We start from the raw sequence: 57,671 nt of genomic DNA, 5'->3' as shown, positions 1-57,671 counted from the left end.
GCCCAGGAAGCCGGGCTGGCCGGTTATCCGGTCTTTACCCGCAAGGCCAATACCGATGTCTCCTACATGGCCTGCGCACGCCGGATCCTGGCCCACGACGATGTGTTCTATGGCCAGTTCGCCACTCACAATGCCCATACGCTGGCCTGGATCCGGCATCTCGTCGGCGAGCGCACCGATTTCGAATTCCAGCGCCTGCACGGCATGGGCGAGGATCTCTACGAAGAGATCGTGGAAAAAGGCGTGCGTCGACCGCGCTGTCGAATCTATGCCCCGGTCGGCGCGCACGAGGACCTGCTGGCCTATCTGGTGCGTCGCTTGCTGGAAAACGGTGCCAACAGCTCGTTCGTGAACCGGCTGGTCGACGAGGACGAACCGATCGCCGATATCGTGGCCGATCCGGTCCGCGTGGTCCGTGCCCAGGATCAGGTCCGCCATCATCGGATTCCGCTGCCGCACGATCTCTACGGCGCACGGCGCCCCAATGCCAAGGGGCTGGATCTATCCGATCTGCGCACGTTGACGACGCTTTCCGAATCGATGGACGAAGCCGCCGCCCAGACCTGGCAGGCCGGCCCGCTCATCGGCGGCGACATGGCCAAACGCGCTCGCGATCTGCTGGAACGCGACCAGGCGACACCGGTCCATAATCCCGCGCATATCGATCGCGTGATCGGCCATGTGGCGCTCGCGAACGCCGACGACGTCGAAGCGGCCCTGGCGACCACCGCGGGAGCTGCCGATCGCTGGGCGGCCACGCCGGCGGTCGAACGCGCGGCCTGTCTGCGGCGCTATGCCGATCTGCTGGAAGCCCACATCGCCGAGCTGATCGCGATCTGTACGCTGGAAGCCGGCAAGAACATCGCCGACGGTGTAGCCGAAGTTCGCGAGGCCGTCGATTTCTGTCGCTATTACGCCGTCCAGGTCGAGGACGAGTTCTCGGTCAATCACGTCCTGCCCGGCCCGACCGGCGAACGCAATACCTGGGGGCTCTACGGCCGCGGCGTGTTCGTGGCGATCTGTCCGTGGAATTTCCCGCTGGCGATCTTCTCCGGCCAGGTCGCCGCCGCACTGGCGGCCGGCAACGCGGTCATTGCCAAGCCGGCCGAGCAGACCTGTCTGATCGGTGCCCGGGCCGTCGAACTGATGCACGAAGCCGGCTTCCCCGGCGACGTGCTGGCCTTTCTTCCCGGGGCCGGCGACATCGGCGCAAAACTCGTCGCCGACGCACGCATCGCCGGCGTGGCTTTCACCGGGTCGCTGGCGACCGCGAAGAAGATCAACCGGACGCTCGCCGAACGCGACGGTCCGATCATCCCGCTGATCGCCGAAACCGGCGGCCAGAACGCGATGATCGTGGATTCCTCGGCACTGATCGAACAGGTCGTGGCCGATATCATCCGCTCCGGATTTCAGAGTGCGGGCCAGCGTTGTTCGGCACTGCGCGTCCTTTACGTGCAGTCCGATATCGCCGATTCACTCATCGAAATGCTCTCCGGTGCAATGGCCGAGCTGTCGATCGGCGACCCCTGGCATCTCGGTACCGATGTCACGCCCGTCATTGATGCCGAGGCCCGCGACAATCTGCTCGCCTATACGACATACGCCGATCACCAGTTCGAACGGCATTATGTCTGCGCGCTTTCCGAGGCACACGAAGCCGGCACTTACGTCGCGCCTCGTATCTACGAGCTGGACTCGATCGACCAGCTCGGCGAGGAACAGTTCGGCCCGATCGTGCACATCATCCGTTTTGATTCACACGAGATCGATCGCGTGGTCGATGACATCAACAGGTTGGGCTACGGGCTGACCTTCGGCATCCACAGCCGCATTGATACCACCGTCGAACGCGTGCTGAAGCGCCTGAAAGTCGGCAACGCCTACGTCAATCGCAATATCATCGGCGCGGTCGTCGGCGTGCATCCCTTCGGCGGCGAAGGTCTGTCCGGTACCGGCCCGAAAGCCGGCGGGCCGCACTATCTGCACCGATTCGCCACCGAACGGGCCGTCTCACGTGACACCACAGCGGCCGGCGGCAACGCGTCGCTCATGTCGCTGGAAGAAGACGAGCCGGACGACCACGCGTTCGTGACACCCGAGCCGCAACGCCTCAACCGAGAGGCGGCCACCGAGCCGGCACGCAAATCGCATCGCGATTGAGCGCCGACTCGCTCCAGGCCGGGTTGCCCTTGAGCAATGCGGCCATCACCAGACCAACCCGGGGGAACATCATATGAACGACTCGCTCACGACGGCGACATGGTTCTGGCTCGCGATCCCGATGCCACTGTGCGTCCTGCTCAGCCTGATCAGCTACATCCGACACCTGATGGGTCACCACTAGGGCCTGTTGATGTTTCATGCGAGTCCGCGCCAAGTGCTCAAGGGGTGGGCCACAAATCCCGCCCTGCGGCGTTGCGAGTCTGGATCGTGGCACGCCACGACCGGCGACTCGCGCCTTGCCGGACACACGGCGCTCTCTCGACGAAAAGGCGCTCGCACGACACATCAACAGGCCCTGGAAACCGGCAACAACGCTCGTGTGTACCGCCTGCGTGGCGGGATACGAGATATCTGCCCCGTTTTACCCCATCACTTCCGAAAGAGGGCATGCGCATGCATATCGCGCTTCCGACCTTAATCACTTTTCTCGTCTATCTCGCCGCCATGATCGCCGTCGGTCTGGTGACCTACCGGATGACCTCGAACCTGTCGGACTATGTGCTCGGCGGGCGCAGTCTGGGCCCGGGGGTAGCCGCGTTGTCGGCCGGGGCTTCCGACATGAGCGGCTGGCTCCTGCTGGGTCTGCCGGGCACCATCTACGGCGCGCGCATGTCCAAAGCCTGGATCGCCATCGGCCTGACAATCGGCGCGTATCTGAACTGGCAGTTCGTCGCCCGGCGCCTGCGCATCTACACAGAAGTCGCCAACGACTCGATCACGGTACCGGACTTTTTGCACAATCGCTTCGAGGATCGGACCCGGCTACTGCGGGTTTTCTCGGCGCTCGTCATCCTCGTATTCTTCGCTTTCTATACCTCGGCCGGCATGGTCGCCGGCGCAAAGCTGTTCGAGGCCAGCTTCGGGCTGAACTACTACGCCGCACTTTGGGGCGGCGGCGCAGTGATCGTGTCCTATACCTTCCTCGGCGGTTTCCTGGCCGTGGCCTGGACCGACTTCGTCCAGGGCATCATCATGTTCTTTGCCCTGCTCATTGCCCCGGCGCTTGCCGTAACCACCCAGGGCGGCTGGAGCGAGACCGTGGCCCAGGTCGGGGCGGTCGATCTGTCGTACAACAACATCATGAGCGGGATGTCGCTGTTTTCGATCATCTCGCTGGCCGCCTGGGGACTGGGCTACTTCGGCCAGCCCCATATCATCGTGCGTTTCATGGCCATGCGCGATCATCGTGATGTGCCAACGGCGCGCCTGATCGGCATCGCCTGGATGGTGATCTCGCTGTTTGGCGCCATCGCGGTCGGCTATACCGGCATTGCCTATTTCGCCGACAACCCGCTGCCCGACCACGAGAAGGTCTTCATCCTGATGGCCACAGCGCTGGCCAATCCCTGGATTGCCGGTTTCCTGCTGGCCGCCATCCTCGCCGCGATCATGTCGACGATCAGTTCCCAGCTGCTGGTCTCGTCGAGCGCGCTGGCCGAGGATATCTACAAGGCCTTCGTGCGCCCACGGGCCTCCGAGACCGAACTGGTCTGGGTTGGGCGTATCGGCGTACTCGTGATCGCCGTCATCGCGCTGCTGATCGCCGGCAACCCGGATTCCAAGGTACTCGATCTGGTGGCCTATGCCTGGAGCGGCTTCGGCGCCGCGTTCGGCCCGGTCGTGCTGTTCTCGCTGTTCTGGCGACGCACCACCCAATGGGGCGCCCTGGCCGGCATGCTGGTTGGTGCGATCACGGTCATCGTCTGGAAGCAGCTGTCGGGCGGTATCTTCCAAATGTACGAGATCGTGCCCGGTTTCATTCTCTGCTCCCTGGTGCTGGTACTCGTGAGTCTCGTCACGCGGCCGAGTGAATCGGTGCTGGCGAGCTTCGACGCCGCGGCCGCACGCTGGCGCCGTGTGACGAACTGACCGCCGTATCGGTTCCCGTCTCGAGAAACGCCCGGCCCGGTGCCGGGCGTTTCTCGTTGCGACCGAGCAGGGTCCGGTGATTGAAAAGCACATAACAAGATCATGATTTTCATCATTGATTATTCATGCGTCCATTCAAGGACAGGATCACGATCGTCACCGGGGGTAGCGGTGATGGCATCGACAATGCGCTGGTACACGCCCTGACAACAGCCGGGGAAGACGAGCGCACTAACGATGCCAGATGTCGATGAATTCGACGGGCGTCGGCTCGGTCAGGACGCCACTCGCCGTACCGGTCGTCATCGGGCATGTATCGATCGCCGGACCGACGGCGCTCAGTGACGATTTTCCGAGTCGGATTCATCCCGTGCCGGCAGCCGCTCGCGGACCTCAGCGTGGTAGGCCCGCAGTTCGGCGCGTGTGGCTTCGAGCTCGGTCTGCAGCGTGTCCAGACGCTCGGCCATGTGTCGAATCATCTTGCGGGTAGCCTTATCGCGACGGGCGTCGGAATCATCCTGATCAGCGATGAACAGCGAGCCGACATAGGCCGCCACACTGCCGAACAGGCCGACACCGCAGACCATCAACAAGACGGCGACAATCCGCCCGAGCGTGGTAATCGGATAATAGTCGCCGTAGCCGACGGTGGTCACGGTCACGATCGCCCACCAGAGCGCATCCTGGGCGTTGTCGATCGGGCTTTTCGGGTCCGGCGCCTCGACGAGCAGCACCGTCATCGCCCCGAAAACCACAAGCAGCACGGTCGCCGTCGCAGCGGAGGCCAGTACACCCTGGGCCCGCTTGCGAAACAGCATGCGCCAGATCAGTTCCAGCGAGCGCACCGCCCGCAGGATGCGCACGATCTGCACAACCCGGGCCAGCCGGGCCGCCTGCAGCCAGCCCGCCGGCACACTCGACAGCAGGTCGAGCCAGCCCCAGCGCATGTAGCGCCATTTGCTCGGCGCCCGATAAAAACGGATGCAGAAATCGATGAAGAAGAAGGCGCAGACCACGTAATCCATCAGGCCGAGCAGCCGGCTGACCTGCGGGGGCAACGTAAAGAACGCATCGGCCACCAGGGCGCCGAGCACGTAGAACGACAGCGCGAGAATGAAGAACTGAAAAGGCGTGATGTGTTCGCGCATCAGCGGCAACGACCCGGACATGACAACGACGACGATACCGCCCGCGGCCTATGACGTGGACGGGCGGTGCGCCTCATGTTAGCTCTGTCCTGTCGATTTCGCCGGGCCATGCCATGTCCGATTTCAACTGGGCCGATCCGCTCGGCCTCGACCGCGCGCTGAGCGATGCCGAACACCGCGTTCGCGATGATGCCCACGCCTACTGCCAGTCACGGCTCGCGCCGCGCATCAGCGAAGCGTTCGAGAACGGCCATTTCGACCCGGCGATCATGCGTGAAATGGGCGATGCCGGGCTGCTGGGCGCCACGGTGGCGCCGCAGTACGGCGGCGGCGGGCGTAATCACGTCGTTTATGGACTGATCGCCCGCGGTCGAACGCGTGGACTCCGGCTATCGCTCGGCGATGAGTGTGCACTCGTCGCTGGTCATGCATCCGATCGAGACCTATGGCAGCGAGGCACAGAAACGTCATTATCTGCCGAAACTCGCTCCCGGCGAATTCATCGGCGGCTTCGGGCTGACCGAGCCGACTGCCGGCTCGGATCCCTCGGGCATGATCACGCGCGCTAAGGAACCTCTGATCTATTCATCCACGCTCGCGTTTGAGTCCCAAAAGGCCACGATACAAGGCGCATGGCGCCGCGTCATAGCCACTCTATGATCCAGCCATGCAACGCCGTAGCGCGGCCGTTTGGGCCAAACCGCTTCGCGGCCGGGCTTTTGCGCGCGCCTGAGCGGAGTTGCCGCTCGCTCATTTGCATTCAGCAAACGGCGCTCGCGGCGTCTTGTCAGACGCGCGCAAAAGACACCGGCGCGACCGTAGATGAATAGATCAGAGGTTCCCTAAAAAGTCGACGGTGGCTATCGCCTGAGCGGCGAAAAGAAATGGATCGGCAACAGCCCGATCGCCGATGTGGTGGTGGTCTGGGCCAAATCCGAAGCGCATGACGGCCGCATCAAGGGGTTTCTCGTCGATCTGCCGGCCCACGGGTTCGATGTCCACGCAATGACGGGCAAACTCTCGCTTCGGGCCTCGATCACCGGCCAGATCGCGCTGCAGGATGTGTTCGTGCCCGAAGACAGGCTGTTGCCCCATGCCGAAGGTCTGTCCGGCCCGTTCGGTTGCCTGAACAAGGCCCGATACGGCATTGCCTGGGGCGTGATGGGTGCAGCCGAGGCCTGCTGGCATCGCGCCCGCGATTATGTCCTCGCCCGGGAACAGTTCGGCCGTCCACTGGCCGCCACCCAGCTCGTCCAGAAGAAACTCGTGGATATGCAGACCGAGATCGCGCTCGGCACCGCGGCCGCGCTCCAGGTCGGTCGCCTGCTCGATACGGGGGTAGACGCACCCGAGATGATTTCGCTGATCAAGCGCAACAACTCTGGCAGGGCGCTGGACATTGCCCGCAGCGCGCGCGACATGCACGGCGGCAACGGCATCCTCATCGAATACGGCATCATCCATCACATGCTCAATCTCGAGAGTGTGAACACCTACGAGGGCACACATGACGTGCACGCGCTGATCCTCGGGCGCGCGCAGACCGGGATTCACGCTTTCAAGTGATGCCCGGCGCGCCGTGTCGGCGCCCGATCTATTCATCCGCGACGATCGCGCATGCGTCGTACGTGTATGCCTGACGCTCTCCCCGCTGACAGCGCGATTCTCTGGTTCAAGAACGATCTGCGGCTCGACGACAATCCGGCACTGACGGCCGCCGCGACGGCCACCTCCTTGCTCTGTGTCTACTGCCTGGACGCCCGTTTCGCGGCGACCACGGTCTGGGATATCCCGAAGATCGGCGCGCACCGCCACGCCTTCATCGGCACCGCGCTCCCGCGCTTCGGGCCGCGATCCAGGCCCGTGGCGGCCATCTCATCGTGCACTGCGGCGAGCCGGAAACAGTGCTGCCGGAACTCGTGGCCACCACCGGCGCCCGCACGATCTGGCCCCTGCAAGAGATCGCCCCTAGAGCCTGTTGAGGTTTCGTGCGAGTCCGCGCCAAGTGCTGTTCTGCGGCAAGGCGAGGCGTAGCACGCGCCGGGCAGTCATTCTGCGTCAGCGGGCTACAACGCTGGGTTGCCGTCGTGTTTTTGATTTTGGAGCGCTTGTCCCTTCGGGTTGGGCCACCGATGAAAAATCGACGATGGGCGCCCGGCGGCGTTGCGACCTGGCTCGGCTGACACAACGTACGCGCCGCCTGCGGCGCGCCGTCGCTTGCCGTGCAGATTCAGTCCAGCGATTCCTCGGCCCGGGCCAGCAGCGCGAACTCCTCCTCGGCCGATTTCGCGACGAGATGATGCCGACTGTAGAAGACATACCAAGCACCGCCGATCGCGAACAGAATGATCGTGTAACCGAAGGCCCTAGGGTCGAAGGCGAACACACCGGTCAGCGCCACGAGCGCCAGCACGAGTGCGATGACCGATGTCACCATCCCGCCGGGTGTACGATAGGGCCGGTTCAGGTTCGGCTGGCGCAACCGCAGTCGGATATGACTGAACGCCATCAATGCGTAGGACAGCGTCGCGCCCACCACGGCCATCGCCAGCATGCGATCGCCCGCGCCGGACAGCGAGGCAAGAAAACCCAGCACCCCGGGCACGACGAGGGCCCAGGTCGGGGCTTTGCGGGAGCTGGTCAGCGACAGGAAGCTCGGCAGATAGCCGGCCCGGGAGAGAGCGAACACCAGTCGGCTATAGCCATAGATGATGGAGAAGAACGAGGCCACGAGTCCGGCCAGGGCCAACACGTTGACCAGCGTGCCGATGCCGGCGCTGTTGGTATCCCGCAAGGCAGTGACCAACGGCACACCGGAATTGCCGATAGCCTGGGCGCCGGCGGCCCCGGCCAGCAGTACAGTCACGAGGGTGGCGGTGAAGATCAGGAACAGCATGGCCGCGATGATGCCGCGCGGCACGTCACGTGCCGGGTTCTTGGCTTCCTCGGCGGCCAGCGGCACACCTTCAACGGCCAGAAACAACCACATGCCGAACGGCAAGGCTGCCCAGACGCCATACCAGCCGAACGGCAGGAAGGTCGAGGCCCCTGCTGCATCGGTGGGGGCAATATCGAAGAGATTCGATGCATCGAAATCGCCGATCAGGGCGACCGCGGTCAGCAGGATGGCGAATACGGCCAAGGCGCTGATCGCCAGCATCACCTTGAGCGCTTCGCCCACACCGGCCAGATGGATGCCGATGAACACGGCATAAAAGACCGCATAGACGATCGGCCCGTCGATGCCGATCAGCTCGGACACCGCCGAGCCGATAAAGATCACGATGGCTGCGGGCGCCAGCGCGTATTCGATGAGCACCGCCAGGCCGGTGAAGTAACCGCCGGCCGGCCCCATGGCCTGGCGGGCGAAGCTGTAGCCGCCGCCGGCCGCCGGAATGGCCGCGCTCATTTCGGCCAGTGACAGGACGAGCGAGAAATACATCAGGCCCATCAGCACCGCGGCGATCACGAAACCACCCCAACCGGCCTGGGCGATGCCGAAGTTCCAGCCCGCGAAATCGCCCGAAATGACGCCGGCCACGCCGAGCCCGGCCAGCAGAACCCAGCCCGCCGTACCGCGTTGGAGCTGGCGTTTGGCCAGATAGTCGTCGTCTACCGTGTGTGTGCTCATCGCCCTATCCCACCCGTTATGATTTACCCGGTCAGAAAATTCTTCTGCTCGGTCTCGTTCTCGATCGCCTCACCGCCGCTGCGATCCTTGAGCGCCACGCCGGATTGCTCGCCGCGGCGGGCTTCCTTCAGCAGATAAAGCAAACGTTGTGCCGCTTCGTCCAGGGCGAGTCCGGCCGGACGGACGTTGGAGATACAGTTGCGATCGGCATCGGTGACCCCGACGTGCGGATTCCAGGTCAGATAAAGGCCCAGGCTGTCCGGCGAGGACAGCCCCGGGCGCTCGCCGACCAGCACCACGACACAGCGGGCGGCGAGCCGCTCGCCGACGTCGTCCCCGATGGCCACGCGCCCTTGCTCGATCACCGTCAACGGCGCCAGCGACCAATCGAAATCGGCGTCATCGGCCAGCTCGCTGGCCAGTTTTTCGATGAAGGGCGCGGCATGGCTGGCCACGCCGAACGACGACAGCCCGTCGACGATGACCAGCGCCAGGTCATAGCCATCGTCCGCCGCGGCCTCGGCGAGCGTAGCGGCCGAATCGTCGTTCAGACGACGCCCGAGATCCGGCCGCTGCAGATAGGTGATGCGATCATCGGCCCGGCTGTGCAGCCGGATCGGCGCCTGGTTCGGCAACGGTGACGGCGGCTCATCCAGCGATTCACACAGGGCATCGACATCCAGTGGCAGATGCACGGCATCGCGGGCCTGGGCATGGGCGAGCTGGAATTCCAGCATGCGATGGGTCGGCAGGCTGATGCCGGCCCGCCCGAGGCCGATGCGGGCATCGGTGAAGGCTCGCAGCTTGCGCCACGGGTTGTCGACGACGCCCGACTCGACCTGTTCGGCCGGTAGGTGATCACGTTCCGGGCCGGCTTCATCATCACTCATGATCGGCGCCCTCCGGCAGGCGCGAGAGCGAGTGGGCAAAAGACTCGGGCAACGTCTCGGCGAGCCGATACTGATCGCCTTCGGCAAAGATGCCCATCCTGGTCAGCCACGCATCGAACTCGGGAGCGGGGCGCAGGTCCAGTGCCCGGCGCGCATAAAGGGCGTCGTGGAAGGATGTCGTCTGGTAGTTGAGCATGATGTCGTCCGAGCCGGGAATGCCCATGACGAAGTTCACGCCCGCCACGCCGAGCAGCGTCAACAGCGTGTCCATGTCGTTCTGGTCGGCCTCGGCATGGTTGGTGTAGCAGACGTCCACGCCCATCGGCACCCCGAGCAGCTTGCCGCAGAAATGGTCCTCCAGCCCGGCGCGGATGATCTCCTTCCCGTCGTAGAGATATTCCGGACCGATGAAGCCGACCACCGTGTTGGTCAGAAGCGGCTTGAAATGACGCGCGACCCCATAGGCCCGTGCCTCGCAGGTCTGCTGGTCCAACCCGTGATGGGCATCGGCGGACAGACTGCTGCCCTGCCCGGTCTCGAAATACATGACGTTGTCGCCGACCGTGCCCCGTTTCAGGGCAAGGGCCGCCTCGCGGGCTTCGGCCAGATCGGCCAGCCCGAAACCGAAGCTGCTGTTTGTCGCCTCGGTGCCGCCGATCGACTGGAACACCAGATCCACGGGCGCCCCGGCCTCGATGGCCTCCAGCGTATTCGTCACATGGGTTAGCACGCAGGACTGGGTCGGAATCTCGTAGCGGGCGATGATCTCGTCGAGCATCTTCATCAACCGCACCGACTGGGCCACGTTGTCGGTGGCCGGGTTGATGCCGATCACCGCATCCCCGTTGCCATAAAGCAGACCGTCGAGAATGCTGGCGGCGATGCCGGTCGCATCGTCGGTCGGATGATTGGGCTGCAGCCGGGTCGACAGATGCCCGGCCTGACCGATCGTGTTGCGAAACGCGGTGACCACCCGACATTTCTTCGCGACGAGGATCAGATCCTGATTGCGCATGATCTTGGCCACGGCCGCCGCCATCTCCGGCGTGATGCCGGGTCGCACGGCCGCGATCACCTCGGCCGATGTGTCATCGGCCAGCAGCCAGTTGCGGAAATCGCCGACCGTGAAATGACGAATCGGCGCGAACGCCTCGGCATCGTGGGTATCGACGATCAGACGCGTGATCTCGTCGTCCTCGTAGGGAATCAACAGATCCTCTAGAAAGACCGTGAGCGGCAGATCGGCCAGTACCATCTGGGCCACCACCCGCTCTTCCGCCGTCTCGGCGATGACACCGGCTAGCCGATCGCCCGAGCGGGCATGGTTGGCCTTGGCCATGACCTCGGCCAGATCATCGAAACGATAAGTCCGCGCGCCGATGGTATATCGATAGGGTGCGGCCATGGCGGCTCTCCTCAAGCATGTCTCGTCCAGTCTGCGCCGGCCGGGGCGCAATGCCATTGGACGTTCGATGCAAGCAACATGCCTGCCGTATCGCGACGATGACTCAACCCAGCCCGGCGGACTCCGTCCTGGCTGCCGGGCGGAGTCCGCCCCGCCTGACCATCCAACAACGCGAGCGCGGCGTGGCACGCGCCACGTGAACGAGCAATAACGCCGGCTGATCGCCGGCCCGCCGGGTTATTCCGGCCAGTGGCGCTACGCACGACGGCCTGCGCCCCTGCCCGGGACCACTCGCCGGACAATGCGGCCGCCTATCTCGTGACGACACGCCCTAGCGCTCGAAGGCCAGGCGCAGGCCGAGTGCCGCCAGCACCACGCCCATGGTGGCATCGATCACGCGACGCGCTCGGCGATATAGCGACTGGATACGCCCGACCGAAAACAAAAATGCCACGGCGAGGAACCAACCAAAGGCCGTGACGGCAGCAAGCGCGATCGTGGCGGCGAACACCCAGACCGGCGCATCAGCCGGCAATAGTGTCGCGAACAGGCTGGAGAAGAATACCGCGGATTTCGGGTTGAACAGCCCCAGTACGAACCCGCGACGAAACGAGCCCTGCGTGGTCGCGGCTGCAAGACGCGGCGGCCCATCGGTCGCACCGTGCCGGGCGGACCACAACAGTTTGATACCCAGATAGACCAGAAAGGCGGCCCCGGCCAGACGAACCGCTTCATAGACGAAAGCCACGCGCGAGAGCACGAAGGCCAGCCCCGCTACCGACAGCGCCGCCCAGATCGTGATCGCTGTGGCGATCCCACAGGCGATCTTCACGCCCGAGCGCCGATCGGCCAGCGCGTGCGACGTCACGGCCACGAAATCGGGCCCCGGGCTGATACAGCCCAGAAGCAGGACGGTGCCCAGCATGGCCAGTTCGGGAATGAATGCCACGAGCGATCGCTCGTATTCGTGAACCGCGACCTGACGCTAAACCAGCGACAGGCCGAGCGCCACGTTCATCCCCTTGAAGATCAAGCGCATGCCGCCAGTCCGTCCGGATCGTAGGCCACGACGCCGCGGGCGACGGTGAGGCGCAGCCGGCCTTCGCTATCCAGCACCACCAGGTCGGCATCGTATCCCGGCAGCAGGCGCCCCTTGCGATCGGCCACGCCGAGATCACGGGCCGCGTTGGTGCTGGTCATGGCGATCGCCTCGGCCATATCGCAACCGGTGAATGCGCGCAGGTTGCGAAAGGCCGTATCGAAAGTCAGCACGCTGCCAGCGAGCGTGCCGTCGGCCAGCCGGGCCTCGCCGTGGGCCACGGTCACGGCCTGACCGCCGAGTTCGGTCTCGCCGTCACCGAGGCCTTTGGCCCGCATCGCATCGGTGATCGTCATCAGCCGCTCGGCACCGGCGGTCCGCCAGGCCAGCTTCACCATCGCCGGCGCCACATGCAGACCGTCCACGATGAGCTCCGCAGACGCCGCCGGATCGGTAAGCAGTGCACAGGCCGCCCCGGGTTCGCGGTGATGCAGGCCGTTCATGGCGTTGAACAGATGCGTACCGCGGCTGGCACCGGCGGCGATCGCAGCCTGGGCCCGCGCCGCGGAACAGCTCGAATGGCCGATGGACGGTCGAACGCCCCGGGCCACGAGATGCGCGACCAGGGCTTCGCCGCCGGGCTGTTCGGGCGCGAGTGTCACAACCTGGATACGCCCGCCGGCGGCAGCCTGCCAGCGGTCGAACAGCGCCACGTCCGGGGCAGTGATGCAGGCGACCGGCTGTGCTCCGGCCTTGTCACGATCGACGAATGGCCCTTCGAGATGCACGCCGAGCATTTCAGCCGCCCCACCCGGCGCCTCGAAAGCCGCGGCGTTGCCCAGAGCAGCCTCGATCGCGTCATGCGGCCCAGTCATGGTCGTGGCCAGAAACGACGTCGTGCCCTCGGCCGGCAGATAGCGCGCGATCGCTGCCAGCCCGGCTGCATCGGCATCCATCACATCGTGGCCGATGGCGCCGTGGATATGGGCATCGATAAAACCGGGAATGACATGCCAGTCCTCCGGCAGTGCGATATCACGCCCGTGATCGATCTCGGCCGCCAGCCGAATACCATCGATGGCGATCGTACGTGTCGTCGATACGCCGTCGTGCACCGTGGCACCGTGCAATCGAAAACGGTCGGGTTGCGTATTCATGGCGATGCTCTCATCGGTCTTGTCCTATCGGCGGCCGGCCAGGCGATTCGACCCGGCCGTGGCGCGCGCACCGTGGCCGACCGACCGCCGGGTCTCGATCACATCTGCGTGTCTCTGATCGACCGGCATGCTGGCCGGAAACTACCAACCGAACAACAGGAAATAGCCGCTGTTATAGCTGCAATGCAACGCGACCGGACTGGCCAGCGAGCGATGACGCTCGTAGCAAAGGCCGAACAACAGCGATGGCACGAACACCCCGGCCGCCACACTTGGCCCGCGGGTCATCGCATGCGCTGTACAGAACACCAGGCTGGTGATCAGATTCGCGGCCGACACACCGACGCCGATCTGACGCCGTGTCATGCACCGCAGGCCCTGCTGGAGCAGACCGCGAAAGAATACCTCCTCGACGATCGGCACGATCAGCCCGAGCGTAAGCCAGGTCAGCGGCGCCGCGCGCGTCATCGACACAGCCAGCCCTGTGCCGGTCAGCCACAGGCCGACCCAATACAGCGGCCCCAGGGCGACGAATCCCCAGAACCACGGATCGCGCCACGCCGATATGACCGGCCGATCGCGCGCCGCGGCACCGGCTGAGGCGTGCCTGTTCATCAGTAGGTGCTGGTGACCTTGCGCACGTTGGGCGGCTGGTCCGGATCATAGCCGAGCGCCACCGCGCGGGCTTCCAGCGCGCCGTAGCAATCGAAGGCGAGCGCGATGGCATCGGTGAACACGTTGCCCGTGGCAGGTCGGCTGACGACGGCCAGGTTATCGGCGCCGGCCACGTCGTCGAGCGCCGGGCCAATCAGCGTGACCTGTGCTCCGAGTTCGGCCAGTCGATGGGCCGTATCGATCAGACCGGGCCGGGTCGCATCATCCAGACAGATCATGAGTATGGGCGTCCCCGGGCCGACCAGCGTGAGCGGACCATGGATGAACTCGGCCGCCGAGAATGCCTCGGCCGGCGTCACGCAGACTTCCTTGAACTTCAGCGCCACCTCGCGGGCGATGCCCAGACTCACGCCCCGGCCCAGTACGAAGCCGGCCCGGTCGAAATCGGCCAGCGTCTCGGCCGACAGCGCGGCATATGCATCGCGGCGAGCCGCCAGCGTGGCCGGCAGCCGCTCGAGCGCGGCTTCCAGCTGGCGATCATCGGACGCTGCGGCCACCAGACGAGCCGATGCCGCCAGAGTACCGAGATAGGTCTTGGTCGCGGCGACGGCCCGCTCCGGGCCCATCGCGAGATTGATGGTGTGCGTAGCCGCCCGGCCGAGCGCCGAGCTCGGATCGTTGGTCAGCGCCACCGAGAGCGCGCCGCCGGCGTTGGCGGCCTCGACCACGGCATTGATATCCGAGCCGGCCCCGGACTGCGAGATGGCCATGACCATCGCCCCGTCCAGCCGCGGCTGGCGCTCGTAGACCGTGAACAGACTCGGCGTGATCTCGCCCACCACACGCCCGGCGCCAAGCCCAGCCGCAGCCGCGAAGAACGCGCCCGCGTGGGATGAGCTGCCGCGGGCCGTCACCCACCAGGGCGCTGCCGGGCGCATCGCCAGCTCGGCAGCAATCGCGGCGATGACATTCCGGTTGGCCTGCCATTGTTCCGTCAGGCGCTCGGGGGTCTCGCGCATTTCCTGACGCATGAGAGTGGACGGGCTCATGAATTGGACTCCGTTGTCGAATACGTCTGCTCGCCGGCCATCAGTGCGGCGCCATGCGCACCGTCGTGGACGGCCGGGGTGAGCCGTGATGCCAGATCGGCGTCCAGCCACGGCGCCACGGTCTCGGCCAGCCCGCCGGTGAGCGCGAGCGCCAGACCGGCCCGTTCGCCGATCAACGCTCGCGCCACGGCCGAGACATGGACAGCGGCCTCGCCAATGAGCGCCGTGGCATGCGCCTCACCGGCCGCGGCCCGCTCGGCCACGAGCCGGGCGTGTCGCGCGAAGGCGCCGGCATCGGCCGTACAGGCCCAGGCAGCGAGCGTGCCCGGATCATCGTCATAGGCCGCCAGAACCTGCTCGGCCAGCGTATCGCGCGGGCGGCGTCCGTCCGCGGCGGCCAGCGCATGGCCGACGGCCTCCATGCCGAGCCAGGCCCCCGAGCCCCGATCATCGTGCGGGAACCCCCAGCCACCGACGCGTGTGCTGTCCCCGGCATGGCGACAGAAGCCGACCACGCCGGTCCCGACCGCCACAATCGCCCCGTCCCGACCGTCATGCGCCCCGGCACAGGCCACGTGCGCATCCGAGACCACGCTCAGCGATCCCCACGCCGGCGCGCTGTCGCAGAACGCGCGATAGGCCGTCGCGATTTCCGTACCCGCGATGCCGACGACCACACGCATGGCCGCCGGATCGACCGCTTCCAGCGGCGCGATCGCACGGATCGTTTCCTGAACGGTCCGCCAGGCCGTATCGGCCCGACCATTGAGCGTGGCAGCAGGCCCGTTGGCCGCGCCGATCAGCGAACCCGTCGCCTCGAGGGCGACCACGCGTGTCTTGCTGGCGCCGGCATCGACGCCGATGCGCACACGGGGCTGGCGTTCAGCCATGGCTTTCTCCCAGAAAATGGGTCTCGATCTCTTCCAGCTTGCGGCCACGGGTTTCCGGCAACGGGAAGATGGCCAGCAACATATAGACGAAAACTGCGATGGCAAGCAGGGCGAAGGCCCCGGCATACCCGGCCACCGAGACGATGCTCATGAAAACCGCGGCCAGGATCGCCGACATCAGCGAATTGGCAAACAGAGCCACGGCCATGCCCTTGGCCCGGATCGCCAGCGGCAGGACTTCCGAAATTGCCAGCCACACCACGATACCGGGGCCGATGGCGAAGAAGATCACGAAACCGATCAGGCCGCACAGCGTTGCATAGCCCTGGAAGGCCGATGCCTCGGTGAACAGATGCACCAACGCCATGAAGGCCAGCGCCACGGTGGCCCCGGCGGTACCGACGATAAGCAGCGGACGCCGCCCGACACGGTCGATCAGCACGAGCCCGATGATCGTCACCACGAAATTGGTCAGCCCGACCGACACACTGCCCAGCACGGCATCGGCACCTCCGCCGAGACCCGATTGATCGAGGATGACGGTATTGAACTGCAGCAGCGTGTTGATGCCGGTGAGCTGATTGAGGATGCCGATCCCCAGGGCCAGGAAGAACGCCTTGCGATAGCCCGGGGCCAGCAGCAACGACCAGCGAGCCGAAATCCCTTCTGAATCGGTCTGGGCGACCAGTTCTTCGAACGTGGTCTCGGCCTCGGCCGGGCTGTGCGTGCGCGCCAGCGCCGCGCGGGCTTCATCGCGTCGCCCGCGCTTGATCAGCCAGCGCGGCGATTTCGGCAGCGCCAGACCCAGCACCACGAACGCCGCGGCCGGTACCAGGGCGGTGGCGAACATCGCCCGCCAGTCGCCGCTGGCGTTGAAGAAATAACCCACCAGATAACCGGCCAGAATCCCGAAGGTCAGACACAGTTGAAACAACGTCACGCTGCGACCCCGGACCGCGGGCGGCATGACCTCCACCATGTACAGGGGCACGACGATCGTCACGAGCCCCACCCCGATCCCCTGGATGAGCCGTCCGCCGAGCGCACCGATGTAACCGGCGGCCATGGCGGTAACCAACACGCCCAGGGCGAACACGACGCCGGCAATCAGCAGCGTGGCCTTGCGCCCGATCGCATCGGCGACCGGCCCGCCGATCAGCGTGGCCAGCGAACCGCCGCCGAGCACCGCCGCCACGATCCAGGACATCTCGACCGGCCCGAGCGAAAGTGCGGACTTCATGAAGACGAGCGCGCCCGCGATGATGCCGATATCGTAGCCGTAGAGCATGCCGCCGAGCGCGGCGATCGCGATCGCCAGCCAGGCCATGGCCGGCAGGCGCGTGGGCGAAGTCGTGTGCTGTGTCGTTGCCGTCATCGGCCGCCTCCTCCGTGTTGTTTCTTGCTTGTGATGTCGTGTCAGTCCGCCTCGGCCATGCGCTGTTCGAGATGACGCCAGGCGGTATCCGCGGCCAGCCGGGCCGCGCCGACGAGCGGGCCGCGCTCACCGAGTGCGGCCACGCGCAGGGTCACCGGCCGGATGGCGCAGTCGGCGAGCGCCCGGGGCAGCTCGCGGGTCCAGGTCGCATGGTCCAGGTCCGCGGCGTGCAGTACGACGCCGTCGAGATCAAGCAGGTGGTCCATCAGCGCAACCAGCTGGGCCAGCCGGCGATAGAACGCGGCGGTCCGCGGCGATTTCGCCAGACCGTCGAGTGCGTAATCATCATCACCGAGCACGAGCGCCCCGATCTCGCCGGCCCCGTGCCGCGTACCGCGATAGAGCATGTTGTCGAGCACCAGCCCCGCCCCGAGCCCGGATTGACCGATGCCGACATAGGCGAAGTTCACCCAGGCTGCGGCGGCGCCCTCGGCGTGTTCGGCCAGGGCCGCGGCGTTGCTATTGTTGATCAGGGCCACGGCGACGTCTGGTAGCCACGCCTCGAGCGCTGTGACCCAATCGATGCCGGCCAGGCACGCTGGCTCACCCACCGCATTGAGCCGGCCGTCGACGTCGATCGCCGCCGGCAGACTGAAAACGACGGCACGCAGCGCGCTGACCTCGTGGCCGCAGGCCTGACAGGCGGCGGCGAGTTCGTCCTGCACCCGATGGACGAGCGCCGCCTCGGCGGTCGGCGTATCGCGGGTGGCCTCGGCCAGTACCGCGCCGCGCAGGTCGCTGATCCGTACGGACAGGCTGTCGGCATGGATATCCACCGCACCGGTCACGCCGAGCGCCGGGGCCAGTGCCAGGAGCGTCGGGCGCCGACCGACGCCGCCGCCGGCAGCGTTGCGCTCGACCAGCCACCCGTCCTGCAACGCCTGCTGAGCGATCGCGGACAACGTGACCTTGCTGAGCCCCAGCGCACGGGCAAGCTCGGCCCTCGACGCCGGGCCGTCGCGGCGCAGGGCCTCGAGCACCCGGCTCTGGTTGTCGCGTCGGCGAGTGGCAGCGGCCCGGCTCACGATTGGTTCAATTTAGTTCGTTAACTTTACGAACTAAATTGAACCAACGACATCGCAGCCCTGCCAATACGACGATCGGCGCATGCCGAATCCGGCCGACGTGACCCGACATGGACAACAGGCCACAATAGGCCGCCTATTCACTGGCCCGCACACCGGACACGAACCCATGGACTGGACGCCAACCCGCGACGATTTCACGACTTACATGCTGCCCAACTACAACCCGCAGGCGGTGGTGCCCGTACGCGGCGAGGGCAGCCGTCTGTGGGATCAGGCCGGGCGCGAGTACATCGATTTCGCCGGCGGCATCGCGGTCAACGCGCTGGGCCATGCGCATCCGGCCCTGGTCGAGGCCTTGAAGACGCAGGGCGAAACGCTCTGGCACCTTTCGAATGTCTATGCCAACGAGCCCGCGCTGCGGCTGGCCCGGACCCTGGTCGAATCGACCTTCGCGGATAAGGCGTTCTTCTGCAATTCCGGCGGCGAAGCCAACGAAGCCGCGCTCAAGCTGGCCCGGCGTTATGCCCACGATCATTACGGCGAGGCCAAGGACCGCATCGTGTCCTTTTGCAAGTCGTTCCACGGCCGCACGTGGTTCACGGTCTCGGTCGGCGGTCAGGAGAAATACACCCAGGGCTTCGGGCCGGTGCCGGGCGGCATCGTCCACGGCGAATACAACAACCTCGACTCCGCGCGCGAACTCGTCAACGACGAGACCTGCGCGATCATGGTCGAGCCCTTCCAGGGCGAAGGCGGAGTCACGCCGGGCGATCAGGCGTTTCTGGAAGGCCTGCGTCAGCTTGCCGACGAGCACAACGCATTGCTGATCTTCGACGAAGTCCAGTGCGGCGTAGGCCGCACGGGCCGTCTCTATGCCTATATGCACTACGGCGTCACGCCGGACATCCTGACCAGTGCCAAGGCGCTCGGCGGCGGATTTCCGATCGGCGCGATGCTGACCACCGACAAGATCGCCGAAGTCTTCGTGGTCGGCACGCACGGTTCCACCTACGGTGGCAATCCGCTGGGGGCTGCCGTCGCGCAGGCTGCGGTCACGACCATCAACACGCCCGAGGTACTGGACGGCGTGGCCGCAAGGCACGATCTGTTTCGTAGCGAACTCGAGAAGATCAACGCCAAATACGATTGTTTCACCGAAATTCGCGGCCTCGGCCTGCTCATCGGTGCCGAGTTCAACGCCCGCTTTGGCGAGGCCGGGCGCGACACACTCAAAGCCGGCATCGACGAGGGCGTGATGCTGCTCGTGGCCGGACCGAGCGTGCTGCGCTTCGCGCCTTCGCTCATCATTCCCGAAGCCGATATTCGCGAGGGCATGGCCCGACTCGACAAGGCGATCGGACGCGTTGCGGACGCGCTGGCCTGAGCCGGCGCGCCTCGCGATGTATCTTGTACGCCCCGGCAAGCCCACGGATCTCGATGCGCTGGTGGCGCTTGCCGCCGGCGCCCAGCCACCGCTGACCAATCTGCCGGCGCATCGCGACCGGCTTCGCGACCGGCTGACAGCCTCCGAGGAAGCCCTGTCGGCCTCGGTGGCCGCGCCCAACGGCCAGATATATGTCTTCGTACTCGAGTACGCGGGCGAAGTCGTCGGCACCGCCAGCATCCGGGCCCGAGCCGGCGCGCGCGAGGCCTATTACACATGGCGCCGCGAAACGCTCATCCATGCCTCCCAGCAACTCGATGTGCGTCGCGAGGTCGCGATCCTGTCGCTGTCGCACGAACTCTCCGAGGCCAGCCTGCTCTGTGCTTTCTCGATCGCCGCCGAACATCGCGGCACCATCGGCGAACGCCTGCTGCGACGCGCGCGGCTGATGTTCGTGGCCCAGCACCCGGAGCGCTTCATGCCGGGCCTGGCGGTGGCGATGCCCGGGCCGCTGGATGAAACCGGCACCTCGGCGTTCTGGGAAGCCGTGGGCCGGCATTTCTTCGTCAAGGATTTCGGCGAGATCAACGAAATGGCCGGCATCCACTCCAAGAGCTTCATCGCCGAGGTCATGCCGCCGTTTCCGTTGTACGAGCCGTTGTTGAGTGAGACCGGCCGAGCCGCGATCGGCGCGATCCATGCCCGGCACGTCACCGCCGCCGCGGACCTGCGAGCCGAAGGCTTCGCCGATTCCCGCCATATCGACCTGTTCGACGGCGGCCTGTTGCTCGAATGCACGTTCGAACGGCTCAACAGCGTACGCAACAACCGCTGGCACCCGGTGACGATCGATAATCGCCATGCCCCGCCGCCGGCGGCCACAGCGCTGCTGGCCAACCAGCAGTGTGCCGACTATCGCTGTATTGCGGCCCCCTACACCACCTCCGGCACCGGCCAGCTTTGCATGACCAGTGACGACGCGGACGCGCTGGCGCTGAGCACGGGCCGTGCCGTGCTGGCCGCGCCCCTCCATCCGCTGGACCGAGGCGACGCCCCATGCTGATCCGCCCGATCGAAGAGACCGATCTCGAGGCCCTGCACACGATCGCGATCGAGACCGGGGCCGGATTCACCTCGCTGCCGGACAACCGTGACTTTCTCGCCGAGCATATCGCCGAGACACGGCGCGCCTTCGACAAGACCGAGGACGATGCCAGCCTGGCCAGCGCCCCCGATCTGTATTTCTTCGTGCTCGAGGACGACGCCGTCGACGGACCGGTCGCCGATCGGATCGCCGGCTGTTGTGCGATCGAGGCCCGGGTCGGTCTGGATGCCCCGTTCTACAACTATCGCGTGGGCCGCATGGCCCAGTCCTCGGCACAGCTCGGCCTCAACCGCGTGATCGACACGCTGTTCCTGTCCTCCGACCATACCGGCGATGCAGAGGTCTGCTCGCTGTATCTGCGACCGGACTGGCGAACCCGTGGCGCGCGCAACGGTACGCTTCTGTCGCGCATGCGCTGGCTGTTCATGGCCGCCTATCGGCATCGCTTTCCCGACCGGGTACTGGCCGAGATGCGGGGCCGTTTCGACGACGCCGACGTCAACCCGTTCTGGACCGCGCTCGGCCAGCACTTCTTCCCCATCGATTTCGGCGACGCCGATCGCTTGACCGGCCTCGGCCAGAAATCGTTCATCGGCGAGCTGATGCCACGCTATCCGATCTGTACCGCCATGCTGCCGGCCGACGCCCGCGAGACCATCGGCGCGGTCCACGAACAGACCAAGCCGGCGCTGGCCATGCTGCGCGCCCAGGGCCTGCGCTTCGAAGGCTATATCGATATCTTCGATGCCGGGCCCACGGTCGAGGCCTATCTCGACGACGTGAAGGCCGTACGCGAATCGACCGAGGTCGAGGCGATCATCGACGACAGCGCCGCCAAGCCCGGCACGCCGTTGACGCTCGCGGCGACCACCGATCGCTGTGCCGATTTTCGAGCGGCCTGGGTCGGGCGGGCGCCCGACGGCGATCGGCTTGTCGTGCATCCCGAAGAAGCGGCACGGCTCGGGATTGAGGACGGGGCGCGGTTGCGAGTGCTGAGTGATTGAGTCGTCTATATCGGCCGGATGTTCCATGGCAGCCAAATTGCGCGCGGGAACCGTTAGCACTCATGTGCAGCGTTGGCCGAGCGATTTCGCACTGTTGTGCGAGTCACTTTCGTTTGCCCGTCCAAACGAAACCAAGCAAAGAGAAAAACACCCTCATAGCCGTCTGCTTCGCGGGTGCAATGCGGTACTCGGTCCGATGGGAAACGGCCAGAACTCACGCGGCTTTAGCCGCGCTCAGACAAGCTGGCCGCACCGGCGCCGTGCGCTGGACACCCATCGGTCCTGCGCGCCTCCGTGGGCGTCTGAAGGGAAGCGAATACAGCGCGGACCGACTTTGGGATTCGCGTCGTACCGATACGATCGGTGCCACGCAACGCATCGGCCCGCCTGTAGGCCGGAAGTTATCTCGTTTGTATTACAAGTCCCGTCAGGCCGGCGACAGAGAAACGGAGCGGCGGCGGGTGTCCGGCGCATGCGCCGGTGCGTCCAGCATGTCTGAGCATCGCCAAAGCGATGCGAGTTCTGGGCGCATCCCGTCGACGCTTCGTTTCGGAGTGGACCGGCAAAGCCGGCGCCGGACCGGGTGTCTTTTTCTTGGTGGCTTCTTTTGGACAAGCAAAAGAAGCCACTTGCACAGCAGTGCGAAACCGCCCGTCGAAGCTGCTCGTGAATACGACGACTTCAAATAGTAAAGCCCGGAGCCCGCAATGCCCCTAGAACCCAAACAAAAACTCTTCCTCAACGGCCAATGGCACCCAGGCACCGGCGAATCCCTGACCAAAACCGACCCGGTCGCCGGCGACACGATCTGGCAAGGCGAAACCGCCAGCGCCGATCAGATCGACACCGCGATCGACGCCGCACGCGGCGCCTTCGCGGACTGGGCACGCCGCCCCTTCGAAGACCGCGCCGCGATCTGTGAAGCCTTCCGCGACCAGCTCGAAGCGAACAAGGCAGAACTGGCCGAAACCATCTCCCGCGAGACCGGCAAACCGCGCTGGGAGGCGGCGAGCGAAGTGGGTGCGATGATCGGCAAGATCGCGATCTCGCAGACTGCCTATCACGAGCGCACCGGCGAGCGATCCAAGGACATCCCCGGCGGCCAGGCCGTGCTGCGGCATCGGCCACACGGTGTGCTGGCGGTCTTCGGCCCCTATAACTTTCCGGGCCATCTACCCAACGGGCATATCGTGCCGGCACTGCTGGCCGGCAACACGGTCGTGTTCAAGCCCAGCGAGATCACGCCCGCCACGGCCGATCTGACACTCCAGTGCTGGCAAGCCGCCGGCCTGCCGGACGGCGTGATCAATCTCGTGCAAGGAGCCAAGGACGTTGGTCAGGCCCTGGCCGGCCACGACGGCATCGACGGCCTGTTATTCACCGGCTCCGCGGCCACCGGCAAATCGCTGCATGCCGCCTTCGGCGGTCGCGTCGACAAGATCCTGGCGCTGGAGCTGGGCGGCAACAACCCGCTGGTGGTCGCCGAGGCCGGTTACGACATCGCCGCGGCCGTACTGGTGATTCTCCAATCGGCCTTTGCCTCCGGCGGCCAGCGCTGTACCTGTGCCCGCCGGCTGATCGTGCCGGAAGGCCCGGCCGGCGATGCGCTGATTGCCAACCTGGTCAAGGCGATGAGTCGGCTCGTGGTCGGTGACCCGGCGGATACGGATACACCGCCCTTCTATGCCGGCTTGGCGACAGTCGAGGCCGCCGACGGTATCTTGGCGGCCCAGGCCACGATGGCCGAGGCCGGTGCCCATGTCATCAAGGCGGCCGAACGGCTGCGCGAAGGCACCAGCCTGCTCTCACCGGCGCTGATCGATGTCACTCATGCCGATGTCGACGACGTCGAACACTTCGGCCCGTTGCTGACCGTATGTCGAACCTCGAGCTGGGATGAAGCTCTGCGGGAAGCCAACAACACCGCCTATGGCCTGTCGGCTGGGCTGATCGGCGGTGAATCCGGCCTGTGGAAGGATTTCCGGCTGCGGATCCGGGCCGGCATCGTCAACTGGAACCGGCCGATCACCGGCGCGGCCTCGGATGCGCCTTTCGGCGGCATCGGCGATTCCGGCAATCACCGGCCCAGCGCTTATTACGCGGCCGATTACTGTGCCTGGCCGATGGCCTCGATGGAGTCGACCAGCGCCGCCGTGCCCGATACGCTGCCGGCCGGTATCTCGCTCGACGGGATCGAGGCATGAACGCCGGCGATTTCTCGGATACGGCGACCCGCGAAGTCAATTTCGACGGCCTGGTCGGCCCGACCCACAACTATGCCGGGCTGGCCCACGGCAATCTGGCCGCCGCCGCACACGCCGGGCTGGTCTCCAACCCGCGCGAGGCGGCGTTACAGGGGCTGGCCAAGATGAAAGCCCTGGCTGATGCGGGTTTCGCGCAGGGCGTGCTGCCACCGCATCCCCGGCCGGCGGTCGACGCCCTGGGCGCCTTGGGGTTTCCCGGCACGCCAGCCGAGCAGCTCGCGGCCGCCGCCGCGGCCGATTTCTCACTGGTCCGGACGATCTCCTCGGCAGCCGCGATGTGGACAGCGAATGCGGCCACCGTCACCCCCAGCGTGGATGCTGCTGACCGACGCGTGCATTTCACCGCCGCCAATCTGCAGTCCAGTTATCATCGGGCCCTGGAAGCGCCGGTCACCCGCGACGTGCTGGCCGCGATCTTCGCCGACGAGGCCTATTTCGCCCATCACCCCATCCTGCCGGCCACGCCGGCTTTCGGCGACGAAGGCGCGGCCAATCACACCCGGCTGTGTGATGACTACGGGACCAGCGGCGTGCATCTGTTCGTCTACGGCCAGACCGGCCTATCCGAGGGCCGCGCGCCGAAGCACTTTCGCGCCCGACAGACGCTGGAGGCCAGCCAGGCCGTGGCGCGCCAACACGGCCTGACCACGGACCAGAGCGTCTTCGCCCAGCAGAATCCGGCCGCCATCGATGCCGGCGTTTTTCATAACGACGTGATCGCGGTCGGCAACGGGCCGGTTCTGCTCTATCACGAAGACGCTTTCGCCGACGAAGCCGCCACACTCGACGCACTCGAAACCCGGCTAATGGATATCGGCGCCGTGTTGGCGCCGGTGCGCGTGGCCCGGGACCGGGTCTCGCTGGAAACGGCCGTGGCGACCTATCTGTTCAATTCACAGCTGCTCAGCAACGCCGACGGCTCGATGCGCGTGATCGTGCCGGCCGAATGCGAGCACGAACCAACAGTCGCCGCCGAACTGGACCGCATCGTCGCCGCCCCGGACAATCCGATCACGGGCTGGCAGGCGTTCGACGTCAAGCAGAGCATGGATAACGGCGGCGGCCCGGCCTGTCTACGACTGCGGGTCATACTCAGCCCGGCCGAGCGGGCGGCGATCAAGGCCCGCGTGTTTCTCGATGACGCGCTTCACGACGAACTCGCAGCCTGGGTGACACGGCACTATCGCGACCGTCTCGCGATCGCCGATCTGGCCGATCCGACCCTCATCGACGAAACCCGGACCGCGCTGGACGAGTTGACCGGCATCCTGCGGCTCGGCTCGGTCTATCCCTTCCAGCGCGAGACATCATGCACACAAACGAGATGACCGATTTTGTAATACGGCCGGCCCGCGCCACCGATATATCGGCCCTGGTCGATGTACTGGCGGCCATCATCGACGCGACCGGCCGCGACCGGCCGCACGATGCCGATTTTGTACGACAACGCTATTTCGATCATCCCGACCAACGTGCCTGCGTCGTTGCAGTCAACGAGCAGGACCGCGCGCTCGGCTTTCAGGCGCTCAAATACGCCTCGGTAGACAACGACTACGACGTCACGCCCGGCTGGGGGATCATCGGCACCCATATCCATCCCGCAGCGCATCGTCGGGGCGTGGGCCGCGCGCTCTTCGAGGCCACGCAGGAGGCTGCCCGCAGGCACGCCCTGCCGACCATCGATGCCACGATCGGCGCAGACAACCAGACTGGGCTCGCGTATTACGAGGCGATGGGCTTTCGGACCTATCAACGCGACGCCCGCGTCGTGCGCAAACGGTTCGATCTGCAAAGCGCACCGGCACGCCGCAATGGGTGAGACTTACCGCCTCTCCACATGACACGCGATAACTTTTCGATTTTATCGATCCGGTTCCACCGTCGCCTGACCAAGGCGGCGACGAAACCAGACATCGCGCCGGTCTTCGCTACATCAATTCGGGCTGCTTGAGCCGGGTCCCGTCGTAGAATCGATCGAGTCGGTAGGGTGAGGCATCGAGCAAGGGGGCGTCCTCGGCGGCCATATCGGCAATCAGGCGTCCGGCGCCCGGGCCGATGCCAAAGCCATGGCCGGAGAAGCCCGAGGCGATGATGAATCCCGGCAAGGCCTCGACCGGCGAGATGACCGGGATCAAGTCGGGCGTGGTGTCGATCGCACCGGCCCAGATGTCGGCGATCTCCATATCCGCCAGTTCCGGGTATTCTTTCTGGCAGGCGGCCAGCGTATCCCGGGCAAGACGGACATCGGGCTTCGGGTCCAGTATACGTGTCTTCTCGAACGGCGAGACCCCATCGAGAGACCAGGACCCGAGCGCTTCCGGGCCGCTGAAAAAAGGTTTTCCGAAACGATAGGTCAGTTTTTTCTTCAGCTTGCGCTGATAGGCCGCATAGAACTTGGCGGCATAACGCATGCCCAGCGGCGCCAGATCGATCCGGCCACGGCCCGGCACGGCCAGCGTGTAGCAGCCGTCGATGCGCCGTCGCATGGCCACGGTCGGCGTGGTCAGACAGCCCGGCGTCACCTCGGTGGCGGCCGCAGTCCGAAACGCGGTGCCGACGACGTTGGCCACTGGCAAGCCGATCCCGTGGCGTCGACACAGCCGCGCGCTCCAGGCCCCGCCGGCGCCGATGACGGTCTTTGCCCGGACTCGGCCACGCTCGGTATGCACGCCCGTCACGCGTCCGCCCGCGATATCCAGACCGCGCACGGCACAGTTCTGGTGCACGGTGGCGCCGCGTTTGATCAATCCGCGCGCGATGGCCGACGCAGCCATGGACGGTTCGGCGCGTCCGTCGTCCGGAGAAAACAAGCCTCCGACCCAGTCAGTGGTCGTCCCCGGGGAGCGCGCCTTGGCTTCGTCGGCATCGAGGATATGACTGATGAACCCCTGCTGGCGTGCCTCCTGCTCCCAAGCGCGCCATTTCTCGATGTCTTCTTCGCGGGTCGTGGTATAGACGATGCCTTCACGCCGAAAACCGGTGTCCTCGCCGATTTCCGCGGCCAGTTCGCCCCAACGGCGCAACGCGTGCATAGCCATGGGCAATTCGAAAATGTGGCGGTTCTGCTGCCGGCACCAGCCCCAGTTGCGCCCGGACTGCTCGCCGGCAATCACGCCTTTTTCGAACAGGGCGACCTTATGCCCCTTGCGCGCCAGTTCATAGGCGCTGCAGACGCCGATGATGCCACCACCGATGATGGCGAAATCGACCGCTTCGGGCAGCTCGGCGCTATCGGGCACCGGATCGACCTGGATAGGCATGGTTTGATTCTCCTGATCAGGGCCGCGCTTAGAACTCGGCCTGCTGGGGTTTGGTATGCATGATCCAGAGCAGACGCACCGATTCGTCGGATTCGTTGGCCACGCCGTGGGCCTTGCGGCTGTCGAACTGGAAACTGTCGCCGGTCGCAAGCACCGTGACACGCTCATCCAAGGTCAGGGTCAGTTGGCCTTCGAGTACCAGCCCGGCTTTTTCGCCCGGACCGATCATGACGTCGTGCGATCGGGTATGCGGCGGCACGCTGATGATCATGAACTGGAGATCGTGATCGCCGCTCGGCGAGAGCAACGCCTTGCTCATGCCGTTGCTTCCGACCTGGAAGAACGGCCGCTGATCGGCACGGCGTACGAGTTCCGCCACCGGCGTGGCGGGTGCCCGATCGTCGCGGTCTTCGAAAAAAGCCGTCAGGGGAATGCCGAGCACACCGCGCAGCCGTTCCAGGGTGCCAATCGACGGATTCGACAGACCACGCTCGATCTGGCTGATCATGCCGGCCGAGACCGCAGCGCGCTCGCCCAGAGTCGCCACGGTCAACCCCTTGCTCTTGCGCATGCGCCGCAGCCGTCGACCGACACTGACCTCCGTGGATGCATCGAAATCCGTCGCCGACGGTTGGGCGGTATCGTTCGTTTCCGTTTTCATAGGCGATTGTCGTTTGGGATTGGGCGTCCAGGGCCTTTGGATGTGTCGTTCGAGCGCCTTTTCGTCGAGAGACCGCAGTGTGTCCGACAAGACGCGAGTTGCCGATCGTGGCGTGCCACGATCCAGACTCGCAACGCCGCCGGGCGGGATTTGTGGCCCAACCCTTCGGGACAAGTGCCCCCAAAATCAAGAACACGACGGCAATCCAGCGTTCTAGCACGCTGGCGCAGAATGACACGCTATGCGTGCTATGCCTCGTCTTGCCGCCCATCGTCAATTTCAGGGCGCACTTGGCGCGGACTCGCACGACACATCAACAGGCCTAGGCCTCGAAATCCATGAGAACACTCTTGTATCGCTGACAGGCCTCGAATGCCTGGCGACCGAGATCCTTGCCGATCCCCGAGCCCTTGTAACCGCCCGTCGGGATCGCGAGATCGCGGCTGCGCCCATAACGATTGATCCAGATCGTACCGGCCTGAATCCCACGCATTGCACGCATCGCCTGGCCGATATCGCGGGTATGTACACCGGCGGCCAGACCGTAATGGGGATGATCTGCCCGTGCGATCCCTTCAGCCTCGTCGCGAAAGGTCTGGACCGTGAGCACCGGACCGAAGACTTCGTGCGCGACGACGGCCATATCGTCGGTCACGTTGGCAAGCACGGTCGGCCGATAGAACAGACCGCCCGGGCCGTCGGCAAAGCGTGAGCCACCGGTCAGCACCTCGGCGCCAGCCTGTTTGGCCTGCGCGACGAGCGTCTCGATCTTATCGGCCTGGGCCCGACCGATGATCGGGCAGTAATCGGTCGTTGCCGCCCAGGTCGGCCCGGGTTTCATTTTCGAAACGATTTCCACGATACGCTCGACCAGCGGTTGGGCCAGGCGTTCGTGGACGATCAGACGCGTACCCGAAATACAGGCCTGCCCGCCGTTGGCGGTGAAGCCCCGTACCACGCATTGGGCGACGTGCTCGAAATCCGGCACGTCGGCAAACACCAGTTGCGGGCTCTTGCCGCCGAGCTCAAGAGTGACCGGTTTGACGCCAGCCCCGCCGGCGTCGGCCATGATGCGCTGCCCGGTCGCGTTCGACCCGGTGAAGCTGATCTTGCCGACATCCGGATGCCGGACCAGCGCCGCGCCGGTCGTCGCTCCCGTGCCCTGCACGACATTGAAGATTCCGGCGGGGATACCGGCCTCGACCGCGAGCTCGGCCATCCGCAGGGTGGAGAACGGCGTCAGTTCGGATGGCTTGATGACCATGGCATTGCCGGCCGCCAGTGCCGGCCCACATTTCCACGACGCCATGGACAACGGGAAATTCCATGGCGTGATCGCGCCAATCACGCCAAACGGTTCGGCGGCGACGAAGCCCAGACTATCGGCGCGCGTGGCTGTCAGATCGCCCCCGTCCTTGTCGGCATATTCCGCAAAGAACCGGATCGCCTCGGCCGTGAAGGGAATGTCCTGAGCACAGGCCTGCCCGATCGGCCGCGTGGAGCCGACACACTCGATCTCGGTCAAGCGTTGATCGGTATCGATCAGATCGGCCCAACGTCGCATGACGCGGGCGCGATCCCGTGGTGCACAGCGCGCCCAGCCTGACTCGCTTGCCGCGGTAACGGCACTGGCCACAGCGGCATCGACCCCGGCCTCGCCCGCTTCCGGCACGGCCCCGTAGACCCGGCCGTCGCTCGGCCGCGTCACTTCGATCGATGCCTCGTCGGCGGCTCGGTATGTGCCGCCGATATAGTGCCCCGTAGATGGGGCAACGGCATCGGGGGCGAAATCGTGGGCGGCATAGGTCATGGATTCAGCCCGGGCTGGTGGTATGACAAGCGAATGACGTGAACAAGGGCACGGCCTCTTAATTTTCAATATATTATATACTTTGAACAAACGACTGTCATGCCGGCAATATCGCAGGATTCCTTATTACGACCTATTTTCTCTTGGTATGGGCTTTGCATCACGAACAGCACGCTAACTGCTCAGCCGCGAATTGACATGATGTTTCAAGAAGTGATTCATTAAATTGAACTGCAAAAGCGCATAGATCGCTGCCCACTGATCGGGCAACGCTCGGTGTGTCGCCTCGATACCCAACCGGAAGGCTGCAATGGACATGGCCGTCAAACTCGACCGTATCGATATCGATATCCTGGCCACGCTTCAGGCCAACGGCCGGATGTCGAACGTGGATCTGTCGCAGGCGGTGCATCTGTCGCCGAGCCCGTGCCTGCAACGGGTCAAGCGTTTGCAGGCCGCGAAATACATCACCTCGTATCAGGCCCGAATCGACCTGACCAAGATCGCCGACAGCGTGACCGTGTTCGCCGAAGTGACACTGGGCGAACACCGATGCGAACACCATCGTGCCTTCGAACAGTACCTGGAAACCGTCGACGGCCTGCTCGAATGCCACATGATCAGCGGCGGGTACGATTATCTGCTGCGGTTCGTGTCCCGTAGCATCGGCCATTTCCAGCAGACCATGGAAAGTCTGCTCGATGATGCCAAGGTCGACATCGACCGCTTCGACAGCTATATCGTCATCAAATCCCCAATCGTCAAGGATCAGGTACCGATCAAGACACTGCTGGCGTCCTGAATCGGCAATCGCGCCCGCCAACATCACGAATCCGCCGCCAGCGCGATTTCGGCCAGGATGCGTACGGCCACCGGCAGGCGAGATTCGTCGATATCGAAATCCGGCTGATGATGACCTGCCGCCAGATCGGAACCGACGATCATATAAGTTGCCCATCCGCCTCGGGCCTGGACGCGCGCCATGAGTGTGGTGGCGTCCTCGGAACCGCGCGGCTGCCGGTCGCGGTCAATCACCTGTTCGATACCGGGCAGGCCCGCGACGACTTCCACGATTCGGGCGACCCAATCCGGGCTGGCCAAGCATTCCACGGCCCGGCCGACACAGGTGATTTCCGCAGTCACCTGCTGGGCGTCCGCCGCGCCCTGGATGACCTGCACGGCACGCGCGCGCACGTAGTCATCGATTGCGGTGGTCGTGCCGCGGGTTTCAATCTGCAACTCGGCGCGATCCGCGATCGCGTTACGCGCCGTACCGGCCTGCAAACGCCCTACATTGAGACGCGACGCCCCCAGACTGTGCGGCGCGATGGCATGCAACCCCGTGACCGCGAACGCTGCCGCGAGCAAGGCATTGCGCCCGGCTTCCGGTTGCCCGCCGGCATGCGCCGAACGACCGTCGAATCGCACGTCGAGTTTGCTGGTGGCCAGAAAACCGTCGCAGCCACACACTACCGTGCCGCTTGGGCAGCCGAGCCCCAGATGCACGGCGACGAACCGGTCCACGTCATCGACCACGCCGGCCTCGGCCAGCGCGGCGGCTCCGCGCACCCCTTCCTCCGCCGGCTGGAAGATCAGCTTCACTCGTCCGACGAGCCGATCGCGATCGGCGGCGAGCACCTCCGCCAGCCCGAGCCCGATCGCGGCGTGGCCATCGTGGCCGCAGGCGTGCATCGAGCCCGCATGGCAAGACACGAAACCCTCGCCGGCCGGTCGATGGACCGCATCCCGGGCTTCCTGAATCGGCAAGGCATCGAGATCGACCCGAATACCCAGCGTCGGCCCCGGCCGGCCGCTGTCCAGCATGGCGACCACCCCGGTCAAGCCGCCCGCGAATCGATCCAGCCAGGCTTCACTGACACCGGCGGCCCGCGCGCGTTCGAACGCAGCCGACAGCGTGGCCTCATCCGGGACCCCCATGCGCGCCGCCGCATCCACGACTTCGGCGCCCGCCGTCACCGTCCAGCCCAGATCATCGAGCCGCTCGGCGATGATCGCGGCGGTACGGAACTCGGTCCAGCCCTGCTCGGGATATCGATGGAAATCCCGACGCCACGCCGTCAGCTGTGGGGCGAGGACCTCAATGCAGTCCGCCAGTGTATCGCTCATGGCTACTAACCGAGCGCCTGGGTGGTCAGCGTGAACTGACGCAACATATGTGTGGCACCGGAGTCGGACGCCGGTATCGGCAGTTCGCCGCGACTCATCTGAATGATCCGCGCGACGCCCTGTAGCCCGCGTTCGGCCAGCCACTCGGCCGCCAGCCCGTCGTTCAGGATATCCATGCGCACGAAGCGACCCGTCGCCTGGGCAAGCAGCGCATCGACCAGCGCCTCGGCCTCGGCTTGTTCATGCGCGACCACCGGCCCGATCACCTCGCCTTTCCCGAACGCGCGTCGTACAGCGAAACCGACGACATCGCCCTGGTCGTCGCGATAAACCTTGACAGCCCCGGCTGCCGCCAGCGTCGCGTGGAGCACCGCGCCGCGACCGCTGCCGGCCTCGGCCAGATGTTCGATCGCCTCGCGATCGGCGCCTTGCATGTCCTCGACGCGAGGATCACCGAGCGCGTCGATAGCTGTCGCCACGCCCTGATACTGGGCCACCGGATGACGATTGATGAAACCGAATTTTTCGTACATCGGGGCGCCGGCTGTGGTGGCTACAAGCAGCATCGGCAGATCCCCGGCCAAGGCCATGACGCGGGTCATCATCTGCTTGCCGAGGCCAAGACCGCGATACGCCTCGTCGATCACGATCAGGGCAATGGTCGCCAGCACGCCCTGAGGAATACACAGGCCCGTGCCGATCAAACGGCCCTCGTGGACCAGGGCCATGCCGCGACCGACCGTCAAAAGACTGGCCCAGTCTTCACGCCGGTGCGGCCAACCGAGGGCCTCGGATAGCCGACAGGCACCGTCCAGATCGGCGGTTTCCAGATCACGCCATGTATAACCGGTATCGAGATCATCCCGATGCAGGCCCTGATCAGAAGCGCGCATTCATTCCTCCTTGCCCATGGTCCGAGACGTTGCGAATCGGCTCGATATTCGCATCGCCTCGCGGCCATGACCACGCTGACCTCTGGAAAAGCGGCAATTCGACAGATCCGGCCGCGAAAGCCTTTCCCGCAGCAGAAAATGCGGCGCGACCGAAAGATATGAGCGCCACATGCCGCGATCTCCTGCCTAAGATTGATGACAGCGCTTGACGAGGCGCATCGGCAGCTTCGGCACGCCGTCATCGACCCCGACCGGCAATAAAGGATCAGATCTATGAGCGACATCATGCGGCCCCGTTACATCACCTTCGATTGCTACGGGACGCTGACTCACTTCCAGATGACCGATCTGGCCAAGGAGCGGTTCGCTGATCGCATTCCCGATGCCGAGCGGATGGCGCGCTTCTGCACGGATTTCGCCGCCTATCGTTTCGACGAAGTGCTCGGTGCCTACCAGCCTTATGACCAGGTGGTTCGAAACGCACTGGAACGCACCTGTCACCGCTGGGGTCTGGCCTACGACGATGCCGAGGGCATGGCGTTCTACGACGCCGTGCCGACCTGGGGGCCACATCCGGATGTGACCGAAGGCCTGGCACGAATCGCCGACAAGATTCCGCTGGTGATCTATTCCAATGCTTCGGAAGATCAGATCATGGCGAACGTCGAGAAACTCGGGGTGCCGTTCGCGCACGTGTTCACCGCCGAGCGTTTCAAGGTTTACAAACCCCGCCTGGCCGCCTTCGAAGCCATGATCGACACCCTGGGCTGTGCACCCGAAGAATTGCTGCACGTGTCGTCGAGCTTTCGCTACGACCTGTTCAGTGCGGCGTTCATGGGCATTCGAGACAAGGCGTTCATCAATCGCGGGCATGAGCCATATACCCCCGGTTACGGCGCCACGGAAGTCGCCGATACGCACGGACTCGCGACCCTGGTGGGTCTGTAGGATCGACTGGCGAGCCGATACGATGCGATCGACACCCTACTGGCTAGACACCGCCCCGGCGTTTCAAAGCGGCGCCGACCAGCCGGTCGAGGGCCGCTTCGACGTGGCCGTGATCGGCGCCGGATTCACGGGTTTGTCGACGGCGCTTCGACTGGCACGCCAAGGGGTTTCGGTCCTGGTGCTCGATGCCGGCCCGGTGATTGGCGAAGCCTCTGGGCGCAATGGCGGCCAGTGTAATACGGGCTTGGCCCACGACTACGCCAAGATCATCCAGACGCACGGTCGCGACACGGCCATGCGGTTTCACCAGGCTTATTCCGCTGCCGTGGCCGACGTCGAACGCCTGGTTATCGACGAGAATATCGACTGTGATTTCCGCCGCTGCGGCAAACTCAAGCTGGCCGCCAAGCCTCGGCATTACGAGAACCTGGCGGCGGCGCATCGGCTGATGAACGATGGATTCGATGCCAAGACCGAATTATTCGATGCCGCCCGGGTTCGCGACGAGATCGGCTCGGCGGCATTCCATGGCGCCCTGCTGATGCCTGACGCCGCCCAGCTGCACGTCGGGCGTTTCGGGGTCGGAATTGCCGAGGCAGCCGCTCGACACGGGGCCACGATTCACGAGAATACGCCACTGCTCGCGCTGGATCGGCATACCCTCGGATTCGAGCTGCGTACCCCGACCGGCCGCGCCGTGGCCGAACAGGTCGTACTGGCGACGGGCACGTCGCGCGTCGGCCCATTGGGTTGGTTCCGACGCCGAATTGTCCCCGTGGGCAGTTTCATTCTGGTCACCGCCCCTCTACCGGCATCCACACTCGACACGCTCCTGCCGGCCCGCCGTAATTACGTCACCAGTCGGGTGATCGGGCACTATTTCCGCGTCACGTCGGATCGGCGGCTGTTGTTCGGTGGTCGGGCCCGCTTTTCCATGAGTGACGCCCGGGCCGACCGCAAGGCCGGCGCGGTGCTGCGGCACAATCTTTGTCATCTTTTCCCGTCGCTGGCCGAGACCGCCATCGATTATTGCTGGGGCGGACTGGTCGATATGAGCCGCGACCGCTTGCCGCGTGCCGGCAGTGATCGCGGCTTGCACTACGCCATGGGGTATAGCGGCCACGGCGTACAGATGTCGGTCTATATGGGCGGCGTCATCGCCGAACGCGTGACCGGCGAGGCAGATCGCAATCCATGGGCGGGGCTGAACTGGCCCGCAATCCCGGGGCATTTCGGCACCCCGTGGTTTTTGCCTGCCGTGGGCGCCTGGTATCAGCTCAAAGATCGATTTCGATAGCGCACGTTTTTCGAACAAGGGACTGCATACAGCCTCTGGAATCGGTTTTGCAACAGACGCATGGCACGACGATCGGACGAAAAGGCTAGAAAAGCATAAAAGCGCCAAGCCGGGATTTTTTGCAGCCGGACCGTCCCGAGTCCGCAGGACACCGGACGATGTTATGGCATTCAACCGAGGGCAAGTACATGACGGATGACGACTTCCATTCCCATGCCACGAGCAACGCCAGCGACGATCGGCTCGACGATTTGTTGACCCGCGGTACCAGCCGTCGCGAAACACTCAAGGCGCTGGCCGCGGCCGGCTTCTTTGCGGCCGGTGGCTCGAGTCTGTTGCTCGGCCCCAAGGCACGCGCCGCCGAAAACACCCCGAAGCACGGCGGCCATATCCGTGTGGCCGTGTCCTCGAGCTCCACCCAGGACACGCTGGACCCGGCCAGGGGCGCCACCGCGATCGATTACTGTCGCGATTTCATGTTCTACAACGGCTTGACCGCGTACGACGAGCATCTGGCCCCCCAGCCGGCATTGGCCGAATCGTTTCACAGCCCGGACGGAGGCAAGCACTGGGTATTCAAGTTGCGCCGCGGCGTGACTTTTCACAACGGCAAGGCTTTCGCGCCCGAGGACGTGGTGTTCTCGATAATGCGTCAGAAAAATCCGGAGACGGAATCCAAGATCAAGCCGCTCGCCGATCAGATCGCCGACGTCAAGGCCTCGGGCGATCACGAAGTCACGGTCACATTGGTCTCGCCGAACGTCGATTTCCCGTCGATCACGGCCATCTCACACATGTTGATCGTGCCGGCCGGCACGACCGATTTTTCCAAGGGCATCGGAACCGGTCCGTTCAAATGCAAGGATTTCCAGCCGGGCGTGCGTTCGGTCGCCCAACGCAATCCCGATTACTGGAAATCCGGCAAGCCATACCTGGATGCCATAGAAATGGTCGGTATCGGCGACAAGTCGTCGCGCATCAATGCGTTGCTGTCCGGCGGCGTCCAGATGATCAACGACGTCGACCCACACGCCGCGAAACGTCTTCAGAGCGCGCCGAATACCCGTCTTTCAGCCGTGAACTCGGGCAACTATACCGACCTGATCATGCGCCTGGATCTTCAGCCGGGCGCCCGGCCCGCGTTTGTCGAGGGGATGAAATATCTGCTCGACCGCAAGCGGATGAAAAACATCATCTATAGCGGTTACGCCGAAATCGCCAACGACCAGCCGCTGCCACCGACCAACCCCTATTACTTCGCCGGCCTGCCCCAGAGACCGTTCGACCCCGATCGCGCCCGATCGCTTTTCAAGAAAGCCGGCGTGGCCGGTGCCAAGCTTCAGATCATAGCGTCGGAGGCCGCCAACGGGTCAGTCGAAATGGCCACCCTGCTCCAGCAGTCGGCGGCCCAGGCCGATCTGAAAGTTCAGGTCAAGCGGGCTCCGGCCGAAGGCTACTGGTCCAATGACTGGGCCAAGAAACCGGTGACCTTCGGCAACATCAACCCGCGCCCGACCGCCAATATTCTGTTCAGCCAATTCTTCACCTCAGGGGCGCCGTGGAACGAATCGCACTGGCATGACCCCAAGTTCGACCAGTTGGTGGTGGCCGCACGCCAGGAGCCGGACAAGGCCAAGCGCAAACAAATGTATGCCGATATGCAACAGATGATTCACAATTCCAGCGGCATCGGCATCCCATTGTTCATCACCGATCTGACCGGTTACAGCCACAAGCTAGGCGGCATGGATCACAAAATCCCGCTCGGCGGCATGCTTGCCCACCGCTTTGCCGAATATGTGTGGTGGAAGGGATGAAGTGTGCCTGCACACACCACCCCGGCCCAGGCTGCAACCGTGCATAGCCCGGTACTGCGACTGATCGGCCGCCAACTGGGGTCGGCACTGATCACGCTGATTCTGGTCTCGCTGGTCATCTTCGCCATTACATCATTGTTGCCGGGCGATACGGCCAAGCTGGTCCTGGGCCAGTTCGCCACGCCCGACCAGGTGGCCGCGCTACGCGCCAAACTCGGGCTCGACCAGCCCGCGCCGCTGCGCTATCTGCACTGGTTGGGCGGACTGATGACCGGCCATCTGGGCGTCTCGGCCAGCAACGACATGCCGGTATCCACGCTGATCGCCCAGCGCTTGCCGGCCTCGTTGCTGTTGGCCGGCATCACGACGCTCGTCTCGGTCCCACTGGCGCTGGGCATCGGCATGATCTCGGCCATGTATCGTGGTCGCCTGGCCGATAGCGCACTCAACGTGGTCACGCTGGCCATGGTAGCGATACCCGATTTTCTGGTCGCGATTCTTCTGATCCTGCTGTTTGCCGTACATCTCGGTTGGCTGCCAGCCCTGTCGTATATCTCCAGCATCCACGGGGTTGGGGATTTTCTGCGCGTTTATGCCATGCCCGTCGCCACATTGTGCACGGTTCTCGTCGCCCAGATGGCGCGCATGACGCGTATCGCGCTGATCAACGAACTCGACAGCGCTTATATCGAGATGGCACGGCTCAAGGGGATAGGCCCGGTGCGCTGTGTCCTGGTCCATGCCCTGCCCAACGCCATCGGCCCGATCGCCAACGCCATCGCGCTGAGCCTGTCGTATCTGATGGGCGGCATCGTGATCGTGGAGACGATATTCAATTATCCCGGCCTCGCCAGCCTGATGGTGGACGCTGTTTCCAACCAGGATCTGCCCCTGGTACAGGCCTGCGCCATGCTGTTCTGTGCGTTCTATCTGTTGTTGATCCTGCTCGCCGAACTGGCAGCGCTGCTCGCCAATCCCAAGCTGAGAACCCGATGAGCACAAACAATGCGTCTTCCAGCCGGGCATCCGATGCCCCGGCGTTCCCGCCATGGCGCTCTCGCCTGGCGCATACGCCGGCCAAGCTCTGGGTCGGCTTGTCGCTGTTCGGTTTCTGGTTGTTCATTGCCGTATTCGGCGCTTGGCTCGCCCCGCACGGCATGGGCGCCATGGTTTCCAACCAGGTGTTCGCTAGTCCAAGCCTGGCATTTCCACTGGGCACCGACCACCTGGGCCGTGACGTGCTCAGCCGTATGCTGATCGCGACACGCTATACCGTGGCCATGGCCTTGGCTGCCGCCGTGTTGTCATCGGCCATCGGCGCGACGTTCGGACTCACGGCAGCCCTCGTCCCACGCTTTGTCGATATCGGTATCAGCCAGATTATGGACGCGTTGATCTCAATTCCGAGCAAGATGATGGCTTTGCTGATCGTGGCCGTGTTCGGTTCGTCCATTCCGCTGCTGATCGTGGCGGCCGTCGCGACCTATGCGCCGGGCGCCTATCGGATTGCACGCAGCCTGGCAATGAACCAGGCCGCCATGGAATACGTGGCGATCGCCCGCTGTCGCGGCGAAAGCCGCGTGCATATCGCATTGGTGGAACTCTTGCCGAATATCTTTGGCCCGGTGCTCACCGACATGGGCATGCGCTTTGTCTTCATCGTGCTGTTGCTCAGCGCGCTGAGTTTTCTGGGTCTGGGTATCCAACCGCCGATTGCCGACCTGGGCTCGATGGTACGCGAGAACATCAGTGGCCTGAATCAGGGATCGCTCGCCGTGCTCGCCCCAGCAATCGGCATCGGCACGCTGACCGTAGGTGCCAATCTGCTCATCGACGCCCTATCGAGCAAACACGATGACTGAGTCCATATCCGCTTCCCGTTTCGGCGAATCACTGACAGTCTCCGGCCTTCGGGTCGTGGCCCGGCCGTACCGCGGCGCGCCGGAAACCCCGATCGTAGATGACATCACGTTCTCGCTGCCCGCTGGCGAGGTGCTGGCACTGATCGGTGAGACAGGCTCGGGCAAGAGCACGATCGCTCTCGCGCTCATGGGCCATGCCAGACGCGGCTGCCGTCTTGCCGACGGCCGTATCATGCTCGGCGAAATCTCGGTTCTGGAGGCATCCGAACGCACGCTTCGCGGTCTGCGCGGCGACCGGATCGCGTATATCGCGCAAAGTGCGACTGCAGCGTTCAATCCGGCAAAGACGCTGATGGCGCAGGTCATCGAAGGAGTCGTCATACACGGCCAGATGTCCCGCAGCAAGGCACGCGACAAGGCTCGGGCCCTATTCGCCGAGCTCATGCTGCCCGATCCAGAACATATCGGCGATCGTTATCCGCACGAAGTATCGGGCGGTCAGCTCCAGCGCGCCATGGCAGCGATGGCCCTCATCAGCGATCCCGCGCTGATCATTCTGGACGAGCCCACCACGGCCCTGGATGTCACGACCCAGATCGAAGTGCTGCAAACCTTCAAGCGTGTCGTGCGCGAGCGCGGCGCAACGGCGGTGTATGTCTCTCACGACCTCGCCGTGGTCGCGCAAGTGGCCGATCATGTGCTCGTACTCAATCAGGGACGCGTCTGCGAGCTGGCTACAGTCGACCAGATCATCCATGCGCCGGCCGACGACTATACGCGCCGGCTGATGGAAGCAGCGCGGCCCACGACCGACAAACCGGCCGATCGGGATACGACGGATAGTGCGTCCCACGGCGAGGAATTGCTTCGCATCGACCATCTGCATGTCGGCTACGGTCCGCTCGGCGAGGACGGCCGTCCGGCACACACAGTGCTCGAAAACCTGTCGCTTCAATTGAATACCGGCCGAGCACTTGGGGTCATCGGCGAATCGGGCTCGGGCAAGTCAACGATGGCCCATGCGATTGCCGGACTGGTCCCGCCGCACAACGGCGGCGTTTCATTCAAAAGACGCGAGCTGCCTTATGCGCTGAGCGGACGTGACCAACAACAGTTTCGTGACATCCAGATGGTATTCCAGAGCGCCGATAACGCGCTTAACGCCGCGCATAGCGTACGCCGAATCCTGGAGCGGCCATTGCAACGCTATTTCGACTACACCCGAGACGAGCGGCACGCCCGCGTACGGGAGTTACTGGATCTCGTCCACCTGCCCTCACGCGTGCTCTCGGTTCGGCCGGGCGCATTGTCCGGTGGACAGAAACAACGCGTGAACCTGGCTCGCGCCCTTGCGGCCGAGCCCAGCCTCATCATCTGCGACGAAGTCACCTCGGCACTCGATACCGTAGTCAGTGAAGCCATCCTGAATCTACTCAACGACCTGCGGCGCGAGCTCGGCGTCGCCTATTTATTTATCAGCCACGACATTTCCACGGTACGACGTGTTTGTGACGACCTGATGGTGCTGCGCGCAGGCCGATGCGTGGAGTACGGGGCCTGTCCCACGACCATCGATGCCCCGCAGCATGCCTATACCCGTCAGCTCATCGCCTCGATTCCCGAGCTTCGCACCGACTGGCTCGACAGACAGGACTTTTCAAGCGGATGACCGTCGAATACTTGCAGGTCCCGCATGTGCCTTCCGCTAGGACGTGTTGAGGTTTCGTGCGAGTCCGCGCCAAGCGCGCCCTGAAATTGACGATGGGCGGCAAGACGAGGCGTCGTGCGCGCCGTGCAGCTCTGCTGCACCAGCGGGCTACAACGCTGGATTGCCGTCGTGTTCTTGATTTTGGGGCACTTGTCTCTTCGGGTTAGGCCGTCCATGAAAAATCGACGATGGGCGCCCGGCGGTGTTGCGAACCTTGATCGTGGCACGCCACGATACGGCGACTCGCGCCTTGCCGGACACACTACGGTCTCTTGACGAAAAGGCGCTCGCACGAAACCTCAACAGCCTAGGGCCTATTAACACTTCGCACGTGGCCGGTTTTTTACGCGCAACCCGACGGGACGGCAGTCATCTTTCTGCAATCCGGCGTTGTCGTTCGCGACGCCAGAATGACGGCCGTACGCGCCCGATGCCTTGTCTTGCAAAAAATGAGCGCCGGCGCGGCACACGCGGGACGTGTTAACAGGCCCTGACTCTGTACCGTAAATCTCGGTCATTCAGGTCGCTATGCAAACCGTCGTACATCGGCTGCGCAAGCTCACCGAGCCCCGAGGCACCTAGTCGATGCAGCATGAAACCATATAAGACCATTCCGGTCGAATGGGCACTCACTAAAGCAAGCGTACGACGCGTGCCATGCGCGATTTTTCAATAATAATGAAAAGCACTGACGGCGCTGATGATCTTTGGGCGTGTTCGGCTGCACGCCCCATCGACTCGCGATCGGTGGATCGATCGGCAACTGCGGGTCGCCCAGCGCCTGCTATGTTACGAGCGGCAAAGGAAATCAATCGCCGGCCGCCGCGACGCGCGCTCGGAATGGTTCCAAAAAGTCATGCCGATAGGCTCTGCTACGTAGTCCTACCGATTGGCGCCACGCACCGGCCGGGCACAGAGTAAGACGAAAGTCTTATACGGAATATGCCCGATGACCGATTTCCCCAAGATTCCCGCCCAGTCCCAGGAACTGCCCGGCAGCGAAGCCGCGATGACACCGGCCGCCGAGATGATCCGCGATGGCTATCGCGGGGCGGGCAAACTCGAAGGCAAGGTGGCCCTGGTGACCGGCGGTGACTCCGGCATCGGCCGCTCGGTGGCGATCCATTTCGCCCGCGAAGGCGCTGACGTGGCCGTGGCCTATCTGTCCGAGACCGAGGACGCCAACGAGACGAAGCGCCTGGTCGAGGCTGAAGGTGGCCGGTGTCATCTCATCCCGGGCGATCTGGCCGATGCCGAGACCTGTCGCGCCACGGTGACGAAAACGATCGAGGCACTGGGCGCGCTGAATGTGCTGGTCAACAATGCCGGCACCCAGTGGGTGCGTACTGATCTGACCGCGCTGCCCGACGACCAATGGCGCGAGACGTTCGAAACCAACATGCACAGCCAGTTCTATCTGGCCAAGGCCGCGCTACCGCACATGAACGCCGGTGATTCGATCATCAATGTGGCCTCCGTCAACGCCTATATCGGGCCCGATTTTCTGGTCGATTACACGGCCACCAAGGGCGCGATCATCAGCTTCACGCGCAGCCTGTCGAATCAGGTGGTCGGGCGCGGCATCCGTGTCAACGCCGTGGCACCGGGCCCGGTCTGGACACCGTTGCAACCGGCCACGCTCGGCGCACACGATCCGCAGTGGCTGGATGGTTTCGGGTCGGAGACGCCGATGGGCCGTTGCGGCCAGCCAAGCGAGTTGGGCCCCTGCTTCGTCTTTCTGGCCTCGGCGGATGCCTCGTTCATGAGCGGGCAGACGCTGCATCCGAATGGCGGTATTGTCGTCAACGGTTGAGCGAGACCGGTAGTCTCCCCGCTACAACATTTCCAAGCAAAGGACAGGCCGTGGCCGTGATCGATTCCTCTCAATCCGTGGACGGCGAATACCCCACGTCCTGGACGATGCGCCCGATGCATCGTCTCTGGCTGCAGCAGGAAGGGCTGCGTCTGCTGGAATTCTATCGGGCCTCGCGCCTGCCGGACGGCGGCTTTGCACCGCTGGACGTCAACGGCGCGCTGGCCGAGGGCGCCCTTGCCGACACGCTGGTCACCGCACGGCATACGCATGTCTATGCCCTGGCGGCGATCGAGGGGCTCCCCGGGGCCGCCTCGCTGGCCGCCCATGGCATCCGGGCACTGGAGACGGTGCTGCGCGACGACGAGCACGGCGGCTGGTATCAGCGCGCGCCCGGCGATAGCGCCGATTTCGATGCGTCCAAGCAGTGCTATATCCAGGTCTTCGTGGCCCTGGGGGCCGCCTCGGCCAGCCAGGCCGAAATCCCCGGCGCTCGCCAGCTGCTCGCTGCCGCGCTCGCGGTACTGGAAAAGCATTTCTGGTCGCCGGAGTCGCAGGCCTACTGCGAATCCTACAACCGCGACTGGTCCCAGCGGGCCGACTATCGCGGCGCCAACAGCAACATGCATGCGGTCGAGCTGTGCCTGGAACTGGCCGATGTGCTCGCGGACAACAGCTGGCGCGAACGCGCGCTGGCCATTGCCGAACGCCTCATTCATCGCCACGCAGCCGCCAACGATTATCTCGTCGTCGAGCATTTCCACGGCGACTGGCGGGAATGGCGCGACTGTAACGCCGAGGCGCCCGAGGACGGTTTCTATCCATACGGCGCCACGCCGGGCCATGGCTGCGAGTGGGCCCGCCTGCTGCTCAATCTCGAGGCCGGGCTGAGACACGACGGCCACGACGCCCCGCCCTGGCTGCTCGAGGATGCCCAGGCGCTGTTCCACAAGTCCGTGACCGTCGGCTGGCATACCGACGGTCATCCCGGCATGCTCTATACCGTCGACTGGCAGGGCCTGCCCTGCGCCGGACGTCGACGTCACTGGGTCGCCGCGGAAACGCTCGCGGCCGCGGCGGCCCTCGCCCAGCGGACCGGCGAGCCGGCCTACGAAGCCTGGTATCGGCGTGTCTGGGATCACGTACGGGATGTCTTCATCGACACCACCCGCGGCAGTTGGCACCAGGAACTCGACGCCGAACTCGCGCCCCATCCCGACGAGGGGCATCTCAAGGCCGATCTCTATCATGCCTATCAGGCAACGCGGCTACCGACACTGGCGCTGGCACCAACGCTTCCCGTGGCCGTCGGGATGCCGGTCGATGCCCACACGGCTTGATCCGCTGTCGCGGAGACGCCAACGTCGACGCTAGGTCTTGTTGATGTTTCGTGCGAGTCCGCGCCAAGTGCGCCCTGAAATTGACGATGAGCGGAAAGACGAGGCATAGCGCGCATGACGTGTCATGCTGCGCCAGCGTGCTAGAACACTGAATTGCCACAAAACAGCGCTTGGCGCGGACTCGAACGAAACCTCAACACGCCCCAGGGGTTCCATGAATGTTTTATGTCACGCGGGCACAGCGTTTCGTGCCGCGCTGATGGGCGCGCTCGTGCTCGGTGCGGCCGGATGCGCCACCGAGTCGCATCGTGCCATCACGCCGGAGACGGTCAGTCAGGCCGCCACGCCGTATCACGGCACGCGCTACACCGTCGTGGTCAGCAATTTCGACAACCGCTCGGGGTATGGTCGCGGGCTGTTCAGTGACGGCGTCGACCGCCTGGGCAGTCAGGCCGCCACGATTCTCGAAACCGATCTGCAACAGACCAATCGGTTCAACGTCGTCGAGCGCAACAACATGGCCGAGATCGCTCGCGAGGCCAAACTGCGCGGCGTGAATCAGGCACTGCAGGGCGCCCGGGTGGCCATCACCGGCGACGTCACCGACTTCGGCCGCAAGACGACCGGCGACACCCAATTGTTCGGCACCCTGGGCGCTGGCAAACGTCAGACCGCCTATGCCAAGGTCAATCTGAACGTCGTCGACGTCGTCACATCGCAAGTCATCTATTCGGTGCAGGGCGCCGGTGAATATGCACTCAGCGATCGCCAGGTGATCGGGTTCGGCAGCGCGTCGGGCTATGACGCGGCCTTAGGAACCTCTGATCTATTCATCCACGGTCGCGTTTGAGTCCCAAAAGGCCACGATACAAGGCGCATGGCGCCGCGTCATAGCCACTCCATGATCCAGCCATGCAACGCCGTAGCGCGGCCTTTTGGGCCAAACCGCTTAGCGGCCGGGCTTTTGCGCGCGCCTGAGCGGCGTTGCCGCTCGCTCATTTGCATTCAGCAAACGGCGCTCGCGGCGTCTTGTCAGACGCGCGCAAAAGACACCGGCGCGACCGTAGATGAATAGATCAGAGGTTCCCTTAAACGGCAAGGTGCTCAATCTCGCCATCCAGCAAGCAGTCGAGAAACTGACGACCGCCATGGAAAACGGTAGCTGGTCGCCCGCGCCAGAGGCGACTCGCTGATGCGCGGCACGACACGCCTCGGCGCCCTGGTGCTGGGGGCCGGCCTGCTCGTTCTCAGTGGTTGCGCGACGCAGCCTCAACCGCTCTACAGCTGGGGCGATTACCAGCCACTGATTTACAAGATGTACGTCAAACCCGGAGAAGCCACGCCGGCCGAACAGGTCACGCAGCTCTCCCAGCACATTGACAAGGCACGCGCGGCACGACAGAAGATCGCACCGGGCGTACACGCCCAACTGGGTTATATGGCGTATCTGGACGGCAAGCCGGCAATGGCAGCCGAGCAATTCACGGCCGAAAAGCAGCTCTACCCGTCATCCAGCGAATTCATGAACCGGGCCCTGGCACGACTCAAGACAGGCGCCCAATGAACACGCGACAACGATATCTCGGCCTGCTCCTGGTTGCGGCTTTGTTCCTGGCCGGCTGCGCGACAACGAAACCCTACGATTATTCGGCCTATCAACAGCATCCGCCGACGTCGATCCTGGTGCTGCCGCCACTCAACAAGAGCGTGGCGGTGAACGCCCCGTATGTCTATCTGTCGACGATCCGCGTGCCGCTGGCCGAACACGGCTACTATGTCTTCCCGGTCGCCGTGGTCGAGTCCTTCATGAAGGATAACGGCCTGTCGGATCCGGCCGAGATGCAGGCCGTTCCCCTGGCTCGACTCAATGCCATCTTCGCCCCGATGCGGCGCTTTATACCACGATCGACGACTGGGGCCAGAAATATCACGTGGTGTCCTCGGCTGCGACAGTCGAGCTGACCAGCAAGCTCGTCGATGCCCAAAGCGGCACCGTGATCTGGAAAGGTCACGAGAGACTGGTCCAGGGCTCGAACAACGGACAGGGTGGCCTGCTGGCCCAGGCGGTGGTCGCACTCGTGGCCCAGGTGGCCGGCTCGACGCGGGATACCACCCGAGAGGTCTCGGCGCTGGCCAATGCACAGCTGGTCGGCAACCCGAATAACGGGCTGCCATTCGGGCCGTACAACCCCAAGGCCACCAGCGACGCACGACGCGTATCGGCCAATACGCCTTGATGCGATGAGGCATGACCGGGCGGGTGGCGAGCTCATGGCTGGCATGAGTCGTCGCATCGCCCGTTCCAGGCGTGTTCTGGATTGTGGTCCGGCGACGATGATCCAAAACTTAGAACACGCATAATTTCTGGCACCGCGATGCGAATTCGTGGCCCGATTTCAAAATTGCGATTTGCGGAGCGAGACTCTATGCTCCGCATCCCGTCCCGCCCCGCGAGCTGCGATGATCACAACCGTCCGCTACGCGCTGGGCAGTGTCATTGTCGGCATTGCCGTCTTTGCCCTGAAATATCTCGCTTACTGGCTGACCGGCAGTGCGGCGCTGTATTCGGATGCGTTGGAGAGCATCATCAACATCGTGGCGGCCGGGGCAGCCGTGGCGGCTCTGCGCGTTAGCGCGATCCCACCGGACGAAAACCACCCCTACGGCCACACCAAGGCTGAATATTTCTCTGCGGTTCTGGAAGGCGTACTCATCGTGGTCGCGGCAATCGCCATCCTGCGCGATGCCTGGCTGACCCTGTTCGACCTGCAGCCACTGAGCGCCCCGGTATCCGGACTCATGCTCAACGGCCTGGCCAGCGTGCTCAACGGCATTTGGGCGACGGTGCTCATCCGCCAGGGACGACGCGTGCGCTCCCCGGCCCTCAGTGCCGACGGCCGCCACCTGCTGGCCGATGTCGTCACCTCCGTCGGCGTGTTCGCGGGCGTGGTACTCGTCAGCCTGACCGGCTGGCTCTGGCTCGACCCGGCGATCGCTGCCATCGTCGCCTTCAACATCCTCTGGTCCGGCTGGCAACTCGTGCGCAGCTCGCTCGGCGGCCTCATGGACGAGGCCGTTCCCGAAGACGAGCTCGAGCGCATCCGCCACACCATCTTCGACAACGCCCAGGGGGCCTACCAGGCCCACGACCTGCGCACCCGACATGCCGGCCGCCGCACGTTCATCGACTTCCATCTGGTGGTGGCCGGCGACATGCCGGTCGAACGGGCCCACGAGATCTGCGATCGCCTGGAACAGGCACTGGAAGACGACATCGCCGACTGCGTCGTCACAATCCACGTCGAGCCCGAGCACAAGGCCGAGATTTCCGATGTCTATGTCTCGACCGGACCGCGCCCGACCGACTAGAGTCTGGGGTGCGCTCGTGGCCGGTCTCGGCGGTCGGACGGGCAGCGTGGCAGACTAGGGGTGCCCCAACGACTCGCCGGATCCTGAGATGGCCTCTTCCGAATTCGTTTCATGCGCGACGATACGCAGCCGTTTCGCCGCTGCCATGTCGGCCATGTACCAGGCCGAAGTGCCTCAGTATGAAACGCTCACCCGGCTCGTGGCTGCCGTCAACGACGACGTGCTCGCGGCCCGCCCCGCGCTACGCGATCAGCTGGCCGCCGCTGACGACCTGGAGCGGTTGTCGGTCGAGCGTCATGGGGCGATCCGGGTGGGCACCGCCGCCGAACTCAACATGCTCGCACGCATGTTCGCGATCATGGGCATGGCTCCGGTCGGGTATTACGACCTGGCCGCAGCCGGCGTGCCTGTCCACGCCACCGCGTTCCGACCGACCGAGACCGAGGCACTGGCGATCAACCCGTTCCGGGTATTCACGTCACTGCTGCGACTCGACCTCATCACCGACGACGGCCTGCGCGCGCAAGCCGAGTCGATTCTGGCCGAACGCGACATCTTCACATCCCGCCTGCGCGATCTGGTCGCGCATCACGACACCGTCGGCGGTTTCGACGAGGCCGAAGCCCAAGCCTTCGTCACCGAGGCTCTGGAGACCTTTCGCTGGCACGACAATGCCACCGTCGACCATGCGACCTACACCCGGCTGGCTGCCCAGCATCGCCTGATCGCCGACGTGGTCTGCTTCCGCGGCCCCCATATCAATCATCTGACACCGCGCACGCTGGATATCGATACGGCCCAGAGCGCCATGCCCGACTACGGCATCACCCCGAAGGCCGTGATCGAGGGGCCCCCACAGCGCGAAGTGCCGATTCTGCTACGCCAGACGAGCTTCAAGGCGCTGGAGGAAGACATCCGCTTCGCGGGCGATACGATCGGCCACCACACCGCACGTTTCGGTGAGATCGAACAACGCGGCGTAGCACTGACGCCGGACGGTCGCACGCTTTACGACCGGTTACTCGCCGCTGCCAAGACCTACAAGCACGACAACAACGACGACTATCAGGCCGCCCTGGCCGGCATCTTCGCCGAGTTTCCCGACGATCTGGAAACCCTGCGCCGACGCGAGCTCGCCTATTTCCGCTACGAAGCGGTCGGCGAATCATCCATCAACGCCGATTCGCCCACCGACGACGACAGCGCGCTGGAAGCCCTTCTCGCCTCGGGCGTGATCGTGGCGCATCCGATCGTCTACGAGGATTTCCTGCCCGTCAGCGCGGCGTGCATCTTCCAGTCCAACCTGGGCGACGCGCCGGATAGCACACAGGCGGCCGCCGCCAGCCAGCAGACACTGGAAGTGGCACTCGGGCGGGCCGTGATCGACCCGTTCGCTCTCTATGCCGAGATCGAGGCCGAATCCAAACGCGCCGCCCTCGTACAGGTCATGGGTACGGTCGTGCCGTCCGGCGCGTGATCCGCGGCGGCGCCGTGCCGGGGCGTCAGCCGTATTGGCGTCATGACGATAACTGGCATCGACCCCATGCCAGCCTGAAGCACAAACCATCCATCAGTCGATTGTGGCTATCCGTGAACAATGTGGTGGGTTTACACACCCAGGGCCTGTTGATGTTTCGTGCGAGCGCCTTTTCGTCGAGAGACCGCAGTATGTCCGGCAAGACGCGAGTCGCCGTATCGGGGCGTGCCACGATCCAGGCTCGCAACGCCGCAGGGCGGGATTTGTGGCCCAACCCTTCGGGACAAGTGCCCCCAAAATCAAAAACACGACGGCAATACAGCGTTCTATCACGCTGGCGCAGAATGACACGCTATGCGTGCTATGCCTCGTCTTGCCGCCCATCGCCAATTTCAAGGCGCACTTGGCGCGGACTCGCACGAAACCTCAACACGCCCTAGCAAGCCCGTACCACCGAGATCAGCGGTCCCAACTCCATGCCGGCGATGTAGACGATGTGACACCGGGCTCGACGCTTGTGCCACCCAGGCCGGCCCAAAGAGAAACGGCACAACCTTTTCGCTCATGTTGCGCCACACGGCCCTGCGCGGGCGTTCGTATGGCGATGCGATCAAGACGTCGACAGCGTGACCGGACGGCCGATCAGTGCTGTCGGCTCAAAGCGATGCCACGATCCGGCCGACATCGGCAAGCACGCGCTTGCGGGCCGATGTGTCCTGTGTCTCGGCCACGTAATAGGCCGTGACAAGCAAAGGCTTTCGGCCCGGCGGCCAGACGATGGCGATGTCGTTGTTCGCGTTCGAAGCCGAACCGGTTTTGTCTCCCACCGACCAGTTCGCCGGCAAGCCGGCACGCAGCGCTTGTGCGCCGGTCTGATTCAGGCGAAGCCAGCCCAGCAAACGCTGACGCGCCGCATCGGACAGTGTCTCGCCCAGCAGCACCGAGCGCATGGCGCCGAGCATGGCCGCCGGAGTCGTCGTGTCCTGCGCGCCCTCCTGACGGTTGTTCAACGGTTCTCGATGATCGAGCCGCGTGCGCTCGTCACCAAGTGTTCGCACGAACGCCGTGAATCCGGCAGGGCCGCCAAGGGTATCGAGCAACAGATTCGCGGCCGTGTTGTCGCTCATGAGGGTGGCCGCTTCGCAGAGTTCCGCGATATTCATGCCCGGCGCACCGACGTTGAGACCGGTCACCGGCGCCCAGTCGAGAATCGCTGACTGATCAAAAACGACCCGCCGATCGAGCCGCTCGAGCCCGCGATCCACGCGCTGGAGCACGGCCGCCACGAGCAGCAGCTTGAATGTGCTGCACATGAGAAAGCGCTCATCGGCGCGGTACCCGTAACGATGTCCACCCGCAGCCGTATCGAGGATTGCCACGCCGAGACGCCCGCCGTTGGCTTTTTCCAGCGCGGCCAGCCGGGCGACCATCGGCTCGGTTGCTGTATCGGCCCGCGAGGCGATCGGGCCCAGGGCAAACAGCGTGGCGATCGCCGCCGAGGATTGCAGCATCTGACGACGATTCACGAGACAGCCTTCTGGGGTGATTGGAACAGCAATCCGACCGGGCGCCGGCTCACGTCATGGTATACGAATTCGGCGGAGGCGCCTCGCCCGGTCGCGCCTCGTCAACCAATCACCCCAGGGCCTGTTGATGTTTCGTTCGAGCGCCGCGTTGGAGACTGCCAATCGTGTCCGGCAAGGCTCGCAACGCCACCGGGCGTGATTTGCGGCCCAACCCGAAGGGACAAGCGCCCCGAAATCAAAAATACGAGGCAATCCAGCGTTGTAGCCCGCGGGTGCAGCATGAACTGCGCGGCGCCGGCTACGCCTCGTCTTGCCGCCCATCGTCAATTTCAGGGCGCGCTTGGCGCGGACTCGCACGAAACCGCAACAGGCCCCAGCGCGACCGCGGCTATGAATTAGCCGGCGCTCTTGCGCGCCTCGTCGCCATTGTCACCGAAGTATTTCGCGTGGATCTTTTCGTAGGTGCCGTTCTGCTTGAGCGTCTTGAGCGCCTGATTGAACTTGGCAGCAAGATCCTTTTCGTTCTTGCGGAAGGCGATGCCGAACCCGGTGCCGAAATAGGACTGTGGTTTGGTCAGCGCCGGTCCCACATTCTTGTAGCCGCCCTGGTCCAGCAGCGTGCTCTGCCCGGTGGGGAAATCCAGGAACGCAATATCGAGCCGGCCGGCGGACATGTCCACGGCCACGTCATCGGCATTGGCATAGCGCTTGATGGTGGCTTCGTCACCGTACTTGTCGGTCACGTACTGATCCTGGACGGTGCCGCGCTGCACGCCGATCCGCTTGCCCTTGAGCGACTCGGCGTTCGGGTTCGTCAGCTTCGAACCGGCCGGCACGAAGAAACCGGACGGCACCACGATGTAGGGGTCCGAGAACAGCAGAACCTTCTGACGCTCCTCGTTGATCGTCATCGAGGACATGATCGCGTCGTACTTGCGCGCCATCAGGCCGGGAATCAGCCCGTTCCACGACTGCTGGCTCCACTTGCAGTTCAGACCGGCCTGTTTGCAGATCGCGTTGCCCAGATCGATGTCGAAACCGGTGAGCGTGCCGTCCGGCGTGGTGTACTCCATCGGCTTGTAGGGCACGTTGGTCGCGATACGCACCGTCTTGGCCGCCATCGCGACCCCGGTCGTCGCGAAGAGCGTGCTGGCGACGAAAACAGCGGTGAACAGTTTATTCATGGCAGAACAATTCTCTCGTGGTGAATACGGCCCGAGACGCGTCGAGTCGTTTCGAAAGACACCGTGTCGATTGGAACACGAGCTCGGCTTCGTGAACATGCACAAAACGTGCAACCCCGGCCTGTCGACGATCCCCCTCGCTGATCCGCTCAGGCCGGCTTCAGATGCCGCAGCATGCGTTTTTCCAGCAGGCGGAAAGTGCCCTGAATGGCAAAGCTCAACACCATGTAGACACAGGCGACGAAAATGAAGGCCGGGAAAGGCGAGTAGAAGCGAGAATAGACGTAATAGGCCGCCCCGGTCAGATCCGTGAGCGTGACCGCCGAGGCGATGGCACTGGCGTGCAACATGAAGATCACTTCGTTGCCGTAGGCCGGTAGCGCGCGACGAAACGCACTCGGCAGGACGACACGCCGGTACGCGGTGAACGTGGACATGCCGTAGGCGCGTGCCGCTTCCAGCTCACCGCTCGGGGTGGCCCGTATGGCGCCGTAGAAGATCTCGGTCGTGTAGGCCGCGGTGTTGAGCGTGAACGACAGGAGCGCCGGATAAGTCGCATTATCGATGAAGGCCCCGAACCCGGCCTCTCGGACGCCGGGCACGTAGGTGAAGGCGTAGTAGATGACATAGAGCTGGATCAGCAGCGGCGTGCCGCGAAAGACATAGGTGTAGAACCAGATCGACCGGCTGATCCAGGCCTGGCGCGACGCTCGCCCGACGGCCAGCGGCACCGCCAGCACAATGCCCATCAGCAGCGACAGAAACACCAGCTGCACGGTGACAACCAACCCGCCCCAGTATTGCGCGAGCGTGTCGGGCGTGAATATATCGTTGTTCGACAGGAACGGCAGTGTATGGGCCAGCCATTGCTCCATCAGGCCTGCCTCCCGTCGAAACCGACATCGAAGGTGCGTTTGAGATAGCGCACGATCAGCTCGGAAATCGCGGTCATCGCCAGATAGCCGAGACCCACCGGCACCATGAACAGAAACGGCCGATGCGTGGCCTTGGTGGCCTGATCCGCGACGTGGACCATGTCGGACAGACCGATGATCGAGACCAGCGCGGTGGATTTCAGCAGAACCATCCAGTTGTTGTTCAGCCCTGGCAGGGCGTGGCGCATCATCAACGGGAAACGCACGCGCCGAAACGTCAGCCAGCCGCTCATGCCATAGGCCCGTGCCGCTTCGATCTGGCCCGAATCCACGGCGAGAAAAGCGCCGCGAAACGTCTCGGACATATAGGCACCGTAGATGATGCCGAGCGTGACGACGCCGGCGGCGAACGGATTGAACTCGATGAAGGCGTTGGTACCGATCAGCGCGTTGACGTGGTCCACGGCCATATTCATGAGGATCTGGCCGCCATAGACCATCAGCATCATCATCACCAGATCCGGGACGCCGCGGATCACGGTGGTATAGAGCGTGCCCATCGCACGCAGCGGGCCCGAACGCGTCAGTTTGGCCGTCGCCACGAGCAGTCCGATCACCAGCGCCAGCAGGAGCGACAGCACCGCCAGCTCGGCAGTGAGCAGCGCACCGTCAAGCAGTCGAGGGCCGTAACCGTGCAGATTGATCATCATGGGAACCGGCGTCAGAAACGCGGCCCGAGAAACTGCTGCAGACGCGCCGATTCCGGATTGACCAGCACCTCGCTCGGCGGACCAGCCTCCTCGACACGGCCGGCATGCAGATACATCACCTGCGAGGCGACATCGCGTGCGAAATCCATTTCATGGGTGACCACGACCATGGTGCGTCCTTCATCGGCGAGTTCGCGCATGACCTTGAGCACGTCACCGACCAGCTCGGGATCGAGCGCCGAGGTCGGCTCGTCGAACAGCAGGACTTCAGGCTCCATGGCCAGCGCCCGGGCGATCGCCCCGCGCTGCTGCTGCCCGCCGGACAGCTGTGCCGGAAAATAACCGGCACGATCGGCCAGCCCAACGCGTTCGAGCAACGCCATACCGCGCTCGTGCGCCTCGCGTTTCGACAGCCCGAGCACATGTCTCGGCGCTTCGATCACGTTGCCGATGAGGGTCATGTGAGCCCAGAGATTGAAGCCCTGAAAGACCATCGACAGCCGCGCGCGAATCCGCTCGACCTGTCGCCAGTCGGCCGGCTCGCGCTTGCCACGCCGTGTCTGGAAGGCCACCGGCTCGCCGTGCACGATCACCTCACCGGCATCGGGCACCTCGAGCAGATTCATGCAGCGCAGAAATGTCGACTTGCCCGACCCCGAGGCGCCGATGAGCGTAATCACGTCGCCCTCGTGCGCTTCCAGCGACAACCCCTCGAGGACAGGCGTGTCGTTGAACTGCTTGTGCAGGTCGCGTACGACCAGGGGGATTTCGGTATTGGCCATGCGTGTGTCGCGACGGGCCCGAGCAAGCTGAACGCGAAAGGATATCAGCCTTACCGTTGTCGCGGCATCAATGCCGCCGGGTCAGGCCGGTGGCGATACCGCCTCGGCCAGCAGCGCGGCCCGGGCCCCGAGCTCGACATCGGCGTTGGGAAACACGATATGGATCGGCGTCGCCGAGACATGAGTCGGGCCGGCCCGGGCGTCGCGTGCAAGCAGCGCGCCGGGCGGGAACGCGGTGAAATTGGCGACATCGTCATCGAAGGCCAGCTCGAAGTCCTCGCTCACCCGAATCAACTCGGCGCCAGCCCGGAAAAAAGCCATGTCGGCCACATCCGCCGTAACAGCCGATTCCCCGGCGATACGGGCCGCCAGCCAGGCCTGCATCGGCGCCAGCGCGGCCAGATCGTTGGCACCGAAGGCTGCCACACGCCCGAGCTCGAGCGTGAAGGCCGGCCGTCGATGATAGAACCGGCTGTAGTGCGAGAATGTCCAGCTGTCGTCGGTCTGTGACAGCACAGCCTGCATGCCGGCGCCGGCCAGCGCTGCCCAGACGGCTTTCGGGGTGACGACCGCGCCAGCCGGCTCGACGGCGAACCGCGGATAGCGGCTTTCCCGAATCGCGGTGTGCAGATCCAGATGCAGCGTGGCCGCATCCATCGGCTGTTCGGCCCAGAACGCATCGACACAGGCCATGAGCTGCTCTGCCCGCGTGTGCTCGGCGCTGACGGACACGCTCCGTTGCCGCCGGAACAGTCGATTGAGATTGGTGTCGAGATACCGGCAACCGGCCACGATGGCCGCCGGATGACCGATCACGAGCAGGGCCGGGGCGCCTACCGCCAGCGTCCCGGCATCCAGCGCATCCGCCAGCCGCTGCACCAGCTCCAGCGGGGCCGTTTCGTTACCGTGGATGCCGGCCGAGATCACCGTCGCCGGGCCGCATTCGGCGGCCTCGTCCGGGCACAGCGCGATCAGGCCGGGCCCACGGGCGACCGCCTGACCGCCGATAAGCCGTATCGTCGGATGGTCGGTGGCCCGGTCGGCAATCGCCGCATCAACGACCGCGCGCAGCGTCGTCATCCGCCGAACACCGCGCGCCACAGGCCGATGGTCACCACCAGGCCAAGCGCCAGACAGAGACCGATGGTGGCCATGCCCGGCCCCGTGCCGGCAGGTGGTTCGCCCGTCACTCGGGCCAGCCAACGCTGCAGCAGTTTCTGGTTGCGACGGTTGGCCTTGTAATAGATGTCGAACAGATCCCCGACGACGGGCACCAGCCCGACGAGGAAATCGATGCCGACGTTAGCGCCCATGCGCAGCCACAACCGTTTCGGCGCGCCGAGACGCACCGCTTCGCCGATCATCAGCGTCGACATCGCCAGACCGGCGAAATCGCCGGCAAACGGCAGGAAACCGATGATGCCATCCAGGCCGATCCGCTTGCCGATGATCGGAATCCGGAACGCATCATCCAGCCAGTAGGCAAGTTTTTCGATACGGGCCAGACTGGCGCGGCGTCGGGCATCGAGGGCCTCGGAGGCAGCAGGCTCGGACATGACAAGTCGTCGGACGTGCGATGATGCATACAGCATTACACGAAAGTCGGCACACCGGCTAAGGCAGGATGTCCGCGATGAAATATGCGTTGTCGACCGCGGTCATTCTGATCGCGGCATGCCTGGTGTACGGTCTGTTCTGGCCGACAACCTTCCATCCGATCGCCTGGCAGGCCCCACCGGTCCAACCGCTGCATCCGCCCGCCCGGACGATGCCAGCAATCACCCGGCTGGCCGCCGAGGCCGGCACCGGGCCGGAGACCGTGGTCATCGGGCCGGACGGCGCCCTCTACGCCGGCTACGACGACGGCACGATCCATCGCATCAGCATCAACGATGCAGGCCGACCAGCCCACGATCAGGTCATCGCCACCACCAACGGCCGCCCCATGGGACTGGCCTTCGGCCCGGCGATCAACGCGTCCCGAGCAGCCGACGAGCCGGCCGATGCGCCCCTGTTCGGCAGCGCCGCAACCGCCCTCTACGTGGCCGATGCCCGGCGCGGGCTGCTGGCGATCGAGGCCGACGGCAGTCTGCGCGTACTGAGCAAGGCCGCGGCCGGGACCCCGTTGCATTTCGCCAACGATGTCGTTGTCGCGCGTGACGGCACCGTCTATTTCACCGATGCCAGCAGCCCATGGGGCCCGGACGATTACACAGCGGCCATCATGGCGCACGGCGGCAAGGGGCGCCTGCTTGCCTACGATCCGAGCGCGCGCACGACACGCGTTCTCCTCGACGGCCTGCAGTTCGCCAACGGCGTGGCCCTGTCCGACGATGCCCGTTATCTGCTCGTTGCCGAAACCGGGGCCTACCGCATACGCCGCTACTGGCTAGGCGGCCCGAAGGCCGGCCGGAACGATATCGTCATCGACGGCCTGCCCGGTTTTCCCGACGGCATCAGCAGCGTGCCGGGCGCCGACCGATACTGGGTTGCCCTGTTCGCCCCGCGCAGCATGCTGCTCGATTTCGCCGCCGACAAGCCGGCACTCCGAACACTGACATACCGCCTGCCGCACTGGCTCCAGCCCGGGCCGGGGCACGTCGGGCACATCATCGCCATCGACGGCGCCGGACAGGTACAGGACAATCTCGTCGATCGAAGCGAAGATGCCTATGCCCCGATCACGAGCGTCAGCGCCTACGCCGACCGACTCTATCTGGGTAGCCTGACGCAATCGGCGATCGGCGAACTCACCACTTCGGAGCGCACGCCATGACGGACAGTGCCCGACACCTCGGCGCCGCGCTTGCCGACCTGCGCGATATTCGGGATCGCATCGCGGCCCGCGAAGATCCGGCCTTTCATGCCTGTTTCGCCGCATTGCGGCGCTGGCAGGCCGATCAGGTCGCGCAGTTTCATGCCGAGCGGGCCGCGGCCTACGACGGCGAGCCCCTGCTCGTCTTTCTCACTCAACGCTTCTATGCCGACGCCGACTGGTCGGAGCTGACCGGGCGGCCCGAGAAGGTCGCCGGCGCCATCCAGCATATTGTCGACCGCGACCGGCCACTCGTGATCGCCATCGAGCTTCAGGCCGCAGCCGAGCGCCTGGACGCCGACATGGTCGATGCACTGCTGGCCGGCGACGGCGGCCGGCTCACGCCACGCACTTATGTCCGCGCCATGCGCCGCGTCGGGCGTCACGAAGACCGGGCCCAGCAGATCCGGTGGCTGGAAGAGCTCATCGAACTGGTGGCCGACTATGCCGACAACCGAGCCGCACACTGGGGCTTCAAGCTGGCGCGGACGCCGGCACGCACGTTCGGGCTGGCACGGACCTACGAGCTGCTCGCCGAAGGGTTCGAGGCGATGCGCACCGCCACGGATCTGAAAACCGGCGTGCACGATGTCATCGCCGCCCAGCGCGCTCGCCTTGAACGTCTGCTCGGCACGCCGCTGACGCACGACTGAAACCCGGGGACCGGGCCGGCGGCTTCGTGCGTCCGGATTGCCATCAGGCCACCATGCGACGACGCGCACCTTGGCTGCCCGGATTGGTGCACGCCGACGCGGCGCGCCGGCCTGGCTTAGGGCGTGTTGATGTTTCGTTCGAGCGCCGCGTTGGCGCCACAAATCGTGTCCGGCAAGGCGCGAGTCGTCGATCGTGGCGTGCCACGATCAAGGCTCGCAACGCCGCCGGGCGCCCATCGTCGATTTTTCATGGGCAGCCCAACCCGAAGGGACAAGCGCCCCAAAATCAAGAACACGACGGCAATCCAGCGTTGTAGCCCGCTGGTGCAGAATGACTGCACGGCGCATGCGACGCCTCGTCTTGCCGCCCGTCGTCAATTTCAGGGCGCGTTTGGCGCGGACGCGCACGGAACATCAACAGGCCCTAGATGTGACCTCTCAGTAGATTGTTCATCCGAGCCGCAGTCCTTGAAGCTGATGGGTGCAGAAATCCGTCAGACCTAAGGAGCGACCCGGATGAACACGCATAAGAATGCGCGACTCACCGTTCACAGTCGACAGGTGCTGGTGCGTCGAGTGATCGAACAGGGCCTGAGACCGGTCGA

General features: G+C 64.6%; 47 protein-coding genes and 5 pseudogenes (1 of these 52 running past the window's edge). 29 read left to right on the top strand and 23 right to left on the bottom strand.

What is annotated here, in order from left to right:
• On the top strand, window positions 1-2,163 hold the 3' portion of the coding sequence (gene putA / locus D3260_RS13975; RefSeq protein WP_120099256.1) for a bifunctional proline dehydrogenase/L-glutamate gamma-semialdehyde dehydrogenase PutA. 1,095 nt of this gene lie to the left of the window's left edge; 2,163 of the gene's 3,258 nt are visible here — the last part of the coding sequence; its start codon lies off the left edge, out of view; its stop codon occupies window positions 2,161-2,163.
• A 450-nt stretch (window positions 2,164-2,613) separates the two neighbouring features.
• Window positions 2,614-4,095, top strand: a complete 1,482-nt coding sequence (gene putP / locus D3260_RS13970) for a sodium/proline symporter PutP (RefSeq protein WP_370456308.1) — start codon at window positions 2,614-2,616, stop codon at window positions 4,093-4,095.
• 338 nt (window positions 4,096-4,433) lie between these two features.
• On the opposite strand, the gene D3260_RS13965 is transcribed toward putP, so the two are convergent.
• Complete coding sequence (locus D3260_RS13965) at window positions 4,434-5,264, bottom strand: ion transporter (RefSeq protein ID WP_199671518.1); 831 nt, start codon at window positions 5,262-5,264, stop codon at window positions 4,434-4,436.
• A gap of 29 nt (window positions 5,265-5,293) precedes the next feature.
• Between D3260_RS13965 and D3260_RS17995 the strand changes: the two are divergent.
• From D3260_RS17995 to D3260_RS18170, 3 pseudogenes are all read left to right on the top strand, one after another.
• Window positions 5,294-5,903, top strand: a pseudogene (locus D3260_RS17995) (acyl-CoA dehydrogenase family protein).
• A gap of 186 nt (window positions 5,904-6,089) precedes the next feature.
• Window positions 6,090-6,809: pseudogene (locus D3260_RS13955) on the top strand (acyl-CoA dehydrogenase family protein); the annotation flags it as partial.
• A gap of 51 nt (window positions 6,810-6,860) precedes the next feature.
• A pseudogene (locus tag D3260_RS18170) lies at window positions 6,861-7,225 on the top strand (deoxyribodipyrimidine photo-lyase).
• A gap of 248 nt (window positions 7,226-7,473) precedes the next feature.
• Here the strand turns inward: D3260_RS18170 and eat are convergent.
• The 10 genes from eat to D3260_RS13900 all read right to left on the bottom strand — a co-directional run bounded on the left by eat (window position 7,474) and on the right by D3260_RS13900 (window position 18,379).
• Complete coding sequence (gene eat, locus D3260_RS13945) at window positions 7,474-8,874, bottom strand: ethanolamine permease (protein WP_120099222.1); 1,401 nt, start codon at window positions 8,872-8,874, stop codon at window positions 7,474-7,476.
• A 23-nt stretch (window positions 8,875-8,897) separates the two neighbouring features.
• Entirely contained in the window at window positions 8,898-9,764 is an 867-nt protein-coding gene (eutC, locus tag D3260_RS13940; RefSeq protein WP_120099221.1) for an ethanolamine ammonia-lyase subunit EutC, read from the bottom strand.
• The gene (locus D3260_RS13935) at window positions 9,757-11,169 is read right to left on the bottom strand and encodes an ethanolamine ammonia-lyase subunit EutB (RefSeq protein ID WP_120099220.1); all 1,413 of its coding nucleotides are present in this window, start codon (window positions 11,167-11,169) and stop codon (window positions 9,757-9,759) included. The genes eutC and D3260_RS13935 overlap by 8 nt, the downstream gene beginning before the upstream one ends.
• Before the next feature lie 331 nt (window positions 11,170-11,500).
• Complete coding sequence (locus tag D3260_RS13930; protein ID WP_120099219.1) at window positions 11,501-12,118, bottom strand: LysE family translocator; 618 nt, start codon at window positions 12,116-12,118, stop codon at window positions 11,501-11,503.
• An 80-nt stretch (window positions 12,119-12,198) separates the two neighbouring features.
• A complete protein-coding gene (gene nagA / locus D3260_RS13925) occupies window positions 12,199-13,365 on the bottom strand; it encodes an N-acetylglucosamine-6-phosphate deacetylase (protein WP_120099218.1) in 1,167 nt (388 codons plus the stop codon).
• A gap of 141 nt (window positions 13,366-13,506) precedes the next feature.
• Complete coding sequence (mrtJ, locus tag D3260_RS13920) at window positions 13,507-13,980, bottom strand: JDVT-CTERM system glutamic-type intramembrane protease (protein ID WP_120099217.1); 474 nt, start codon at window positions 13,978-13,980, stop codon at window positions 13,507-13,509.
• The gene (locus tag D3260_RS13915; RefSeq protein ID WP_120099216.1) at window positions 13,980-15,029 is read right to left on the bottom strand and encodes an SIS domain-containing protein; all 1,050 of its coding nucleotides are present in this window, start codon (window positions 15,027-15,029) and stop codon (window positions 13,980-13,982) included. Before D3260_RS13915 ends, mrtJ begins: the two co-directional genes overlap by 1 nt.
• A complete protein-coding gene (locus tag D3260_RS13910; protein ID WP_158583545.1) occupies window positions 15,026-15,919 on the bottom strand; it encodes a BadF/BadG/BcrA/BcrD ATPase family protein in 894 nt (297 codons plus the stop codon). The genes D3260_RS13915 and D3260_RS13910 overlap by 4 nt, the downstream gene beginning before the upstream one ends.
• On the bottom strand, window positions 15,912-17,294 hold the full coding sequence (locus D3260_RS13905; RefSeq protein WP_120099214.1) for a sugar porter family MFS transporter: 1,383 nt from the start codon (window positions 17,292-17,294) through the stop codon (window positions 15,912-15,914). Before D3260_RS13905 ends, D3260_RS13910 begins: the two co-directional genes overlap by 8 nt.
• Window positions 17,295-17,335: 41 nt before the next feature.
• A complete protein-coding gene (locus D3260_RS13900) occupies window positions 17,336-18,379 on the bottom strand; it encodes an ROK family transcriptional regulator (RefSeq protein ID WP_120099213.1) in 1,044 nt (347 codons plus the stop codon).
• A 169-nt stretch (window positions 18,380-18,548) separates the two neighbouring features.
• On the opposite strand from D3260_RS13900, the gene D3260_RS13895 reads away from it, so the two are divergent.
• From D3260_RS13895 to D3260_RS13870, 6 genes are all read left to right on the top strand, one after another.
• A complete protein-coding gene (locus tag D3260_RS13895; protein ID WP_120099212.1) occupies window positions 18,549-19,766 on the top strand; it encodes an aspartate aminotransferase family protein in 1,218 nt (405 codons plus the stop codon).
• 16 nt (window positions 19,767-19,782) lie between these two features.
• Window positions 19,783-20,829 carry an arginine N-succinyltransferase gene (locus D3260_RS13890; protein WP_120099253.1) on the top strand — a complete coding sequence of 349 codons (1,047 nt, stop codon included), beginning with the start codon at window positions 19,783-19,785 and terminating at the stop codon, window positions 20,827-20,829.
• Window positions 20,823-21,875 carry an arginine N-succinyltransferase gene (locus D3260_RS13885; RefSeq protein ID WP_120099211.1) on the top strand — a complete coding sequence of 351 codons (1,053 nt, stop codon included), beginning with the start codon at window positions 20,823-20,825 and terminating at the stop codon, window positions 21,873-21,875. The genes D3260_RS13890 and D3260_RS13885 overlap by 7 nt, the downstream gene beginning before the upstream one ends.
• Before the next feature lie 707 nt (window positions 21,876-22,582).
• Complete coding sequence (gene astD / locus D3260_RS13880; RefSeq protein WP_120099210.1) at window positions 22,583-24,079, top strand: succinylglutamate-semialdehyde dehydrogenase; 1,497 nt, start codon at window positions 22,583-22,585, stop codon at window positions 24,077-24,079.
• Window positions 24,076-25,467, top strand: a complete 1,392-nt coding sequence (gene astB / locus D3260_RS13875) for an N-succinylarginine dihydrolase (protein WP_120099209.1) — start codon at window positions 24,076-24,078, stop codon at window positions 25,465-25,467. The genes astD and astB overlap by 4 nt, the downstream gene beginning before the upstream one ends.
• The gene (locus tag D3260_RS13870) at window positions 25,464-25,958 is read left to right on the top strand and encodes a GNAT family N-acetyltransferase (RefSeq protein WP_120099208.1); all 495 of its coding nucleotides are present in this window, start codon (window positions 25,464-25,466) and stop codon (window positions 25,956-25,958) included. Before astB ends, D3260_RS13870 begins: the two co-directional genes overlap by 4 nt.
• Window positions 25,959-26,067: 109 nt before the next feature.
• Here D3260_RS13870 and D3260_RS13865 read toward each other — a convergent pair whose 3' ends face one another.
• The 3 genes from D3260_RS13865 to D3260_RS13855 form a co-directional block, all read right to left on the bottom strand.
• Entirely contained in the window at window positions 26,068-27,399 is a 1,332-nt protein-coding gene (locus D3260_RS13865; protein WP_120099207.1) for an FAD-binding oxidoreductase, read from the bottom strand.
• A 28-nt stretch (window positions 27,400-27,427) separates the two neighbouring features.
• Window positions 27,428-28,060: a cupin domain-containing protein gene (locus D3260_RS13860; RefSeq protein ID WP_120099206.1), complete on the bottom strand. Its 633-nt coding sequence runs from the start codon at window positions 28,058-28,060 to the stop codon at window positions 27,428-27,430.
• A 322-nt stretch (window positions 28,061-28,382) separates the two neighbouring features.
• Window positions 28,383-29,870, bottom strand: a complete 1,488-nt coding sequence (locus D3260_RS13855; RefSeq protein WP_120099205.1) for an aldehyde dehydrogenase — start codon at window positions 29,868-29,870, stop codon at window positions 28,383-28,385.
• Window positions 29,871-30,180: 310 nt separating this feature from the next.
• Here D3260_RS13855 and D3260_RS13850 point away from each other — a divergent pair, with 310 nt between their 5' ends.
• Window positions 30,181-30,672 (top strand): Lrp/AsnC family transcriptional regulator, encoded by a 492-nt coding sequence (locus D3260_RS13850; RefSeq protein WP_120099204.1) that lies wholly within the window; start codon window positions 30,181-30,183, stop codon window positions 30,670-30,672.
• Between the two features lie 23 nt (window positions 30,673-30,695).
• Here D3260_RS13850 and D3260_RS13845 read toward each other — a convergent pair whose 3' ends face one another.
• The gene (locus D3260_RS13845) at window positions 30,696-31,997 is read right to left on the bottom strand and encodes an amidohydrolase (RefSeq protein WP_120099203.1); all 1,302 of its coding nucleotides are present in this window, start codon (window positions 31,995-31,997) and stop codon (window positions 30,696-30,698) included.
• A gap of 5 nt (window positions 31,998-32,002) precedes the next feature.
• Complete coding sequence (locus D3260_RS13840; RefSeq protein ID WP_120099202.1) at window positions 32,003-32,890, bottom strand: GNAT family N-acetyltransferase; 888 nt, start codon at window positions 32,888-32,890, stop codon at window positions 32,003-32,005.
• Between the two features lie 273 nt (window positions 32,891-33,163).
• Here D3260_RS13840 and D3260_RS13835 point away from each other — a divergent pair, with 273 nt between their 5' ends.
• The 14 genes and pseudogenes from D3260_RS13835 to D3260_RS13770 all read left to right on the top strand — a co-directional run.
• Entirely contained in the window at window positions 33,164-33,838 is a 675-nt protein-coding gene (locus D3260_RS13835; RefSeq protein WP_120099201.1) for a haloacid dehalogenase type II, read from the top strand.
• Between the two features lie 22 nt (window positions 33,839-33,860).
• The gene (locus tag D3260_RS13830; RefSeq protein ID WP_120099200.1) at window positions 33,861-35,135 is read left to right on the top strand and encodes an FAD-binding oxidoreductase; all 1,275 of its coding nucleotides are present in this window, start codon (window positions 33,861-33,863) and stop codon (window positions 35,133-35,135) included.
• Between the two features lie 188 nt (window positions 35,136-35,323).
• Window positions 35,324-36,952, top strand: a complete 1,629-nt coding sequence (locus tag D3260_RS13825) for an ABC transporter substrate-binding protein (RefSeq protein WP_120099199.1) — start codon at window positions 35,324-35,326, stop codon at window positions 36,950-36,952.
• 39 nt (window positions 36,953-36,991) lie between these two features.
• A complete protein-coding gene (locus tag D3260_RS13820) occupies window positions 36,992-37,948 on the top strand; it encodes an ABC transporter permease (protein ID WP_120099252.1) in 957 nt (318 codons plus the stop codon).
• Entirely contained in the window at window positions 37,945-38,814 is an 870-nt protein-coding gene (locus tag D3260_RS13815) for an ABC transporter permease (protein WP_120099198.1), read from the top strand. The genes D3260_RS13820 and D3260_RS13815 overlap by 4 nt, the downstream gene beginning before the upstream one ends.
• Window positions 38,807-40,483: an ABC transporter ATP-binding protein gene (locus D3260_RS13810; protein WP_120099197.1), complete on the top strand. Its 1,677-nt coding sequence runs from the start codon at window positions 38,807-38,809 to the stop codon at window positions 40,481-40,483. The genes D3260_RS13815 and D3260_RS13810 overlap by 8 nt, the downstream gene beginning before the upstream one ends.
• A 988-nt stretch (window positions 40,484-41,471) precedes the next feature.
• A complete protein-coding gene (locus tag D3260_RS13805) occupies window positions 41,472-42,335 on the top strand; it encodes an SDR family oxidoreductase (protein WP_120099196.1) in 864 nt (287 codons plus the stop codon).
• A gap of 107 nt (window positions 42,336-42,442) precedes the next feature.
• Window positions 42,443-43,675 (top strand): AGE family epimerase/isomerase, encoded by a 1,233-nt coding sequence (locus D3260_RS13800; RefSeq protein ID WP_120099251.1) that lies wholly within the window; start codon window positions 42,443-42,445, stop codon window positions 43,673-43,675.
• Between the two features lie 214 nt (window positions 43,676-43,889).
• On the top strand, window positions 43,890-44,525 hold the full coding sequence (locus D3260_RS13795; RefSeq protein ID WP_199671515.1) for a CsgG/HfaB family protein: 636 nt from the start codon (window positions 43,890-43,892) through the stop codon (window positions 44,523-44,525).
• Between the two features lie 342 nt (window positions 44,526-44,867).
• The gene (locus D3260_RS13790; protein ID WP_120099194.1) at window positions 44,868-45,239 is read left to right on the top strand and encodes a DUF4810 domain-containing protein; all 372 of its coding nucleotides are present in this window, start codon (window positions 44,868-44,870) and stop codon (window positions 45,237-45,239) included.
• Window positions 45,236-45,912, top strand: a pseudogene (locus D3260_RS13785) (DUF799 domain-containing protein). Before D3260_RS13790 ends, D3260_RS13785 begins: the two are co-directional and overlap by 4 nt.
• A 223-nt stretch (window positions 45,913-46,135) precedes the next feature.
• Entirely contained in the window at window positions 46,136-47,044 is a 909-nt protein-coding gene (locus tag D3260_RS13780; protein ID WP_120099193.1) for a cation diffusion facilitator family transporter, read from the top strand.
• Between the two features lie 88 nt (window positions 47,045-47,132).
• Entirely contained in the window at window positions 47,133-48,521 is a 1,389-nt protein-coding gene (locus tag D3260_RS13775) for a VOC family protein (RefSeq protein WP_120099192.1), read from the top strand.
• 35 nt (window positions 48,522-48,556) lie between these two features.
• A pseudogene (locus D3260_RS13770) lies at window positions 48,557-48,661 on the top strand (IS481 family transposase); the annotation flags it as partial.
• 516 nt (window positions 48,662-49,177) lie between these two features.
• Here D3260_RS13770 and bla read toward each other — a convergent pair.
• The 7 genes from bla to D3260_RS13735 form a co-directional block, all read right to left on the bottom strand.
• On the bottom strand, window positions 49,178-50,047 hold the full coding sequence (gene bla, locus D3260_RS13765) for a class A beta-lactamase (protein ID WP_199671514.1): 870 nt from the start codon (window positions 50,045-50,047) through the stop codon (window positions 49,178-49,180).
• A gap of 395 nt (window positions 50,048-50,442) precedes the next feature.
• The gene (locus D3260_RS13760) at window positions 50,443-51,231 is read right to left on the bottom strand and encodes a transporter substrate-binding domain-containing protein (protein WP_120099190.1); all 789 of its coding nucleotides are present in this window, start codon (window positions 51,229-51,231) and stop codon (window positions 50,443-50,445) included.
• A gap of 149 nt (window positions 51,232-51,380) precedes the next feature.
• Window positions 51,381-52,106 carry an ABC transporter permease gene (locus tag D3260_RS13755; protein WP_120099189.1) on the bottom strand — a complete coding sequence of 242 codons (726 nt, stop codon included), beginning with the start codon at window positions 52,104-52,106 and terminating at the stop codon, window positions 51,381-51,383.
• Window positions 52,106-52,813 carry an ABC transporter permease gene (locus D3260_RS13750; RefSeq protein ID WP_120099250.1) on the bottom strand — a complete coding sequence of 236 codons (708 nt, stop codon included), beginning with the start codon at window positions 52,811-52,813 and terminating at the stop codon, window positions 52,106-52,108. The genes D3260_RS13755 and D3260_RS13750 overlap by 1 nt, the downstream gene beginning before the upstream one ends.
• A 14-nt stretch (window positions 52,814-52,827) precedes the next feature.
• Window positions 52,828-53,598, bottom strand: a complete 771-nt coding sequence (locus D3260_RS13745) for an ABC transporter ATP-binding protein (protein WP_120099188.1) — start codon at window positions 53,596-53,598, stop codon at window positions 52,828-52,830.
• Between the two features lie 81 nt (window positions 53,599-53,679).
• A complete protein-coding gene (locus D3260_RS13740) occupies window positions 53,680-54,678 on the bottom strand; it encodes a succinylglutamate desuccinylase (protein ID WP_120099187.1) in 999 nt (332 codons plus the stop codon).
• Window positions 54,675-55,154, bottom strand: a complete 480-nt coding sequence (locus D3260_RS13735; RefSeq protein WP_199671513.1) for a DUF4112 domain-containing protein — start codon at window positions 55,152-55,154, stop codon at window positions 54,675-54,677. The genes D3260_RS13740 and D3260_RS13735 overlap by 4 nt, the downstream gene beginning before the upstream one ends.
• Window positions 55,155-55,231: 77 nt before the next feature.
• Between D3260_RS13735 and D3260_RS13730 the strand changes: the two genes are divergently transcribed.
• The 3 genes from D3260_RS13730 to D3260_RS17940 form a co-directional block, all read left to right on the top strand.
• The gene (locus tag D3260_RS13730; RefSeq protein WP_120099249.1) at window positions 55,232-56,374 is read left to right on the top strand and encodes an SMP-30/gluconolactonase/LRE family protein; all 1,143 of its coding nucleotides are present in this window, start codon (window positions 55,232-55,234) and stop codon (window positions 56,372-56,374) included.
• The gene (locus D3260_RS13725) at window positions 56,371-57,066 is read left to right on the top strand and encodes a hypothetical protein (RefSeq protein ID WP_120099185.1); all 696 of its coding nucleotides are present in this window, start codon (window positions 56,371-56,373) and stop codon (window positions 57,064-57,066) included. The genes D3260_RS13730 and D3260_RS13725 overlap by 4 nt, the downstream gene beginning before the upstream one ends.
• 516 nt (window positions 57,067-57,582) lie before the next feature.
• The coding region (locus D3260_RS17940) for a leucine zipper domain-containing protein (protein ID WP_147418170.1) at window positions 57,583-57,671 on the top strand (89 nt) is incomplete at its 3' end.

Origin of the sequence: Salinisphaera sp. Q1T1-3 (genome assembly GCF_003602005.1) — a bacterium.
GTDB lineage: Bacteria > Pseudomonadota > Gammaproteobacteria > Nevskiales > Salinisphaeraceae > Salinisphaera.
This window is presented reverse-complemented; position numbering and strand designations above follow the sequence as displayed.

Coding starts and splice junctions, on each gene's coding strand:
- putP (WP_370456308.1), top strand. CDS start 2,614: ATGCGCATGCATATCGCGCTTCCGACCTTAATCACTTTTCTCGTCTAT.
- D3260_RS13965 (WP_199671518.1), bottom strand. CDS start 5,264: ATGTCCGGGTCGTTGCCGCTGATGCGCGAACACATCACGCCTTTTCAG.
- eat (WP_120099222.1), bottom strand. CDS start 8,874: ATGAGCACACACACGGTAGACGACGACTATCTGGCCAAACGCCAGCTC.
- eutC (WP_120099221.1), bottom strand. CDS start 9,764: ATGAGTGATGATGAAGCCGGCCCGGAACGTGATCACCTACCGGCCGAA.
- D3260_RS13935 (WP_120099220.1), bottom strand. CDS start 11,169: ATGGCCGCACCCTATCGATATACCATCGGCGCGCGGACTTATCGTTTC.
- nagA (WP_120099218.1), bottom strand. CDS start 13,365: ATGAATACGCAACCCGACCGTTTTCGATTGCACGGTGCCACGGTGCAC.
- mrtJ (WP_120099217.1), bottom strand. CDS start 13,980: ATGAACAGGCACGCCTCAGCCGGTGCCGCGGCGCGCGATCGGCCGGTC.
- D3260_RS13915 (WP_120099216.1), bottom strand. CDS start 15,029: ATGAGCCCGTCCACTCTCATGCGTCAGGAAATGCGCGAGACCCCCGAG.
- D3260_RS13910 (WP_158583545.1), bottom strand. CDS start 15,919: ATGGCTGAACGCCAGCCCCGTGTGCGCATCGGCGTCGATGCCGGCGCC.
- D3260_RS13905 (WP_120099214.1), bottom strand. CDS start 17,294: ATGACGGCAACGACACAGCACACGACTTCGCCCACGCGCCTGCCGGCC.
- D3260_RS13895 (WP_120099212.1), top strand. CDS start 18,549: ATGGACTGGACGCCAACCCGCGACGATTTCACGACTTACATGCTGCCC.
- D3260_RS13890 (WP_120099253.1), top strand. CDS start 19,783: ATGTATCTTGTACGCCCCGGCAAGCCCACGGATCTCGATGCGCTGGTG.
- D3260_RS13885 (WP_120099211.1), top strand. CDS start 20,823: ATGCTGATCCGCCCGATCGAAGAGACCGATCTCGAGGCCCTGCACACG.
- astD (WP_120099210.1), top strand. CDS start 22,583: ATGCCCCTAGAACCCAAACAAAAACTCTTCCTCAACGGCCAATGGCAC.
- astB (WP_120099209.1), top strand. CDS start 24,076: ATGAACGCCGGCGATTTCTCGGATACGGCGACCCGCGAAGTCAATTTC.
- D3260_RS13870 (WP_120099208.1), top strand. CDS start 25,464: ATGACCGATTTTGTAATACGGCCGGCCCGCGCCACCGATATATCGGCC.
- D3260_RS13865 (WP_120099207.1), bottom strand. CDS start 27,399: ATGCCTATCCAGGTCGATCCGGTGCCCGATAGCGCCGAGCTGCCCGAA.
- D3260_RS13860 (WP_120099206.1), bottom strand. CDS start 28,060: ATGAAAACGGAAACGAACGATACCGCCCAACCGTCGGCGACGGATTTC.
- D3260_RS13855 (WP_120099205.1), bottom strand. CDS start 29,870: ATGACCTATGCCGCCCACGATTTCGCCCCCGATGCCGTTGCCCCATCT.
- D3260_RS13850 (WP_120099204.1), top strand. CDS start 30,181: ATGGACATGGCCGTCAAACTCGACCGTATCGATATCGATATCCTGGCC.
- D3260_RS13845 (WP_120099203.1), bottom strand. CDS start 31,997: ATGAGCGATACACTGGCGGACTGCATTGAGGTCCTCGCCCCACAGCTG.
- D3260_RS13840 (WP_120099202.1), bottom strand. CDS start 32,890: ATGCGCGCTTCTGATCAGGGCCTGCATCGGGATGATCTCGATACCGGT.
- D3260_RS13835 (WP_120099201.1), top strand. CDS start 33,164: ATGAGCGACATCATGCGGCCCCGTTACATCACCTTCGATTGCTACGGG.
- D3260_RS13830 (WP_120099200.1), top strand. CDS start 33,861: ATGCGATCGACACCCTACTGGCTAGACACCGCCCCGGCGTTTCAAAGC.
- D3260_RS13825 (WP_120099199.1), top strand. CDS start 35,324: ATGACGGATGACGACTTCCATTCCCATGCCACGAGCAACGCCAGCGAC.
- D3260_RS13815 (WP_120099198.1), top strand. CDS start 37,945: ATGAGCACAAACAATGCGTCTTCCAGCCGGGCATCCGATGCCCCGGCG.
- D3260_RS13810 (WP_120099197.1), top strand. CDS start 38,807: ATGACTGAGTCCATATCCGCTTCCCGTTTCGGCGAATCACTGACAGTC.
- D3260_RS13805 (WP_120099196.1), top strand. CDS start 41,472: ATGACCGATTTCCCCAAGATTCCCGCCCAGTCCCAGGAACTGCCCGGC.
- D3260_RS13800 (WP_120099251.1), top strand. CDS start 42,443: ATGCGCCCGATGCATCGTCTCTGGCTGCAGCAGGAAGGGCTGCGTCTG.
- D3260_RS13795 (WP_199671515.1), top strand. CDS start 43,890: ATGAATGTTTTATGTCACGCGGGCACAGCGTTTCGTGCCGCGCTGATG.
- D3260_RS13790 (WP_120099194.1), top strand. CDS start 44,868: ATGCGCGGCACGACACGCCTCGGCGCCCTGGTGCTGGGGGCCGGCCTG.
- D3260_RS13780 (WP_120099193.1), top strand. CDS start 46,136: ATGATCACAACCGTCCGCTACGCGCTGGGCAGTGTCATTGTCGGCATT.
- D3260_RS13775 (WP_120099192.1), top strand. CDS start 47,133: ATGGCCTCTTCCGAATTCGTTTCATGCGCGACGATACGCAGCCGTTTC.
- D3260_RS13760 (WP_120099190.1), bottom strand. CDS start 51,231: ATGAATAAACTGTTCACCGCTGTTTTCGTCGCCAGCACGCTCTTCGCG.
- D3260_RS13755 (WP_120099189.1), bottom strand. CDS start 52,106: ATGGAGCAATGGCTGGCCCATACACTGCCGTTCCTGTCGAACAACGAT.
- D3260_RS13750 (WP_120099250.1), bottom strand. CDS start 52,813: ATGATCAATCTGCACGGTTACGGCCCTCGACTGCTTGACGGTGCGCTG.
- D3260_RS13745 (WP_120099188.1), bottom strand. CDS start 53,598: ATGGCCAATACCGAAATCCCCCTGGTCGTACGCGACCTGCACAAGCAG.
- D3260_RS13740 (WP_120099187.1), bottom strand. CDS start 54,678: ATGACGACGCTGCGCGCGGTCGTTGATGCGGCGATTGCCGACCGGGCC.
- D3260_RS13735 (WP_199671513.1), bottom strand. CDS start 55,154: ATGTCCGAGCCTGCTGCCTCCGAGGCCCTCGATGCCCGACGCCGCGCC.
- D3260_RS13730 (WP_120099249.1), top strand. CDS start 55,232: ATGAAATATGCGTTGTCGACCGCGGTCATTCTGATCGCGGCATGCCTG.
- D3260_RS13725 (WP_120099185.1), top strand. CDS start 56,371: ATGACGGACAGTGCCCGACACCTCGGCGCCGCGCTTGCCGACCTGCGC.